Here is a 55263-nt window from a genome sequence, read left to right on the forward strand (position 1 = left end):
TACCATTGCGCCACAAGAATGCTCAAACTACTTCATAAACGCTGGCTATGAACGGGCTTAAATTCATCCCGCTCTAGCTGCAAGCTGGCCCGTTTGTTGTGGTCCTGAGCTTCGATCCCGGCGATATCTATGACAGGCCAGTGGACACGAATGTCGTCTGCTCCGTTTTGTTGAAGATGTTGCATATAGCTCTTAAAATCGTCATACGACATGCCACCTCTTCGCGAAAAGGTTATTTGGACGCGACCGTCTCCTTCTGGCGCGCGTGGGCGCATGTCACGGCATAGCCATGAGATGCGCTCGATTAGATATCTAGTGAGATAAAAATATAGCTGATTTCTCTCTGTATATCCCGTCTGGGATATCACGTTTATAGGCAACAACGCTTAATGCCCTAATGGGGCGTGTCGCTAAGTCTCTCGCCGCGACAACCTTCTGATTGTGATTAAGCTCAGCAAAATGGAGATTTCTGCTCTTCCGATCGGGCATTTTGGCAACTATTTGATCTCGCCAAGTTACAGCTTCAAGATCGAATTGCTTACGGAAGACCATAGCAGATAGAATAAGCCAACTGGATGCACCTCCCCTGCCTCCAGGCTCTCTATATTTGCCGAGACCATCGTCTCCTGATTCATCTATGTAAGCTACAAAAGTGTGAGACATATTATCAGAATCTGTGATTCTCTTTGCTAATCAACGAGAAAATCAGGTTCTTCTGAAAATTGCACAGAAGATTCACCACTATCTAGCACATCTCAAAAATCGATCGCCCGGCCGTTGATTTCCCAGTCGCCGAAGCGGGCGGGATCAGAGCCGCCGCGCCCGCCGATTTCGGGGGGAAGCTCGGCTTCTGCCTGAGCCTTGCGGCGCTCCTCGGCTTCGGCAAGGGCGCGCTTCGCGGCGGGCGAAAGCGGCTTGTGCGTGATTTCGCCGGCTTCGGTGTCGAGTTTGTTGTCGTTATCGGCTGTCTGCATGATCTGATCGGTCCGGAACCGTTGAATTAAGCGGAGGAATAGCCAAATCATAGAGCATGATGCCGAAAAGTGTGAACGGTTTTCGGGTGACATCATGCTCTGCTTTTTTAATTCCGGAGCGGATTCAGGTTTCAGGTCGAAGAGACCTGAAATCATCCGCCTCCGGTGCGTCCGGCCGCAAAGAAAAAGGTTTGGACGACAGATGTGTTGGAGACCCCTCGATGAATCTCATGCGTACTGCCATGCTGCTTGCCTTCATGACCGCTTTGTTCATGGGCGTCGGCTATCTGATCGGCGGTCAATCGGGCATGCTGATCGCATTCGTCGTCGCTGCCGGCATGAATTTCTTTTCCTACTGGAATTCGGACCGGATGGTGCTCTCTACCTACGGTGCGCAGGAGGTGGACGAGCGCAGCGCGCCGGAATTCTACCGCATCGTCCGCGATCTCGCCCGCAACGCCGGCCTGCCGATGCCTAGGGTTTATCTCTATGACAGCCCGCAGCCGAATGCGTTTGCGACGGGCCGCAATCCGGAAAATGCTGCCGTTGCCGCCTCCACCGGCCTGCTGCACGCGCTGACGCCGGAGGAAGTGGCCGGCGTGATGGCGCACGAGCTCGCGCATGTGCAGAACCGCGACACGCTGACCATGACGATCACCGCGACGCTTGCCGGCGCCATTTCCATGCTTGGCAACTTCGCCTTCTTCTTCGGCGGCCGTCGCGACAACAACAATCCGCTCGGCATGGTCGGCGTTCTCGTGGCGATGATCGTCGCGCCTCTGGCCGCGATGCTGGTGCAGATGGCGATCAGCCGGACGCGCGAATATTCGGCCGACCGCCGCGGCGCCGAGATCTGCGGCAATCCGCTTTGGCTTGCCTCCGCGCTCGGCAAGATCGCGCGCGGTGCGGAGCATATTCCGAACGAAGAGGCTGAAGGTCATCCGGCGACGGCGCATATGTTCATCATCAATCCACTCTCCGGCGAGCGCATGGACAATCTGTTTTCCACGCATCCGAATACGGAAAACCGCATCGCCGCGCTGCATGAAATGGCCCGTTCCGGCGGCGGCAGCGCCCCGCCGATCACGCCATCTTCCGGCCCATCTTCGGACTTTGGCTCGACGGGACGGTCCTTCACTGCTAATCCGGGGCGCAAATCGCGTTCCGTGCCGAATACGGGTCGCGGTGGTTCGCAACCGCCGAAGGGTCCCTGGTCTTGAATTCCGACACAAAAAACAATGCTTCCAACCGAGACGGAAAACGATCGGGCAAGCGGCCGCAGCAATCGCGCCCGCTCGATTCGTCTCCGCCGAAGCCCGGCCTTGCGGCCCGCGCGGCGGCGTCGAAGATCCTGGGAGCCGTGCTGGACCGCAAGACACCGCTCGATGGCATGCTGGACGCCGAAGGCGGCAGCGCCGCCTACACGACGCTCAGCGACAGCGACCGTGCGCTGGTGCGCGCCATTTTGAACAGCGCGCTGCGGCACCTGCCGCGCATCGAGTCGGCGATATCGTCGCTGCTCGATTCGCCGCTGCCGGAAGGCGCCCGCGCCCTGCATCACGTGCTTGTCGTCGGCGCGACGCAGATCCTTTATCTCGACGTGCCGGATCATTCCGCCGTCGATCTTGCTGTCGAACAGGCCAACCGCGATCCCCGCAATCGCCGCTTCGCCAAGCTGGTCAACGCCATCCTTCGTCGCATCGGTCGCGAAAAGCAGGAAATCCTCGAGCAGGTCGCCAAGGTACCGGCCATGCCGGACTGGTTCCTGTCCCGCCTGGAAGCGGCCTACGGCGCGGCCGCTGCACTCAGAATTTCCGACACGCAGCTCGAGCCGGCGGCGATCGATCTCACCGTGAAATCCGATGCTGAAGGTTGGGCGAGCCGACTGAACGGTGTCGTGCTGCCGACGGGCGGCGTGCGGCTCGCCGCTTTCGAAGGGTCCATTCCCTCGCTTGAAGGTTTCGATGATGGCGAGTGGTGGGTTCAGGACGCCGCCGCCAGCATTCCGGCGAAGCTCTTCGGCTCGCTTGCCGGCAAGCGGGTGGCGGATCTCTGCGCAGCACCCGGCGGCAAGACGGCTCAGCTCATTCTCGCCGGCGCCAAGGTCACGGCTCTCGATCAATCCGCCAACCGCCTGAAGCGGCTGTCCGCCAATCTGGCCCGCCTCGGCATGGAGGCCGAGACCGTCGTTGCCGATATGAGCAAATATCAGCCCGATGAACTTTTCGATGCCGCCCTCCTCGACGCCCCCTGCTCCTCGACAGGAACGACGCGCCGCCATCCCGACGTGCTCTGGACCAAGGGGCCGGAGGATATCGCCAAGCTGGCCGCCCTGCAGGAGCGCCTGCTTCGCCATACCCTGACGCTGGTCAAACCGGGCGGCGTAGTCGTGTTTTCCAACTGCTCGCTCGATCCCGAAGAGGGAGAAGATCTGGTTGCACGCCTGCTTGCCGATACGGACAATGTCGAGCGCGTGCCGATCGCTGCGGGCGATTGGCCGGGTTTGGAAGCAGCAATCTCGCCACTGGGGGCGTTCCGCACCACGCCGGACATGCTGCCGCTTTCCGATGGCTTTGCCTCCGGTCTCGACGGCTTCTTTGCGGCCGTGCTTCGCCGCACGCGCTAGGTTCTACATTGGCGCGTCATTCCCCAGGACGGTTAAAAAACCCGGTAATATGTCCTTAATCGGTATATCGGTAACCTCTTTTTAACCACGGGTAATGAGAGTAAGCAAAAGCAAATATGCAGGTCTGCGGCAGGGTTTTGTGAGTTCATACATGCGGGAAGCATGGCGGCGGATGTCGCGCCGCGCGGCGTTGACGCGATTGCGTCTCACCCGCCACACGATGCGTGTGCCGGAACGCCTGATCGTGGCGCCGACCGATCTGCGCAGCGTCGATCCCTTTTTCGTCGAAGAGCTTCTGAACGGGCGCATCCTGCTGGCCGGGCGCGTCCTGGAAACGCAGGGCGCATCGCCCTTCGCGCTCGAATTGCCGTCGCTGGCCTTTGCCGCCCGGCTGCATAATTTTCGCTGGCTGCGGCATTTGCGGGCGGAGAAAAGCGATCAGGCCTCGGCCATGGCGCGGTCGATCCTTACCGATTGGATTGCCGTTCACGGCCGCCGGCTGCACGGTCTCGCCTGGTCGCCTGACATCGCGGCGCAGCGGCTGATCGCGCTCTTGTCGCATTCACCCGTGCTCTTACACGGCACCGACAGCGGCTTCTATCGCCGTTTCATGCGGATGCTTGTCTTCCATGTGCGCTTTCTGCGCCGGATCGTTTCGTCGTCGGCCGATGGCGTTACCCGGTTTCGCGTGCGCATCGCGCTTGCCATGTCCTCGGTCGCCATGCCGAGCAGTGCCCTGAGGCTGAAACGTGCCGGTCAGGCACTCGATCGCGAAATCGACCGGCAGATTTTGCAGGATGGCGGCCATATCTCCCGCAATCCGCGCGCGTCTCTGGAACTGCTGCTCGATCTGCTGCCGCTGCGCCAGACCTATGTCAATCTCGGCCACGACGTGCCGGTGCGGCTTATTCCCGGCATCGACCGCATGTATCCGGCACTGCGCTTCTTCCGCCACCAGGATGGCGATCTGGCACTGTTCAACGGCGCGACCTCGACGCTTGCCAACGAATTGATGTCGGTGCTGCGCTATGACGAGACGGCGGGACAGGCTTTCAAGGCCCTGCCGCATACTAAATATCACCGGTTGGCGGCCGGTTCGGCAGTCGTCATCGTCGACGTGGGAACCGCCGCTTCGGCCGATCTCAGCCGCACGGCGCATGCGGGCTGTCTTTCCTTCGAAATGTCGTCGGGCAAGACGCGCTTCATCATCAATTCCGGTTCGCCGGAATTTGCGGGCGATCGCTTTATGCAAACCGCGCGGGCGACCGCGGCGCATTCGACCGTCACGCTCAACGACACCTCGTCATCACAGTTTTCCAAATCGAAATCTCTCGGGCCGATCATGGTCGGCGGTGTCAAGAAGGTCATCGTCGAGCGCGCCGAGACCGAAGACGGGCGCGATTATGTCCGGGCCGCGCATGACGGCTATCTCTCGGCCTTTGGCTATGTCCACGAGCGGGAGCTCAGCCTCAATGCCAGCGGCACGATCGTCGCCGGCCGCGACCGGCTTTTCGTGCCGGAGGGCAGGAAACAGCCGCCGAAGGGCGAAGGCATTGCCTCGGCGCGCTTCCATATCCACCCTTCCATCAGCCTGCTGCAGACGGAAACGGATTCCGCGCTGCTGATCGCGCCGGATGGAGAGACCTGGGTCTTCTCCTCGCCAGGCAACGAAGTGCTTGTCGCGGAGGACATCTTCTTTGCCGATCCCTCGGGCATGCGCTCCTCCGATCAGCTCGAGATCGTTTTCCGGATCACGGAAAAGCCGGAAATCCGCTGGTTTTTATCCCATCGGCCATAGGCTAAGCGCGTCAGCTATGCTAACGGGGCGGCATTATCCGTCCCGCGCCATTTTCGCCGGACGTCTCATCTCCTCATTCCAGAGCGTTTCCGCTCTGTTTTTTGTTATCGCAACTCCGGACGGAAAACCGCCATACACTTTTCCTGGAGTTGCTCTAGACCGGAGAAAGCCCATGGCCGTCGTTTCCAAGAAAATTCCTGCTCCCGACAAGGTGAAGGTGAAAACCGCGCTTCTGTCCGTCTTCGACAAGACCGGCATCGTCGAGCTGGCACGCGCGCTCAGCGAACAGGGCGTGCGGCTGCTGTCGACCGGCGGCACGCACAAGGCGATCGCGGCGGCCGGGCTTGCGGTGACCGACGTGTCGGAAGTGACGAATTTTCCGGAGATCATGGACGGCCGCGTCAAGACGCTGCATCCGAAGGTGCATGGCGGACTGCTGGCAATCCGCGACGATGCCGAGCACCAGGCCGCGATGAAGGAGCATGGGATCGAGGGCATCGATCTTGCCGTCATCAACCTCTATCCCTTCGAGGACGTTCGCAAGGCCGGCGGCGATTATCCGACGACGGTCGAGAATATCGATATCGGCGGGCCGGCGATGATCCGTGCTTCGGCCAAGAACCATGCCTATGTGACGACGCTCACCGATCCCGCCGATTATGCCGAGCTGCTGGCACAGCTTTCCGCCGACGGGGGTCAGACGACCTATGATTTCCGCAAGCGCATGGCCGCCAAGGCCTTTGCCCGCACGGCTGCCTATGACGCGATGATCTCCAACTGGTTTGCCGAAGCGCTCGATATCGCCACGCCGCGCCACCGCGTTATCGGAGGGGTTCTGCGCGAGGAAATGCGCTACGGCGAAAACCCGCACCAGAAGGCGGCTTTCTATTTGACCGACGAAAACCGCCCCGGCGTTTCCACGGCGACGCTCATTCAGGGCAAGCAGCTTTCCTACAACAACATCAACGACACCGATGCAGCCTATGAACTCGTTGCCGAGTTCCTGCCGGAAAATGGTCCGGCCTGCGCGATCATCAAGCATGCCAACCCTTGCGGCGTCGCCACCGGCCCGAGCCTCGTCGAAGCCTACAAGCGCGCTCTCGCCTGCGATTCCACCTCGGCCTTCGGCGGCATCATCGCGCTGAATAGCCTGCTCGACGCCGCAACGGCGGAAGAGATCGTCAAGCTCTTCACCGAGGTCATCATTGCGCCTGACGTCACCGAGGAAGCCAAGGCGATCATCGCTCGCAAGCCGAATCTCCGCCTCCTCTCGGTCGGCGCCCTGCCCGATCCGCGCGCTGCCGGCCTCACCGCCAAGACCGTCTCCGGCGGCCTGCTCGTGCAGAACCGCGACAACGCTTTGGTCGAGGACATGGAGCTCAAGGTCGTGACCAAGCGCGCGCCGACGGCGCAGGAGCTGGAAGACATGAAGTTCGCCTTCCGCGTCGCCAAGCACGTGAAGTCGAATGCCGTTGTTTACGCCAAGGATGGCCAGACGGCCGGCATCGGCGCGGGACAGATGAGCCGGGTCGATTCCGCCCGCATCGCTGCCATCAAGGCCGAGGAAGCCGCCAAGGCCATGGGTCTGGCCGAGCCGCTGACGCGCGGCTCCGCCGTCGCTTCCGAAGCCTTCCTGCCCTTTGCCGACGGCCTGCTCTCGGCGATCGCGGCGGGTGCTACGGCCGTCATCCAGCCCGGCGGCTCGATGCGCGACCAGGAAGTGATCGACGCAGCCAACGAGCACAATGTCGCGATGGTCTTCACCGGCGTGCGCCATTTCCGCCATTGACGACGTTACCCTCGCCCCAGCGGAATTCCAAGCATTGAAGAGGAATCCGCAATCTGACCTACGGCAAGCGTTGCGGCTCCTCGCTGAGTACCAGACCGAAGGCAACCGGCGCCGCCAGAGGCAGCGCCGGGAGCTTCGCCACGCGGAGACGTTAAATCTTCAGATGGAAGCTGCCTAAGTCTTTCCCCGCCGTCTCATTCATCATTTAACCGAGTATCCACCGTCGATGATGAGGTTTTGGCCAGTGACATAAGAAGCGGCATCGCTCGCTAGGAATACCGCCGGCGACCCGAATTCACGCATGGTGCCTCGTCTCTGCAAGGGCGTCGTCGCGCGAATATCTTCCTCAAGGTCGCCAGTCCCGGCGGCTACGTCCGCACCGTCGGGCGGCACGTGTTCCGTCCAGCCCGGATTGATGGTGTTGACTCGTATGCCGTCGCTACCCCACTCAACGGCCAAGTTCCTCGCCATCATGTCCAAACCGCCTTTCGCGGTGGCGACCCCCACCAAATCGGCATAGCCGACAAGGCTGGAATTAGCGGAAACGAATATGATCGAGCCTGAACGTCGGCTGGCCATATAAGGATGCGCCGCCTTGGAGAGGTAGAAGTAGCCCGAGAGTTCGACGTCGATCACCCGTCGCCAGCTTTCGGTCGTCATCCCGGCGGCCGCGCCTTGAATGTTCGTGGCGGCATTGCAGACCAGAATATCGATCGCGCCGAAAAGGTCGTTCGCTCGCCGCATTAAAGCTTCGCAATCGTCAGGCAACGAAATATCGGCCCGTGTCGTCTCGACCCGTCGCCCCCCTGCACGGATCGTAGCGGCGGTATCTGCCAGGTTGTTCTCCGTCCGGGAGGCGAGCAACACGTTCGCGCCGGCGGCGGCAAGCCCTTCGGCAATTGCGCGGCCTATACCTCGTCCGGCACCTGTCACCACTGCGTTTTTTCCAACCAAATTAAAGGCTTCAAGTCCACCAACTATATCTTTTCCGCTCACTGTCACGACCTCCTATGGACAACTTACCGACCGTTAATCCATTTTGCTTGCTCGTGCAAATAATTTGGTAGATTCAGTTTGAATGCTTTGACTTTCGAACCGCGACAGCGTCTTGTGATGATTGAGTAATGCCAAAGAGATCGTCGTTAAAATGCCACTCAAGAAGAAACGAAGCGAAACGAACCGCTCGCTTGCGAATGCAAATGTCACCAGGAAGGAGATGCGAGCAGACCGTCGCAAGGCCCTCGTTGATGCTACCGTGAAGGCTATCTATCAATATGGGTTCGCTGGGATCACCGTAGCGAACATCGCATCGATCGCAGGGATTTCAGCAGGCAATGTCCACCACTACTTCGGGGGCAAGGATGCCCTTCTCGGCGAGGCAATGCGTGTCCGTCTCGAATCCGTTCGCATTGAAACCGTAAGAAGGATGGCTGGTGCAACAACGCCACTAGAGCGCTTGCATGCGATCATCGAAAGCAATTTCCTACCTTCTGTATTCTCCCGCGAGGTGTGCGTAGCATGGTTACACTTCGCGGCTCACTCTACCCATGACGAGAGATTGCGGCGTCTATCGCGCATCAACGCCCGGAGGCTCAAAAGCAATTTGGTTGCCGATCTCAAAGTCCTAGTCGGGAAAGAGAAGGCCTTGGTAACAGCCGAGACCTTAACCGCAATGATCGACGGAATGTGGATGCATTGTGCCCACGAGGAAGTGACAGTGCCACCCATTCAAGGCATCCTCGAATATCTCGACAACGTGGTGACATCACACGCCTAACATCACAAAGAAACGTCGCCGGAAAGTCCCGACGCCGCCGCATATTGGATCAAGATGCCTAGCGTTGATTAGGCCGCCAGCGGCAGCCCCGCATCTTCGTGAACTTAGCCATGACGGCCCCGCCAAGGTTCGTCTGAATTGAACCCCACGCGCGGGTTGAGGGGTTACCGGGAAGGTATATGTTGTTCGTAATGACATAGGCCGGTTCCGGGTTACGCCGCGCTATCCCCTTCATCCGACCCTTCGGGCCACCTTCTTCCCGCGGGGGAGAAGGGAAGAGCATATCCAAACTTGAATAGGAGGATATCCCTACTTTGCCCCCTTGTCGGCCGGATAGGGCGTCGGTAACAGGAGTAGAAGCCCCCCGGCGAGGAAGATGACAAGCGTCGCCATGCCGAGGCGGGCTGAGCCGCTCCAGTAGGTCCCCAGCGAGAAGAACAGCGTCGCCATGAAGCTGGTGGCGCGGCCTGAGAGTGCATAGATGCCGAAATAGCGGCCGGCCTCCGAGAGGCTGACGCTGCGGGCAAGATAAGAGCGCGAGGAGGCCTGCACGGGGCCGAAGGCGATGCCGATCAGCAGGCCGTAGCCGATATAGGCTTTTTCGGCTGCCGTGCCGAACAGGCCGCCGGAGCTGACTGTCGAAAGCGGAACGAGGCCGAAGAACGTGAAGCCGGGTCCGGTGGAGATGATGCCGAAGGTGGCGACCAGCAGCAGCGTCAGACTGATGACGACTGTCGTCTTCGAGCCCAGCCAGCGATCGACATAGCCGGCGGCAAAGCAGCCGAAGATGGCGATGACATTGAGGATGATGCCGTAGATACCGATCTCGATCGTCGCCCAGCCGAACATGCCGGCCGCGAAGGTGCCGCCGAGGATCAAGAGGCCGTTGACGCCATCCTGATAGATCATACGGGCGATGAGGAACAGGCTGATGCCGCGCCGGCGCTTCAGCTCACCGAGCGTCGTTTTGAGTTCCCGCAGCCCCGAGCGAACGGCGGCACGAAGTGGCAGGCCACGGGCGGCGTCCGGCGTGAAGAGGAACATCGGCAGGATGAAGATCAGATACCATGCGGCCGAAATCGGCCCGGTGATGCGAGCATCCTCGCCGAGCGTCGCATCGAGGCCGAAGAGTGGTGTGAGGCCGAGGATGGTCTTCCCGGTCTGCGGATTGCCGGCGAGCAGGGTGACGACGGTGATCAGCACGATCATGCCGCCGAGATAGCCGAGCCCCCAGGCGGCATTCGACAGCCTGCCGACATCATCCTTGCCGACCAGCCGTGGCATCATCGAATCGTTGAAGACGATCGAGAATTCGGCCGAGATCGAAGCGAGGATCATGAAGATCACAGGATAGATGACGGGCGATCCCGGTGCTGCGCCCCAGAGACAGAAAAGACTTGCGATCTTGATGACGGCGAAGAAGGCGATCCAGGGTTTGCGGGCGCCGGATTGATCGGCGATCGAGCCGAGGATCGGGGAAAGAATGGCGATGATCACCGAGGAGATCGTCGCCATGTTGCTCCATGTCGTCTGTGCGGAGACGGGATCGGCCGTCAGGCGCGCAACGAAATAGGGGCCGAAGATGAAGGTGGTGACGACGGTGAAGAAGGGCTGCGCCGCCCAGTCGAAGAACATCCAACCCCAGATACCGCGTGCCGGCACTTTTGCCGGCACGTCATTGTCGATTTCGGTTACCACCAAATCCAGCCCCTGATTCCCTCACCCGCCTGACGGGTCGGGCGGACTGTGTCACCTTGCCCTGCCGTTCGCAAGATCGCTCAGCAGGCCGGCGGCAACGGTGATGCGGGCGAGGTTAGGATCGCCGCTTTCGCTGAGGCCACCGAGCTCTTCGGCGATGCGATTGATGCGGATACGGTCTTCGGCATGCCATGCCTGAACCGGCAGCTTGTCCTTCGGATGGTTCGATAGCGCCGAGATGACGATATCGCGGCGGGCGCCGGCGATCTGGTCGAGACTGCGTGCCAGAGCAAGGCTCTCATAGTGATCGCCTGTGACGATCCGGCTACCGGCGAGCAGCAGGCGGCCGACGCGGAAGGTCTGCGAGACGGTGAAGTAGCTTTCCGCCGCCCGGTTCAGCGTATCGCCGGTGCGTTCGGCGATCTGCATGATCTCAGGCACGAGGACGAGCGCGTAGATCGTCGCGATCTCCGAAGCCAGCTTTTCCGGCAGGCCGGCGGCCTGATATTCTGCCTCGCGGGCGGTGATCTCGGCTGCGAAATCCGCCGGGATGTGGCTGAGGAAGACCGGTCGCAGCTTTTTAAGGGCTGCGCGAAGCCGGCTAACGGTTTCCTCGATTTCACCCTTGGCGGCCCCGGTCTTCAGCAGGAGCCGCGTAAGTGCTGTATAGACCTCGGTGATCTCGCCATAGACGCGGTTCTGCATCTGGCCGCCGACCTTGCCATCCAGCGCGTCGGTCTCGTTCCAGAGCCGGTCGAGGTCGAAGCCGTCACGGGCGATGACCGCGGCCTTGACGACTTCGGCAGCCGATGCCGCCGTCGCATCCATCATGCTGACCGCAAAGCCCGGGCCGCCGCGATTGATCGCTTCGTTGGCAAGCGCCGTGCCGATGATTTCGCGGCGCAGACGGTGGCTTTCGATATCGGTGGCGTTCGAGCGCTGCATCTTGGCCGGGAAATAGCGGCTGAGGGTGGCTGTGAAGTAGGGATCGTCTGGCAGGTCGCTGGCGACAATCGCGTCGAAGAGAACGATCTTCGCGTAGGAGAGCAGCACGCCGATTTCAGGGCGGGTCAACGGCCGTCCGTTGGCATAACGTTCGGCGAAAGTCTGATCGTCGGGCAGGGTCTCTACCTTGCGGTTGAGCTGCTTGGCCGCTTCCAGCACGCTCATGAAGCGACTGAGTTCCAGGCCGTTGCCGGTGCCCTTGCGCTCTGTCAGCGAGATCGCCAGGGATTGCAGGTAGTTGTTGCGCAAGACGAGTGCTGCCACTTCGTCGGTCATGGAGGCGAGCAGCGTGTCGCGCTTGGCCCGCGTCAGCCGCTCGTCGAACATGGCGGATGCCAGCGCGATCTTGATGTTGACCTCGACGTCCGAGGTGTTGACGCCGGCGGAATTGTCGATGGCGTCGGAGTTGCAGCGCCCGCCCTTCAGGCCATAGGCGATACGGCCCTTCTGCGTGACGCCGAGATTTGCGCCCTCGCCGATGACCTTGGCACGGACTTCCTCAGCCGTGATGCGGATCGGATCGTTGGCGCGATCGCCGACTTCCGAATCCGTTTCGGCCTGTGCCTTGACGTAGGTACCAATGCCGCCGAACCACAACAGGTCCACCGGCGCCTTGAGGATCGCCGTCATGATCTCGAAGGGCGTTGCGACCGACTTTTCTATGCCGATGGCGGCGACCGCTTCCGGCGTCAGCGTGACCGACTTTGCCGAACGGGAAATAATCATCGCGCCCTTCGACAGAACGGACTTGTCGAAATCCTGCCAGCTCGAGCGCGGCAGGTTGAAGATGCGCTGCCGTTCGGCGAGCGTCTTGTCCATGTCCGGATCGGGATCGATGAAGATGTCGCGATGGTCGAAGGCGGCGAGCAGGCGGATCTTCGGCGACAGCAGCATGCCATTGCCGAAGACGTCGCCGGACATGTCGCCGACACCGACGACGTTGAAGGGCGTCGTCTGGATATCGATGTCCATTTCGCGGAAATGCCGCTTCACGGTTTCCCAGGCGCCGCGGGCGGTGATGCCCATCTTCTTGTGGTCGTAACCGGCCGAGCCGCCCGAGGCGAAGGCGTCATCCAGCCAGAAGCCTGCTTCCTGCGCCAGCGCATTGGCGGTGTCCGAGAAGGTGGCGGTGCCCTTGTCGGCGGCGACGACGAAATAGGGGTCGTCGCCATCGAGCCGCACGGTGTCGGCCGGCGGGATGATATCGGCGCCGGAAATATTGTCGGTGATCGACAGCAGCGTGCGGATATAGGTCTTATAGGCCTCGCGGCCGGCATTGAAGATTTCGTCGCGGCTGCCGCCGACCGGAAGCTTCTTCGGATAGAAACCGCCCTTGGCGCCGACGGGCACGATAACAGCGTTCTTGACCTGCTGCGCCTTCACCAGGCCGAGCACTTCGGTACGATAATCCTCGGCGCGGTCCGACCAACGCAGACCGCCGCGCGCCACTTTGCCGAAGCGCAGGTGCACGCCCTCCACCTCGACGCCGTAGACGAAGATTTCGCGGAAGGGGCGCGGCTCGGGCAGGCCATCCAGCAGCTTCGGATCGAGCTTGAAGGCGAGCATCGCCTTCGGCGTGCCGTCCGCATTTCGCTGGAAATAGTTGGTGCGCAGCGTCGCGTCGATGGCGTTGACATAGCGGCGCAGGATGCGGTCGTCGTCGAGGCTCGGAACGTCGGCAAGCTCGGTTTCGATGCCTGTATGCAGGTCGACAAGCTTCTTCGTGCGGTTCTTGTCGCTGAGCTTCGGATCGAGCGTGTCGTGAAAGAGGCTGAAAAGCGAGGCAGCGATCCCAGGATATTTGTCCAGCGTCGCGGCGATGTAATCCTGCGAATAGGCGATGCCGGCCTGGCGCAGATAGCGGGAATAGGCGCGCAATACATTCGTTTCGCGGGCGGAGAGATCGGCGGAGACGATCAGCCGGTTGAAGCCGTCATTGTCGATCGTGCCGCCGAAGGCGGCGAGGAAGGCTTCTTCCAATGCCGCGCCATGGCGGGCGAGATCGATCGTGACGCCGCTGCGGGCTTCGAGCTCCATGTCGTGGAGCACGACATGGCCGGTCGAGCCGCCTTTAGCCGTGACATAGATATCGAAGGTACGCTCGCTGATGACGTTGAAGCCGAGATTTTCGAGGAGAGGCACGCGGCGCGACAGCGCGAGGTTGCCCTGCCCATGAAAGATCTTCAGCGAGAGAATGTCGCCGGCTTCGTCCTTGCGGATATAGAAGGCGATGCGGATCGGCTCGGCGCCGGCGGTCGCCGTGATGTCAGGTAGATCGGCGAAGGCGTCTTCCGGCGAGAAAGCTTCCTGGAAGGCCTGGCTGACGGAGATGTTCGGCGCCTTCGGGCCTGCCAGCATGACGAAACGCTCGTCCCAGCGGGCGGTGATGGCGCGGATCGCCTCTTCGAGCTTCGCCTGCGGAATATGCGGCGTCTTGCCGGCGCTGCGGCCGATGATGAAATGCACGCGCGCCACGCCGCCTTCCGGGAAAGCCGGATAATAAGCGGAGACACGGCCGTCATAGACTGACTTCAGGTAGTTGCCGATCTTCTCGCGGACGACGGAATCATATTCCTCGCGCGGAACATAGACGATCACCGAGACGAAGCGGTCGAAATGGTCGATGCGCGGCAGTGCGCGCACGCGCGGCCGGTCTGCCAGATCGTTGATCTGTTCGGCAAAGCTCGCAAGCAGCGTCGTGTCGATCTGGAAGAGATCGTCGCGGGGATAGGATTCCAGCGTGTTTTCGAGCATACGGCCGGAGTGGCTTGTGGGATCGAAGCCGAAATGATCCTTGACCTTCTGCACCTTCGAGCGCAGCAGCGGCACTTCGGCGGCTGCACTGGTATAGGCCGTGGAGGTGAAGAGGCCGACGATGCGCAGCTCGCCCGTGACGTTGCCGTCAGCATCGAAGCGCTTGACGCCGACATAATCCATATAGGCGCGGCGGTGGACGATCGATTTGACGTTGGCCTTGGTGACGATCAGGAAATCCGGCCCGTTGAGGAAGGCGAGGATTTCCGGTGTCGTGGTGACGGCGTCCTTGCCTTGCCTCAGAACGCGTACGTCCGGATTGGAAAGAATGCCGAGGCCGGTGCCGCGATCGCGTTCGACCTTGGCATTGGCACCCTTGCCGGAATAGACATATTCGCGCATGCCGAGGAAGGTGAAGTTGCCATCCCGTAGCCAGGCAAGGAAGGCGAGCGCCTCGTCGCGATCGCTCTTGCGGCGACCGGCCGCCTCATAGGTTGATAGTTCCGAGATGACCGTATCGAGGCGCGACAGCATTGGCTTCCAGTCGGAAACGGTGAGGTGCGTCTGGTCGAGCACGCTCTGGATTCGCTTGGTCAGATCCGTTGCCTGTGCCGCCGTCAAGGGCGAGAGATGAAGCTGGATATGGCTGACGCGATGGGCAGGGTCGCTTGGGTGATCGGCGGAATAGAGGCCCGGCTGCTTGCCCTTTTCGACGACCAGGATCGGGTGGACCGCCATATGGAGGTCGCGATAGCTGCTGGTCACCTCGCCCATGATCGATTCGTAGAGGAAGGGCATGTTGTGGTCGGTGATCGAGAGGATCGACACGGCGGCGCCATCGGGCTCGATATTGGCGACCTGCTCGATGCTGACGCGCGGAGAGGTACCGCTCCAGGCTGCCAGTTCCCTGGCCGCGTGCGTCGCGGCAAGAGCCAGCATTTCCGGAGTGTACCGCTCCATATCGTCATTGCTGGCCCGGCCGAACAGGATTTCGGGGTCGAGGTGCGCCTCGCCCGATGCAGCGGCGATCTTGCGTGCCGCTTCGATCTGTTTTTCCCGTTTCGGATTGGTTCTGGGCGCCATGAAATTCCTCCCGATTTTCGAATTCTGACCACAGTAGCAGAAGGTTTAGCGAAAAAACTGGCAAAAAGAATGCGCATTTGGTTGCTTTTGGACCGATTTCGCTCCGTTTTTTCAAGAATCTTGCCGGAATGTGCGCTTCCGATGCAAGGCAGGGGAATATTGGCGTGAAATTGGCGGAACGAGCTCGTCAACAGAGGTTTTCATGACTCTGTGAAGCGCGGTTGACAGAGTGGCGCGAAAGGGATCATCAACGGCGCCATGCAGTGCAAAGCCCCGAACTGAAAGCAAGGATCATGTCGCAAATGTCGGCCGGCGCCGTTATCGTCATCTCCAGCCATGTCATCAGAGGGTCCGTCGGCAATCGTGCGGCAGTTTTCGCGCTGGAGACGCTCGGCCATCCCGTCTGGGCGCTGCCGACCATCGTTCTGCCCTGGCATCCGGGCCATGGCCGCTCGACGCGGCTGACTTTCAACGAGGCGGATTTCGACCACGTCATCGACGATCTCATCGCCGCACCCTGGCTTTCCGAGGTGAAGGCGGTTCTCTCAGGCTATTTCGGCAATGCCGCGCAAGCGCGTTCGGTTGCCAGGCTGGTAACTGCGCTGCGGGAAAAGACCCCCGATCTCTTCTATGCCTGCGATCCTGTCATCGGCGATGCCGGCGGCCTTTATGTGCCCGAGGCCACGGCCGAAGCCATCCGCGATCTCCTGATCCCGCTGGCATCGCTCGCAACACCGAATCGTTATGAGCTTGCCTGGCTTGCCGGTGCGCCGCTCGAGGACAACAACGCCATCATGGAGGCGGCCCTGGCCCTCGGACCGTCGCGCATGCTGGTGACGTCGGCGGTGCCGATGATGGCCGGCGGCATCGGCAATCTCTATCTCAGCGGCCGAAACGCGCTGCTTGCCGAGCATCGCAGCATCGAGGGGGCGCCGAACGGGCTTGGCGATCTCTTGTCCGCGGTGTTCCTGTCGCGTCTGCTCTCCGGCATGGATGAGGAAAGGGCGCTGCAGCTGACGACGGCCAGCGTCTACGAGGTGCTGGCGCGCGCCGTCAAGCGCGGCAGCGACGAGCTGACGCTCGCCGCCGATTCAACAAGCCTGTCGACGCCGATGGCAATGGTGCAGCTGCGGCACCTGGTTCACCCGGCGCAGCGGCGAAAAAAATAGTGGCTCGCGACGGTTAACGCTTTTTGCAGCGCAACAGTTGCCATCGGCCGAACTGCGCTGTAATCCAATGTCATGCAAAGCTTTCCCGACACCCTTTTGAATGGTTATCGTAACTTCATGAGCGGGCGTTACGTCGATGAGCGCGAACGCTATCGCAATCTGGCGGATCTCGGCCAGAACCCATCGACCCTTGTGATTGCCTGCTGTGACTCCCGCTCGGCGCCGGAGATCATCTTCGATGCCGGTCCGGGAGAGCTCTTCGTCATCCGTAACGTCGCCAACATGGTGCCGCCCTACGAGCCGGATGGTAATTTCCATGCGACCTCCTCGGCACTCGAATTCGCCGTCCTGTCGCTCAAGGTCTCGGATATCGTCGTGATGGGCCACGGCCGTTGCGGCGGCATCCGCGCCGCGCTCGACCCCGATGCCGAACCATTGTCTCCAGGCGATTTCATCGGCCGGTGGATGGGCTTGCTGAAGCCCGCCGCCGAACAGATTCAGAGCAACGATATTATGACACCGGCCGAGCGTCAGACGGCCTTGGAGCGCATTTCGATCCGCAATTCGCTGGAGAACCTGCGCAGCTTTCCGGAGATCAAGGCGCGGGAAGACGAGGGCAAGCTCTCTCTTCACGGCGCGTGGTTCGATATTTCGACCGGCGAGCTATGGATCATGGATCCAAGCACCCGCGATTTCATCCGCCCCGACGTTTAGAGTATTTCCAGGAAAAGTGCGTAGCGGTTTTCCGTCCGGCATGCCTAAGGAAACAAAAAGATAGAGCGTTTTCGCGATTCGAAGGAAAGCGGAAATGCTCTAAGGTGTCTGACGCCTGATGGGGCGGCAGGTAGATCAAACGAAAAAGGCGCTGCGAATTATCCGGTCGCAGCGCCTTTTTTAGAGCGGGATGCCGAAAAGTGTGAGCGGTTTTCGGGCGACATCCCGCTCCAACTTTTTGATTTAGAGACGGATTCAGATTTCAGGTCGATTCGACCTGAAATCATCCGGCTCTAATGCATGAGATCCGGCTTACTTGCCGTCGATCTGCTGACCGATATAGGCGATTGCCTGCTGATAGACCCTTGCGTCGTTCCAGCCTGCAATAGCAGAGAAGTTCGGCTCGCCGGGCTGATAACCGGCGCCCGGCTGCCAGCCATGGCCGCGCAGGAAGTTGGCCGTCGAAGCGAGTGCGTCCGCGCGTGATCCCACAAGGTCGACCCTGCCGTCACCATCTTCGTCGACCCCGAAGGCAACGACGTTCTTGGGCATGAATTGTGTCTGGCCGATTTCGCCATGGGCTGCGCCCCGCGCCGACGGGCTGAGGTAGCCCTCGCCGACAAGCTTCAGGGCTGAATAGAGCTGTTCGGTAAAGAAGGCCGAACGACGGCAATCATAGGCGAGGGTCGAAACGGCCGAAAGCGTATGCTGGTCGCCCATGTAGCCGCCGAAGCCGGTTTCCATGCCCCAGATCGCGATGATCGGACCCGGGGGGACGCCGAAGCGCTTCTGGATCCTGGCGAAGAGCGCCGCATTGGCCTGCTTCATGCTCTTGCCGCGATTGATGATCGTCTGGCCGCCGCGCTTCTTCATGAATTCCTCGAAGGAAAGCTTGAAGCTCTTCTGGCCGCGGTCGGCGCGGATGGTGGGCTGGTTGTAATGAACGTTGGCGAAGGCCTTGTCGAGGGTGGAGGGGCTGACGCCCTGTCCTTGCGCTTCGCGTTTGAATTCCTGCACCCAATTCTCGAAACCGGCGGAAGTGTTGCCACAGGATGCCGCATTTGCGGCAATCGGCGTCGCCAGCAACAACCCGCCCGCCACGAGAGTTGCCATTCCAGACTTTGTGATGCGCATTCAGTGTCCCCGAATTCTCACCGCGCCGCGAACGCGGTAACCGTTTTTGAAAGGCGCATAAACCCTCCAGTTTCCAGGCTTATGCGCTGTCTAGTCGCCGCTGGACCATGCCAGCATCCAACCGTTCTGTCATTATCTCATTTTAGCGATCAGTGTTTCGCTTCACGTGAAACATTGCCGCCAAACCCATTTGCAAAAAGTCTCGCCTTTCATCCGAAATGGCGAGGCTTTCATTCGATCCTGCATAGCCGGCAAGAATTTATAAACCGTAAATTGGTTTACGGATCCTTATGCAGCCTGCTTGCGTGGCTTGATCAGGCCGCGGTTGACGAGCAGTTCGGCAATCTGGATGGCGTTGAGCGCGGCACCCTTGCGCAGGTTGTCGGAAACGACCCAGATGTTGAGGCCATTCTCGACGGTTGCGTCCTCGCGGATGCGCGAAATGTAGGTCGCGTCCTCGCCGGCGGATTCGTATGGCGTGATATAGCCGCCGTTTTCGTGCTTGTCGATGACGAGGCAGCCCGGTGCCTCGCGCAGGATATCGCGGGCCTGATCGGCAGTGATCTCATTTTCGAACTCGATATTGACCGATTCCGAGTGGCCGATGAAAACAGGCACGCGCACGGCCGTGCAGGTGACCTTGATCTTCGGATCGAGGATCTTCTTGGTTTCGGCCAGCACCTTCCATTCTTCCTTGGTGTAGCCGTCTTCCATGAAGCTATCGATATGCGGGATGACGTTGAAGGCGATGCGCTTGGTGAACTTCTTCGTCTCGATCGGGTCGGCGACGAAGACGGCGCGGGTCTGGTTGAACAGCTCATCCATGCCATCCTTGCCGGCGCCGGAGACCGATTGATAGGTCGAGACGACGACGCGCTTGATCTTGGCGAAGTCGTGCAGCGGCTTCAGCGCAACGACGAGCTGTGCGGTCGAGCAATTCGGGTTGGCGATGATGTTGCGCTTGGTGAACTGCGCGATGGCATCCGGATTGACTTCCGGCACGATCAGCGGCACGTCGGCGTCGTAGCGCCAGGCCGACGAGTTGTCGATGACGACGCAGCCCTGGGCACCGATCTTCGGCGAGAACCTCTTCGAGGCGTCGCCGCCGGCCGACATCAGGCAGATGTCGGTGTCGGAGAAATCGTAGTTCTCCAGATTGGAAACCTTCAGCGTCCGGTCGCCGAAGGACACTTCGGTTCCCTGCGAACGGGCCGATGCGAGCGCCACGACCTCATCGGCCGGAAAGCCGCGTTCGGCCAGGATATTGAGCATTTCACGGCCGACATTCCCGGTCGCGCCCGCTACTGCAACTTTGAAACCCATTTCTCAAGCTCTCTTTCTCTTCTCTCCTCTTGGGCGAGGGGGGAACCGCGGCCATCGGCGACGGGTCCTGTCCCCAGCCGAGCCGGGGAGAGAGCGGCAGGCCAGAGACGTCAGACGGTTTTCGTCGTCGTTTTGGCCTTGGTTTTGGAAGAAACCGGAAAATAGACATCCCGCCCGGCATGGTCTGCCAGGTGACTGAAGCTATCGAGCTGTTCGAAGCGAACCATGGAAGTCTTCCTTTTCCGTCGCCGGTTCTAAGATGTTTTCCACAGGAGTCAAGGATTTCCTCGCTCCCATCGATGCGGGCTCATCAATGGGAGCGAGGAATCGGGATCATTGAGCTTCGCCTTCAACCTGTCGCGTTCGAAGGCCAGTTGTTTCTGGTATCAGCGGTTGGACTGGCGGGTGGATTCGAATAGGAACCAGGTGCGGCGTTCGGTTTCATCAAGCCAGTTTTCGAGAAGGCTGGCGGTGGCGACATCGCCATACTCGTCGCAGACGTCGTGAACGGCGCGCATTTCGGCGGAGAGCCTGAGATTATCATCCGCTAATTCGGCAAGCATATCCTGCGGATCGACATATTCGGCGTCATTGTCCGGGATGCGCTGCAGCTTGGCGATCTGGCCGATCGACCGCAGGGTCGTTCCGCCGATCTTCCTGGCACGCTCGGCCATCGGGTCGGTCATCGCGAAAATCTGCTCGCCCTGTTCGTCGAGAAGCAGGTGATAATCGCGGAAATGCGGCCCGCTCATGTGCCAGTGAAAATTCTTGGTTTTCAGATAGAGGGCGAAGACATCTGCCAGCAGGGCGCTCAAGGCTGCGGAAATATCGCGTGTCGCCTCCTCGCTGAGATTGGTGCGCGTGCCCAATTTCGACTTGGTATTGGCGGTATTCATAAAGACGTCCTCCGTTTGTTGTTCACGACAGCGATCGCCGGCGGATCTTAGGGGAGTTCGATGACATCAGCTGCTGCGCGGGATCGCATGAAGACAGGATTGTTTTGAAATTTCGCGGGCGAGATGCCGCTTCGCGGCACCGTCGACTGCGGTGCTAGCCGGAAAACCCGAACACGCATACTAAATAGGAAAATGGGATGGTTTGGCAATCGCTTGCTAAAGTATCGGCTCGGCTTACAGCTATAGTCGCCGAACGAGCCGCCCTCTTCTTGTGGGAGGGCGGCGCCGCAATGCTCAATTATTTCAGGCCGCCGCCAACATAGATGGTTTCGCCGGTCACCCAGGCCGCATCCTGCGAAGCGAGGAAGACGGCGACCGGAGCGATATCGGTCGGCTGACCGAGACGGCCGAGAGGCGTCTGGGAGACGAGATGCTTTTCAAAATCGCTGCCGATGATGCCTGCCGCAACGACGCCTTCCGTCTCGACGCCGCCGGGCGCCAGATTATTGACGCGGATATTGCGTGAACCGAGTTCCTTGGCGAGGATCTGGGTGATGGAATTCACGGCGGCCTTGGTTGCCGTGTAAACCGAAGCGGTCGGCAAGTTCATGCTGACGGCGTTGGAGCCGATGTTGATCACGCTGCCGCCCTCGGGGCCGAAATGTTTCACCGCCTCTTGCGTGGCCAGCAATGTGCCTAGAACGTTGATGTTGAACTGCCGATGAAATTCCTGCTCGGCGAATTCCTCGATCGGCGCGAATTTGTAGACGCCGGCATTGTTGACGAGGATGTCGACGCGTCCGAAGGCCTGTTTAGCCTCGGCAAAGAGGTGCGTGACGTCTTCGGCCTTGGAAACATCGCCGTGGACGGCGAGCGCCTTGCCGCCCTTGGCGGTGATTTCCGCAACCACCTTGTCGGCACCTTCGCGGCTCGAGGCGTAATTGACGATGACGGCCGCTCCCGCCTCGCCCATCGCCTTGGCGATGCCTGCACCGATTCCCTTGGATGCTCCGGTCACGATCGCGACCTTGCCTGCCAGTTTGCTCATGTCACTTTCCTTCAGAGATTGTTAGACAGTTTTACAATTATCGAATCATTTGGCGCATGCGACCCGAAAACCGATCCGCATCGTCGCTTTGATATTTAGATAATCATCTAACTGATACAAGAGCAGCGGCAGCAAATGCTGGCGGCATGGTCGCAATCGTCAGATCTTGGAAAGTTCCGCCATATAGGCGTTCAACGTATCGCGGCGCAGCACAAGGTTTGCGAACTTGCCGTCCCGCTGGATCTCGATCAGACCAGCATTCTCAAGTTCCTTGATATGATGCGACATCGTTGCGGCGCTGACGGTGTGGCACTCGTTCAGGATGCTGCAGGGCGTGGGTTCGCTGCGCGTGCCGATCTCCTTCAGGATCTGCACACGTCGCGGTTCGGCAAGTGCCCGGGAGATCAATCCCATCTGCCTTTCGCTTAAACGTATCGGCCCGGCATCCATGATTTTCATCGCAAGTGAACGAAATCGGGTTGACCGCCTTCGGTGACCCACTTGCCAGATATATGAATGTGCTGCGGCCTTGGCAACCTTTGCGACGTGATCGCCATTGAAAGCTGCCCTCACGGGTTGGTGGAACCCTATTGCCTTGCTCCGCCGCGGATCGGATCAAGCGTTGGCTTGACCTGACTTGCTGCCCTTGAACAGCTGCCATCTCGGCGTCGGCCAGCCGGCGGCGTTGATGCGGAAAAGCACGCCGTAACGGGAATAGACGATCGCCGTCATGAAGGAAAACCAACCGCCGAGCGCCAGGCCGGCGATGACGTCGCTTGGATAGTGCGCGCCGACCATGACGCGCGTGATCGCCAGCCACAGGGCACAGGCAGCGAAGATGTAGCGGTAACGCGGGAACATGAAAGCAAGCGCCACGAAGAGGGCGCCGATGGTGGTCGCATGGCCCGAGGGGAAGCTTTCGAAGCTGGCACGGCCGTTGAAGGGCGAGAAACCGAAAGGCCCCCAATCGGCAAAATGGGTGGGGCGGGCGCGGCCGATGGCGCGCTTAAGCAGATTGGCGAGAAGGCCGGAAAGCACGACCGTTGTCAGCAGGTAGCCGCCGATCTGGCAGATACGCAATGCCTTGCCGCGACAGCGCTGCGAATGCAGCAGACGGCTACCCGCCCAGCCCTCGAAGAACAGGAAGGCGCTAATGATGATAATCCACTCGGAATCGCCGAAATCCGTCAGCATTTTGCCGAAGAAGTGAAGGGGCGGCGAAAGGTTCTTGATGGTGGCCCCGACAGGCCAATCGAACAGAAGCGCCGAGAGAAGCACGATATTGGCTGTCAGGAAAAGGCAGATTTTCCAGTGAGACGGTGCAAGTGCCGCATCGCTTCGCCGCCAACGCCTATCGAGAGACGTCAAGATCGCCTGCATCTTCATCGCCCATTTTGATTTCCAATCAATTGGACGACTAGCAGGCTCCTGTAACAGTATTTTTAAGATCGCCGGTATCGGTCGATTCGAAGCCTCTCGCTCCTCAATCAAAAATACCCGCGCTGCGTTGCAGAGCGGGTTTCGTGTTTCACGTGAAATATATCATGCGATCTATCTGGCTTATGCCGAGAGGGCCTTGAATTCGGCCAGGATGGCGTCGCCCATTTCGGCGGTGCCGACCTGACGGCTGCCGGCCGACATGATGTCGCCGGTGCGGATGCCGCTGTCGAGCACGTTGGCGATCGCCTTTTCCAGCGCATCGGCTTCGGTAACCATGCCGAAGGAGTAGCGCAGGCACATGGCGAAGGAGGCGATCATGGCGATCGGGTTGGCGATGCCCTTGCCGGCGATATCGGGCGCCGAGCCGTGCACCGGCTCGTAAAGCGCCTTGCGCTTGCCGGTCTTGGCATCGGGCGCGCCGAGCGAAGCGGACGGCAGCATGCCGAGCGAGCCGGTCAGCATGGCCGCGACGTCGGACAGCATGTCGCCGAACAGGTTGTCTGTAACGATGACGTCGAACTGCTTCGGCTGGCGAACGAGCTGCATGCCGCCGGCATCGGCCAGCATATGCTCGAGCTGCACGTCGGAATATTTTTCCTTATGCGTCGCGGTGACGACCTGGTTCCAGAGCACGCCCGACTTCATGACGTTGCGCTTTTCCATCGAGCAGACGCGGTTGTTGCGGGTACGTGCCAGTTCGAAGGCGACGCCGGCAATGCGCTCGATCTCGTAGGTGTCGTAGACCTGGGTATCGATGCCGCGCTTCTGGCCGTTGCCGAGGTCGATGATTTCCTTCGGTTCGCCGAAATAGACGCCGCCGGTCAGTTCGCGGATGATGAGGATATCGAGGCCGTCGACCAGCTCCGGCTTCAGCGAAGAAGCAGACGCCAGCGCCGGATAGCAGATGGCCGGGCGCAGGTTGGCGAACAGCTGCAGATCTTTGCGCAGGCGCAGCAGGCCGGCTTCCGGGCGTACTTCATAAGGGACCGCATCCCACTTCGGGCCGCCGACGGCGCCGAAGAGCACGGCGTCGGCCGCCATCGCCTTTGCCATATCGGCTTCGGAGATCGCCGCGCCATGCGCATCATAGGCGCACCCGCCGACAAGGCCTTCGTCGGTAACGAAACCGGCGTTCTTCGCCTCGTTCATATAGGCGATGATCTTGCGAACTTCGCCCATGGCTTCGGGGCCGATGCCGTCGCCCGGCAGCAGGAAAAGATTGCGAACTGTCATGGGAAAGCCTCCGCGAAAGAAAAAGTTGCGCGTTTTTAGACCTGCAAATGCGGCTTTTCAAGCGAGGAAGGGGCCGAAACGGTACGGTTTTCGGGCTTTTGAGAGCAGCCACCCGCCCTCGCCCTTCGAGACGGCCCTTTGGGCCTCCTCAGGGTGAGGGCTAGCTCTTTCATCCTGCCGCAGTTCGTTTCGTCTTCATCCTGAGCCTATCGAAAGGATCGGAGGCTACCCTCGTCCTTCGAGGCTTCGCCTCCGGCTACGCACCTCATGATGAGGGCTTTCGGCTAGGCGCAAAAGATTAGCCCTCCTGGTGAGGAGGCCCAAAGGGCCGTCTCGAACCACGAGGGCGGGTGATTGATCCCCTTACTCGGCCAATCCGAGCGAGGCTAGATAAGCTGCCGATGCCGGGATCTTCGACTTGTCCTTGATCTCGATGATCAGGCGCGGATTGCTGCTAAGCTTGCCAAGGGCTGCAAAGACCGCGCGCCAGTGGATGCCGCCCTCGCCGAGGCTCCAGTGACGGTCGGCATAGCCGTCCGCGTCCTGCAGGTGGACATGCTGCAGGCGGTTGCCGGCGGCGTGGACGTAGTAGTCGACCGGCGGAGCGCCCGTATAGCCATGGGCATAATGGGCGTGGCCGGTATCGATCGACACGGCGACGGCGGGCGAATTGAAGCTGTCGGCAAGACCGACGCGGATATGGGGATCCTTGTCCTCGATATTCTCGATGACCATGGTGAGCCCGATGTCTTCGGCGCGCTTCACCGCATCCTTGAGCGTCAGATGCGTGTATTCGATGATCTTCTCGCGCTCGCCCTTGTTGTTGTCGAGGTTGTTGTAAGACCAGGACGTATAGGGGCTATGGATAACCATCTGCGTGGCGCCGATATTGGCGCAGACGTCAAGCGCCTGCAGCAGGCGCTTGGAGACGACGGCGCGGATATCCGGGTCCTGCGAGGCAATGACGAAGCCCCAGAACGGGCCATGGATGCCAAGGCGACCCTGGTGGCCAGCGAGCAGCTTTCGGGCACGCTCGGCCAGCGGAGCCCAGTCGCCATTGAGGATTTCAGCTTCGACGAAGCTCTGCAGTTCCAGGTCGCGCGGCTTTTCGAGCAACCAGTTGCGATGGATTTCGACGTCGTCAAGCGTCATGGCGGCGCCGACAATGGGAAGGGAGGTCATGGAGAGGCTCCATTGGAGAGGAATTCAGGGTGGGGAGAGAGGCCCGGAAAGGCCTCGGCACGCCTGTATGGACCCCCTTCTTGTCGATCATATTACAGCGGGTGGGAAAGATGATGTCCCGTTTCCTGAATTTGCGTTTCCCGCTTCTGGGGTGCCGCAACTGCGAGATAGTCCCCTCTCCCCGCTCGCGGGGAGAGGGTTAGGGTGAGGGGCTGTTTGCGAAGGCGAATTGCGCGGTCTTGTCGCTATTTGCGACGGGCGATCTGCAGAAACGGTGGAAGGTGCCTAGCCTACCGCTCTTCTTGTACAAAAACAAATCATAGGCCTCCACCAAGTCGATGGTCCGCGGCCCCTCACCCCAGCCCTCTCCCCGCAGGCGGGGAGAGGGGGCCTTTTCCGAAAAAAGCCGGGCAAAATGCCCGGCTTAGAAACGCTAGAGATAACGATGACCGATCAGGCGGCCCAGGGGCGCGATGCGGCGTTCGTCTTTTCGAAGCTGTCGATCGCCTTGGCCTTTTCCAGCGTCAGGCCGATATCGTCGAGGCCGTTCAGCAGGCAGTGGCGCTTGAATTCGTCGAGTTCGAACTTGAGCGAGCCGCCGTCCGGGCCGGTGATTTCGAGGTTTTCCAGATCGACCGTCAGAATGGCGTTGGAGCCGCGCGAGGCGTCGTCCATCAGCTTGTCGAGATCTTCCTGGCTGACCTTGATCGGCAGGATGCCGTTCTTGAAGCAGTTGTTGTAAAAGATGTCGGCGAAGCTTGTGGATATGATGCAGCGGATGCCGAAGTCGAGCAGCGCCCAGGGAGCGTGTTCGCGCGAGGAGCCGCAGCCGAAATTGTCGCCGGCGACGAGGATCTTGGCGTCCTGGTAGGCTGGCTTGTTCAGCACGAAATCTTCGTTCGGCGTGCCGTCTTCATTGTAGCGGGCTTCAGCGAAGAGCCCCTTGCCGAGACCCGTGCGCTTGATGGTCTTCAGATAATCCTTCGGGATGATCATGTCGGTATCGACATTGACGACCGGGAGGGGTGCCGCGACACCGGTCAACTTCACGAACTTGTCCATGGGGTCCTGCCTTCATTCTCGTCTAAGCACGAATTATCCTGCCAATAGAGCAAATCCGGCCCGAAATGAAGGAGAATCTTGGGAATGCCCTAAAATGCAGCGCCTTGGGTCGCATTCCATCCTTCGAGCACGTGTCCGAGCTTGGGCGAATGCGTTCGGCAGCCCACAAGGGGCCGCCCTCACCTGTTTCGACTTCAGAGGTCGATGATCGTGCCGCGACCGTCGTTCCAGATGCGCATTTCGCGCTGGCCGTTCGCCTTTGCCTTGGCATGCACCGGCGCCGGCTTCATGCGGAGCGAAATCGCACGGGCTGCCATGAGCACGGTCAGGATACCGCCGACGGCAAGCGTGACCGAAACGGTAAACAACGCCATGGCCGCAAACACGGTGATACCGGCAAGCGCGATGAACAGGGAACGGATATTCTGCATGGTCGAGACCTCTCTACATCAGGCAATGTGGTCCTCTTCCTTTCCCTCTGCAAGAGGAGCATGGCTTTTTGTTGACTTGCCCGGCGATCAAAAGCGCGGCAAAACAGCACAATGAGCCAGTCCGCGAGCCAAAACTCCCCTGCCCGTCCCGCCCGCCTGCGCCGTTCGGTCTTAAGCGTTCCCGCCAGCAACCGCCGCGCGCTGGACAAGCTTTCGAGCCTCGATTGCGACGCCGTCATCTTCGATCTCGAGGATTCGGTTTCGCCGGAAAAGAAGGCCGAGGCGCGGGAGAATTTGCGGGTCTTCTTCGCGGCCTCGCCGCTGCCGGGCAAGGAGCGGATCATCCGCATCAATGCGCTTTCCTCCAATTTCGGCGCCGACGACCTGGCGTTGGTTACGGAGTTGGGGCCGGATGCGGTGCTCTTGCCCAAGGTGGACGAGCCGCAGGATGTAACCGTTGTCAGCGACAGGCTCGCGGAAGCGGATGCGCCGGAAGACTTACGCATCTGGGCGATGATCGAGACGCCGCGCGGTATCCTGAATGCGGCCGCGATCGCCGAGGCCGGGCGCACGGCGGGCAGCCGGCTCGATTGCTTCGTCGTCGGCCTCAACGATCTCAGAAAGGAAACGGGTGTCCTGCCGCATCCCGGCCGCGCCTATCTCGTGCCCTGGCTGATGCAGGTAGTGCTTGCTGTCAGTGCCTATGGGCTCGAGGCCATCGACAGCGTCCTCAACGATTTCAAGGACGCGGCGGCGTTCGAGGCCGAATGCGGCCAGGGCCGCATCATGGGCTTTGCCGGCAAGATGCTGATCCATCCAAACCAGATCGAAGCGGCCAACCGGCATTTCGGGCTTGATGTAATAGCCATCGCCGAGGCTGAAGCCATCATATCAGCCTTTGCCGAGCCGGGTGCCGATGCTCTCAATGTCGTGAACCTGAACGGGCGGATGGTGGAGCGGCTGCACCTTGTCCAGGCGGAAAGACTGGTCCATAAAGCTCGCCTGATCGAGCAGCGCTCCATCGCCCTTCGACAGGCTCGGGGTGAGGGCTGATACGTTACGAAAGATGCTTTGATGAAACTCTATCGCTTCCTCACCGGTCCCGACGACGCGTCCTTCTGCCACAAGGTGACCGCGGCGCTGAACAAGGGCTGGGAGCTGTCGGGCTCGCCGACCTATGCCTTCAATGCCGCGACCGGCCAGATGCAGTGCGGTCAAGCCGTCCTCAAGAACGTGGCCGGCAAGGATTACGATCCGGAGATGAAGCTTTCGGAGCAGTAAGCGCCGGTTAAATCCTCAGCGAGGATCTCTCCCTCCCCGGCTCTCATCCGGTCGGGGCCGATATCAGCGATCCGTCGCCTCTTCGGCGCTTTCCTCGATACGCTCCATGTCCTCGTCGCTCAGGCCGAAATGGTGGCCGATCTCGTGGATGAGGACATGGGTGATGATATCGCCGAGGGTTTCCTCGTTCTCAGCCCAATAATCAATGATCGGCCGGCGGTAGAGGCGGATCTTGTTGGGCATATCGCCGGTTTGAGCGGTGTAGCGCTCCGATATGCCGCGACCCTCGAAGAGGCCGAGCAGGTCGAAGGGCGTTTCCAGCGCCATGTCCTCGAACACGTCGTCATCCGGGAAATCTTCGATGAGGATGATGAGGTTGCCGGTGAGCGAGCGAAATTCTTCCGGCAGGTGGCTATAGGCCTCCATTGCCAGAGATTCGAATGTGCTGATGGAGGGCGAGTGACGATCCCGCCAGTTTTCGCTCTGGTCAACGCGAGCCATGAATGCTTCCTTCCTTGGCTGGTCATATAGAGACTTTGCGAGGCTTTTACGAGAGCGGATTAGGGCGTGATACCGAAAAGTGTAAGAGCGGTTTTCGGACGACATCATGCTCTATTTATTTGATTTTAGGCCGAATTCAGATTTTGGGTCGAGTAGGCCTAAAACCATTCGGCCGCGGGCACAGGAATATTTTCTTATAAATTGGTGTTGACTCTTCTCCCGACCTCTGGAATCCATAAGAACATAACAGGAACATTACCGATCTGGAGTGAACGTCATGGCTGAGGCCGCCGTGGCGCGGGAAACGCTTTTTGCCCTGCGTGAAACCATTGCCAGACTGGAAGGCAGGCCGATCCCGGCGCTGGCAGCGGCGGCGCATGAGATGCTGGCGGCCAAGCCGGTCATGGGATCGGCAGGCATTGGAAAGCCTCTGCCTGCCCAACCCGGACCTGCTCAGGCTAAGCCTGCTCAGCCGTTTCTTGCGACCGACGTCGACGATCTCGACGTCGCTCTGCAAGGCGGTCTGCCGCTCGATGGGCTGACGGAAATCCGCTCGCTCGGCCTGCGCGATGCTGGGGCGGCGAGCGGCTTTACCCTTGCGCTTGCCGCGCGGCTGCATGCGCAAGCGTCAGGTACAGATGCGGCCACATCTCCGATCCTGTGGATCGGTGATACGGTCGCCACGATGGAGGCAGGTCTGCCCTATGCCATCGGCATCCGGAATTTCGGCCTGGAGCCCGAGGCTTTCCTGCAGGCTTCACCGCGCAAGCTGGAGGACGCGCTCTGGGTCGCGGAGGCGGCGCTTGGGAGTGCTGCCTTTGCTCTTGTCATTCTGGAAGTGCGCGGCAATCCGGCTCGTTTCGGCCTGACCGAAAGCCGGCGGCTGGCTTTGAGGGCCAAGGCGGCGGGGCGGCCCTTGTTTCTGTTGCGACAGGGAGGCGAGGAGGAGGTAAGCAGCGCCCTCTTCCGCTTTTCCGTCGAACCCGCGCCGGCGCTGGCGCGGCCCCTGCCGGACGGATCGGTGCTTGGCGGCAGCATCGGTCATCCGGCCTTTCGTCTGACCTTGGAAAAGAGCCGAAACCCGGCGCCTCTTTCCATAACCCTGGAGTGGAATGCCCATGACCGCCGCTTTGCCTCTATCCTCGACACTCAACGCCCTTCCCTTCCCGGCGAACACACAGCGCATTCTGGCGCTGACCTTTCCGCATCTGCCGACCGACCGCATCGCGCGCAAGCGCTGGGGCCTGTCCTGGCGTTCGACAGGCAGGCTTGAAGCGCCGCCGCTCGCCTGTGCCGGCAAGCTCAACAATGCCATGCGGCTCACCGCGCTCAACGAGCGTGCGGAGATGATCGGCCTGAAGCAGGGTCAGGGCGTGGCCGAGGCAAAGGCGATCTGTCCCGATCTCGATGTCGTCGAGGAGGATCCGGCCGCGGATCGCAAGCTTTTGGAAGCGATCGCCGACTGGTGCGACCGCTATACGCCGCTGGTGGCGATCGACGGCAAGGATGGTCTTTTTCTTGATATCACCGGTTGCGCCCATCTCTTCGGCGGTGAAGAGGCACTGCTCGAGGACATCTTGATCCGGATTTCCCGATTGGGGCTCGATGTGCGCGGCGCCATTTCCTCCGCGCCTGGCCTCTCCTGGGCGGTCGCTCGTTTCGACGAAAGCCGTGTCGTTCCTTCGGAAGCCATGGAAGAGGCCCTGGCGCCACTGCCCGTGGCGTCTCTGAGGCTTGGGGAAGAGACCATTGCCGCGTTGCAGAAGCTGGGATTGAAGCAGGTGGGCGACCTTCTGGCCGCGCCGCGTGCGCCGCTTGCCCGCCGTTTCGGCGCGCAGTTGATGTTGCGGCTCGATCAGGCCGCCGGCCTCGTCGAGGAGCCGATCTCGCCGCGTCGTCCGGTGGCGCAATTGTCGGCCGAGCGCCGGCTGGCCGAGCCGGTGCAGGCGGAAGCCGATATTCTCATGCTTGCCCGCCAGCTTGCCGAAACGCTGAAGCCGGGATTGGAGGCGCGTGGTGTCGGTGGCCGCTCCTTCGAGCTTTTGTTGTTCAGGGTGGATGGGGCAGTCTTCCGCATTGCCGCCGGCGCATCGCAGCCGCTGCGGGAGCCGAGCCGGATCGCAAGTCTGTTTACGGAGCGTTTTGGCGCCATTCATGACGATCTCGATGTCGGCTATGGTTTCGAGATCGTCCGTCTCAATGTTCTTCAACATGCGCCTTTCGACGCGATGCAAGGAGATTTCGTCGGAGAAGGCCGTCAGGACGGGTCGCTCGCCGCTTTTGTCGACCGGGTGACCGCGCGGCTGGGGCCGGATTGCCTGCAGGGGTTCGAGCTGCGGCAGAGCCATATTCCCGAGCGGGCGATACGGCCGGTGCCGGCCATGGATGTTCTTGCCGCTCGCAGACGGGCGGGTACCGACTATGTCGGCTACGGCTTTTCCCGGGGCGAGCGGCCGCTGCGGCTGTTTCGCATGCCGGAGCCGATCGAAGCCGTTGCCGCCGAAGTGCCCGATGGCCCGCCTCGGCAATTCCGCTGGCGGCGTGTCATGCATCGGGTCAACCGGGCCGAAGGGCCGGAGCGGCTTTCGGCGGAATGGTGGACCGAGGAAAGGCAAGAGCCTGCCCGCGATTATTTTCAGGTCGAGGATGACGAGGGCCATCGCTTCTGGCTGTTCCGCAAGGGGCTCTACGGCCAGACCGCAACGCCGCCGGACTGGTATATGCATGGGGTCTTCGCATGAACGCGCGCCCGAGCTTCCATGAACCCGTGCCTTTCTTCGAGATCGGGGTGAGAACGAACTTCTCCTTTCTCGAAGGCGCCTCGCATCCGGAAGAGATGGTGGCGCAGGCCGCCTTTCTGAGGCTTTCCGGATTTGGGATTGCCGACCGCAATTCGGTTGCCGGCGTGGTCAAGGGGCATGCGCATACCAAGGTTCTCCAGGCGAAATATGAAGACGTCATCAAGGAAAATCTTGTGCTTCGAGCCCAGGGGAAGCCGGAAAAGCCGTTCCTGAAGCCGGTTCGTTTCCAGCCCGGCGCCCGCCTGGTTTTTGCGGACGGCACGCCCGACATTCTTGCCTATCCGGAGAATCGCAAGGGCTGGGGGCATCTCTGCCGGCTGTTGAGCGCCGGCAATCTCAATGGCGAGAAAGGCGTCTGCATCCTCAACGAAAGCGACCTGATGGAATGGGGCGACGAGATGATGTTGGCGCTCATTCCCGATGCGGCAAGCGTCGAGACGTCGGAGGGGCAGGCAAAGCTTGAGGAATGCCTGAAGCGGCTATGGATGCGCTTTGGCAGGAAATTCCATATGGTCCTGTCGCCGGCCTATGACGGGCGGGATCGGCTGGTCTTTGCCACGCTCTCCATCATCGCGCAGCGCAACGGCGTGCGGCTGATCGCCAGCAATCAGCCGCTCTATCACGCAACCGAGCGCAAGCCGCTTGCCGATATCGTCGTTTCGATCCGCGAGCATGTGCCGATCGCCGAGGCCGGCTTCAAACTTGCCGCGAATGCCGAGCGCTTTATGAAGGACGCCGCCGAAATGGCGCGCCTTTTCCGGGATTATCCGAAGGCGATCGCCAATACGCAGAAATTTTTTAGCCGGCTGTCTTTTTCGCTGGATGAGCTGAAGCATAATTATCCCGACGAAAGCACTGACGGCGAGACCGTTGCGGAAACGCTGAAGCGGCTGACATGGGAGGGGGCGGCATGGCGTTATCCCGACAAGATACCTGAAGATGTCTCGATACAGATCAAGCATGAACTCGAACTCATTCGCGAGAAGAAATACGAGCCCTATTTCCTGACGGTGCGCCGGATCATGGAGTTTGCCCGCAGCAAGAATATCTTATGTCAGGGGCGTGGTTCGGCTGCTAATTCCGTGGTCTGCTATTGCCTTGGAATCACCGAGGTCAATCCGAAGATTACGACGCTTTTGTTCGAGCGCTTCATCTCGACGGAGCGTGAAGAGCCGCCTGACATCGATGTCGATTTCGAGCATGAGAAGCGTGAAGAGGTCATCCAGTTTATCTATGACCATTACCACATCGAACACGCCGGGCTGACGGCGGCGGTCACCAGCTATCGGGCGCGCTCGGCTGGCCGCGAAGTGGCGAAAGCCTTCGGCCTGTCCGAGGATGTGCAGTCTGCCCTTGCGAGTGGCGTCTGGGGCTGGTCGACGGAGGAATTGTCCGAGCGCGAGGCAAAGATTGCCGGCCTCGATCTCAAGGATAAGACGACACGCAACGTGCTTTCCTACGCTTCGACACTGATGGGTTTTCCGCGGCATCTGACCCAGCATGTCGGCGGTTTCGTCATCACTCGGGATCGGCTGGATGAAGTCGTGCCGATCATGCATACGGCGATGGATGATCGCTACATGATCGAGTGGAACAAGGACGATCTCGACAATCTCAACATATTGAAGATCGACGTGCTGGCGCTCGGCATGCTGACCTGTCTTGCCAAGGCTTTCGACCTGTTGCTGCTGCATTACGATGTGAAGAAGGAGCTCGCCGATCTTGGTTATGCCAATTATCCCGATGGTGGACCGGTCTATGACATGATCTGTCGCGCCGACACGATCGGTGTCTTTCAGATCGAGAGCCGGGCGCAGATGAGCATGCTGCCGCGCCTTAGACCCCGGGAATTCTATGATCTTGTCATCGAGGTGGCGATCGTCCGGCCCGGTCCTATCCAGGGCAATATGGTGCATCCCTATCTCAAGCGGCGGGAAGCCGATCGGGCGGGAAAGGAGCTAGACTATCCGAGCGAAGAGCTGAAAGAGGTGCTGAAGCGCACGCTGGGCGTTCCCCTGTTTCAGGAACAGGCTATGCAGATCGCCATTACGGCAGCGGGCTTTAAGCCCGCGGAGGCTGACAAGTTGCGCCGGGCAATGGCGACCTTCAAGCGAACCGGGACTATCCATACCTTCGAGGAGAAGATGGTCGAGGGCATGGCTGCAAAGGGATATGATCGCGAGTTCGCCAAGAACTGTTTCGAGCAGATCAAGGGCTTCGGCGAATATGGCTTCCCCGAGAGTCACGCGGCTTCCTTCGCCCTCCTCGTCTACGCCTCTTCCTGGCTCAAGGCCTATTATCCCGATGTCTTCTGCGCGGCGATCCTCAATGCACAGCCGATGGGTTTCTATGCGCCGGCGCAGCTGGTGCGCGATGCGCGCGAGCATGGCGTCGAGGTGCGGCCCGTGGATGTCAATCGTTCCAGCTGGGATTGCCTGCTGGAGCGGGGGCGCTTCGATAAGGATGCGGTCGAGCCGCGCCATGCGTCGATGCGCGGGATCATCAGGACGCAATGTGCCGTTCGTCTCGGCTTCCGGCAGGTCAAGGGTCTGTCCGAGGATGAGATGAAGCAGCTTGTCGAGCGCCGTGGCGATGGCTATCGGTCCGTGCGCGATCTCTGGCTGCGCTCCGGGCTTGCCAAGGCACAGATCGAGCGCCTGGCGGATGCGGATGCGTTCGGCTCTATCGGCCTCAGCCGACGGGAGGCGCTATGGGCGGTGCGGGCGCTCGATGCCGGCAGTGCGGCCGAAAAGCTTCCTCTCTTCGATCTCAGCGATCATACGGAGCTGCAGCTTGAGCCGGCGGTTGCGCTGCCGGAAATGCTGCCCGGCGAGCAGGTCATCGAAGATTATCGCTATCTGTCGCTGTCGCTGAAAGCGCATCCGGTTTCCTTCCTGCGCGCCGATTTCGCGCGGCAGGGCATCGTGCAAAGCCGTGATCTGCCCAAGGTGGCAAATGGGCGGATGGTGACGATCGCAGGCCTGGTGCTGGTGCGCCAGCGGCCGGGTTCGGCCAAGGGGGTGATCTTCATGACCCTGGAGGACGAGACCGGTGTTGCCAATGCGATCGTCTGGCGGAAAAAATTCGAGAAATACCGCGCCATCGTCATGGGCGCGCGGCTAGTGAAGATCCGCGGTCGGCTGCAGAGCGAGAGCGGCGTCATCCATGTGGTGGTCGATCATATCGAGGACATGACGCCGGCGCTCGGCATTCTGCAGCGCGAGGCGCGGCGTTTCGGCGTCAGCGATCGGGCGGATGAGGCGCTGCGGCCGACCATGGATGTCAGGCAGAAGGAGAAGCCCCCTCTGCTGCTCCCCGAAGCCGGTGCCGGGGCAGCGGCGGAAGGCCGCAGCAATGGCGCCGAAACGGCCAGAGTCATGCCGCGGGGACGCAACTTCCATTGAGATTCCGGGCTTCGCACCCCGGATAAAAGGCTAGCGGCCCTGTCGGTGGATGAATTCGAATCGATTCTTTCTTGACAAAGGGCGTCTTCTTTAGCAGATAACAAGACAGCGAATGTCATGTTTGACGGGCTGAACGAAGAATGCTGGTTTGCAGTTGTAATTACATCACCGACAAGGAAATCAGGGACGTCATCACTGAACTCCTCGATCAGGACTGTTGGCAGCTCATCGTTCCCGCCAAGGTTTATCACGCCATGGAAAAACGCGGCCGTTGCTGCGGCTGTTTCCCGAATGTCGTTGATATCATTATACAGACAACCGAAGATTATCATGCCCGTCGCCACTCGACGGAAACCGAAATTTTTGATTTCATGTCCCGCCTGAAAAAATTCCATGAAGACAACAGGAGAGCGGACATTGAAAGGCGACAAAAAAGTCATCGAGCGGCTTAACGAGGCGCTGTTTCTCGAGCTTGGCGCAGTCAATCAGTATTGGGTTCATTATCGACTCCTTGAGGACTGGGGCTACACCAAACTTGCCAAAAAAGAGCGTGCTGAATCCATCGAAGAGATGCAGCATGCCGATCGTCTCGTCGCCCGCATCATCTTTCTCGAAGGTCATCCGAACCTGCAGACACTGGCGCCGCTGCGCATCGGCCAGAATGTCAAGGAAGTGCTGGAGGCCGATCTCGCCGGCGAATACGACGCCCGCACGGCCTACAAGAAATCCCGCGACATCTGTCACGATGCCGGCGACTATGTTTCGATGAAGCTGTTCGAAGAGCTCCTGGCGGACGAGGAAGGCCATATCGACTTCCTGGAAACCCAGCTTGATCTGCTCGGGAAGATCGGCGAAGCCAAATACGGCCAGCTCAACGCTGACTCCGCCGATTCCGCGGAATAACCAAGCCTTGATGAACCGGTCGCTTTGCGACCGGTTCTCTTCGCTCAGTCCTCGGCCTTCAGTCTTCGGCCCTGAGTTTGGCGAGATGGCTGAATTCCGAGACGACCCGTTCGTAGACCGACCGCTTGAAGGTAACGATCAGACCGGGCAACGCTTCCATCGGCTTCCATTCCCAGGCGTCGAATTCCGGTTCATGGCCGCCCGGCGGCGGGTTGATGGCGATCTCGCTTTCGTCGCCATCGAAGCGGAAGGCAAACCAGCGCTGCGTCTGGCCGCGAAACTTTCCCTTCAGGCCGATACCGATCAGCTGCGGCGGCAGATCGTAATTGATCCAGTCCTTCGCTTCCGCCAGCAGAGTCACGGTTTTCATGCCGGTTTCCTCGTATAGCTCGCGATAGGCGGCCTTCAGCGCATCTTCCCCGTTGTCTATGCCGCCCTGCGGCATCTGCCAGAGCTGCGGCGAGCCGTCATATTCGGAATTGCCGATCGGAATGCGCCGTCCGGCCCAGACCAGGCCATCCCGGTTCAGGATCATGATGCCGACACAGGGACGGTAGGGCAGGTCTTCGGCTCTCACGGGGGCGTGGGGCGTGCTCATCTTTCTCTCCAGCGATCAGGGATGCTTCGGGTCTTCGGCAAGCGCCGAAACCGCTACGATTTCAATGCCGCGCATGGCGGCCTCCTCACTCCATTTGCTGATGGCGTCGACGCTCTCGTCGAAGGCGGAGGCAACGCCGATCGCCGAACCGTTGCGGCGGGCAATGCGCTCCAGTTCGTCGAGCTTTTTCAGGATCGCGTCCTGCTGCAGCTCTCCGTCGAGCTGGATATCGGCAAGGGCATGCGGCACTTCCAACGTTTTCGACAGCGTTCCGGATTTCGATTGTGCCGAAGAGCCGTCATCCAGGAACAGCAGGCCGCGTTTGCCGACGTCGCGCAGCACCGGCTCCAGGGCATTCGGATTGGCAAGGAAGCGACCGCCGAGATAGTTCATGACGCCGGTATAATTGGTGATCTTACCCATCGCCTTGTGCAGGTTGTCGACATTCTTCGCCGATGACAGCGAGGTCAGCAGCGTATCCGGTCCGGGATTGTTGCCGGGGTAGTCGAAAGGCTCGAAGGGCACCTGGATGAGGATCTCGTGGCCGCCGCGCCTGGCTTCCTGCATCCATCGCTGCAGGCTGTTGCCGCTGGCGGCAAAGGCGAGCGTGATTTCCTCCGGCAACTTCTCGATGGCGCGCTGGGTGCCGGTCTGGCTGAGGCCGAGACCGCTGACAACGATGGCGATGCGCGTGCCGCGGGCGCCGGACCAGGGCCGTGCATATTGATCCATTGGCCGGAGGCCGCTCGACGAGATAATCGGCAGCTTGCCGAAGGGCGAATCCTCCAGCAGGCTCTCGTTCGGCGTCGCCGCCATGCGCGGGTCCTGGCCCACCTGATTGGCATTGATCAATACCGGGCCGCTGCCGTCGCGATTGCCGGGGCTGAACATGGTGACGACCGAACCGTCATCGGTGACGACGCGCGTCGTATTGGCGCCGGATTGCGGATCGACCTGGGTCAGGGCCGACTGGCCGTTTGGCGCAGGCTTCGTTTCGGCTAGCGGCGCGGGCTCTTCCTTCTTTGCGGTCTCTATCGACTTGGTTTTCTGGAGTTCGTCGCGTTGCAGCGCCGAATAGAGGGAGAAGCAGGCAATCGCGATCAGACAGAGGCCGCCGAGAATGCGCCCAAAGGGTGGGAGACGCCGCTGGCGGCCGGGGCGGCGATTCTGTCCCAACGGTGCATGCAGATCCGTTCCCAAAGGTCCTATCCACTCCAAGCGGAAAACTGTATCGGCCTCGAGCATTCCCCTCGCCGCCGAGCGGTAAAATGCCCGCAACACTCAAAGTGCTAAAACATTAGCAAAACTGTTTTTGAACAAAGCCGATGTCATTCGGCCGAGGAGAGCGGAACGGTACGCAATCCCGCTCGCCGCTTATGAAAGCGCCGGGTCTGTTTCCAGCCCGGCGCCGTCTCCTTACTTGGAGGAAACTGCCTTTTCCGGGTTCGGCGGGAAGGACGGATCCGTCTTGGCGCCGCGCAGCAGGTCGAGCGCGTAGTTGAGTTGGATATCGTCCTTCGGATCCGGCGGCACATAGGCCGAAGAACCGGACCCCTTGTCGGTTTCGCTCTGGCCCTTGATGTGACCCGGCAGGCTGGATTCGCCTTCCGTCGTCAGCTTGCCCTTCAGATCATCCGGCAGCGGCTGGTCAACCTTGATGTCAGGCGTGATGCCGGTGCCCTGGATCGAGCGGCCCGAGGGCGTGTAGTAGAGCGCCGTCGTCAGGCGAAGCGCGCCGTTGCCATCGCCCAGCGGGATGATCGTCTGAACGGAGCCCTTGCCGAAGGACTGGGTGCCGAGGACGGTGGCGCGACGCAGATCCTGCAGGGCGCCGGCAACGATTTCCGAAGCCGAAGCCGAGCCGCCATTGGTGAGCACGATGATCGGCTTACCGTCGGTCAGATCGCCGGGCGTGGCGTTGAAGCGTCGGGTTTCGTCCGGATTGCGGCCGCGGGTCGAAACGATCTCGCCACGCTCGAGCACGTCGTCGGCGACGTTGATCGCCTGGTCGAGCAGGCCGCCTGGGTTGAGGCGCAGGTCGAGGACATAGCCTTTCAGCTTGTCGGCCGGAATATCCTTCTTGATCTTGGCGATCGCGGCTTCGAGGTCCGGCGTCGTCTTTTCCGTGAAGGAGATGATGCGGATATAGCCGACATCGCCTTCTTCGCGCGACTTGACGGCGGCAACGGCGATCACGTCACGAATGACGGTGAGTTCGATCGGCTTGTCGGCGCCCTTGCGCATCAGGGTGAGCTTGATCGGCGTCTTGACCGGACCGCGCATCTTCTCGACGGCGTCTTCCAGCTTCAGGCCGCGAACGGACTGGCCGTCGATCGCGGTGATGTAGTCGCCGGCGAGAACGCCGGCCTTGGCGGCGGGCGTATCGTCGATCGGGGTGATGACCTTGACGAGGTCGTTGTCCATCGTCACTTCAATGCCGAGACCGCCGAATTCACCCTTGGTCTGGGTGCGCATGTCTTCGGCGTCCTTGGCATTCATATAGCTCGAATGCGGATCCAGAGAGGTCAGCATGCCGTTGATGGCGGCTTCGATGAGCTTGTCTTCCTGCGGCGGCGTCACATACTGCGCGCGGACGCGCTCAAAGACGTCGCCGAAAATCGACAGCTCCTTGTAGGTGGAAGTGCCAGCGGCTTCCGCCGGCGCTACCGCCGAGTAGATAACGCCCATCGCGGTCGCACCCATCAATGCGCCGACGAGAACAAGAGAAGCCCTACGTATCATTGCGTGCCTTTCCAGTGTCTTTGGAGGTCCACCAAGGCCGAGAATCGACCGGTTTTCCATCTTTTCTGAATTCAATGTAAAGCGTTGGCCGATCCGTTTCCAGCGCCAAAGCGGTCGCGCTCGCGACTCTTTTTTGGCCCATCGTGGCGAGCGGCTCGCCGGCGAAGACGAATCTGCCCGGACGCGTCTTGATCGCGTCCATTCCCGACAGAACCATGTGATAGCCGTCGCCCGTATCCAGAATGATCATCTGACCGTAGCTGCGAAACGCGCCGGCGTAGACAACCGTGCCGTCGGCGGGAGCCGTGACGAGTGCTTCCGGACCCGTTGCAATGGTGAACCCCATCGCCGTATGGCCGGTACCGTCGTCGTCGCCGAACTGGCGGAGGGTATCGCCCGCCACGGGCAGCTCCAACTTCTGTTTAAGGTCCGAGAAGGGATATGCGGGCGTAATGCGGTTTTTATCGGGCACGCCGTTCTCGGCCAGGGCTTTCGCCTGCTCCCGCTGCTGCTCGGTCATTTGCGCTCGGCGCGCCTCTTCCGCACGCGCGGCAGCCGCGGCGTCGCGCACCGAGCCGATCTGGCTTTCGAGCGAGGCGACGAGCCCTTCCAGGCTGGTTGCCTGGCCCGCCAGTTCCTCGGCGCGCTTGCGTTCGGCACCGAGCTGGGCGGCATTCTGTTTGCTGTGCTTGTCGTTTTCGGCAATCAGCAGATCCATGCGCCGCTCCTCCTCCAGACTGTTGGTCATGGTGGTGGTGAAGCTCGCCTTTTCGGCGGCCGCGTCGGCATGCAGCTTGCTGAGATCCGTGAGATCGGCGATGAGCTTGTCCGTCTCCCTGCGCATCCCAGGCACGACGGCGCCGAGGAGAATGGCGCTGCGCACCGAGGCGAGCGCATCGTCCGGCGTGACCAGCAGCGCCGGTGGAGGATTACGGCCCATACGCTCCAGCGCACCCAGCACTTCGGCCAGCAGGGCGCGGCGATCATGCAGGGAAGCGCGGATCTTACCTTCCTTGACGGCAAGATCCGTCAGCGTCTTCTCGCTCTGCTGGATCTTGCGATCCAGCTCCTTGCGGCGGGCGGCGCTGTCGATCAGTGCCTGGCGCAGGCTGTCGGTGCTCTTGTCGAGCGATGCGATGCTGTTTTCCAGCTCTTTCGTCTTGTCGGAGGAGAGATTGATCGTCTTCGACAGCTCGTCCAGCTGGGCACGGGTTTCGTCGCGCTTGCGGGCGAGATCCCCTGCCGGGTCGGGCGCCTGCTGCGCCGGCGGCACCGATGCGGTCGTCGCGGCGCGATCGTCAGGCGTTTGCGGTGCGGTGGCATCAGCCTCCTGCGCCACGGCCACCCGCAGAGGGAAGGGGCCGGCCACATAAGCGGCCACACCGAGACATGCCGCCAGAGGTGGCAGCAGAAGACGGGAAAGCGTGGGCTGGGCTTTTCTCATCCAGTCGGTTCGGGCCTGGTCCCTTCGGATCGCGTGAAATTAAGCTGATTTGCCGCGATCGGCTAGAGCGGTTCAGCTCTTCACGGAATCTCTGAGCCGCTCTATCTCTTTGTTGTCTCGCAATTCCGCACGGAAAACCGCTACGCACTTTTCCGGGAATTGCTCTAGGAAGCATCGTCATTTTCAGGGCGGGAATCAAAACACGCCTGTGTGAGCGTTTCGTTAACGCAAAAAGCCTGAAAGCCAAACTGTTTTCGAAGCCGGAAAGAGCGATTACACCCGGTGGTAGGGGTGGCCGGAGAGGATGGTGACGGCGCGGTAGAGCTGTTCGGCAATGAGGATGCGCACGAGCTGGTGCGGCCATGTCAGCTTGCCGAGGCAAATGGTCATGTCGGCCTTGTCGTAGAGGGATGGATCGAGGCCGTCGGCGCCGCCAATGGCGATCGTCAGGTCGCGTTTGCCCTGATCGCGGTATGTCCCGAGCATGGCGGCGAAGGCTTCGCTGTCGAGCGCCTTGCCGCGTTCGTCGAGAAGGATCAGGATGCCGCCTTCGGGGTGCGCCTTCTGCAGCAGGCCCGCCTCTTCGCGCTTGCGGGTCTCGCTATTGGAGGCGCGGCTTTCGGCAACCTCGGTCATGCGCGCCATTTCCAGGCCGATGGCCGGCCCGGCCTTGGCGAAACGGTCGAGATAGCGAGCCGCAAGATCCTTTTCCGGGCCGGCCTTCAGCCGTCCCACCGCAAAAAGACCTATCCGCATTCCCGCTCCCAAGCATATCCGCCGTCATGGCGGCACAAAACAAACCGTTGCCGAAAGCTGATGTCCGGCGATCTAAAGCTGCCTACCGGGCCGGGAGGTGTTCCGGGGTCGGTTAGTGCAACGTGCCTTCGTCGAGATCGGGAGCCGCCCACATCTTTTCGATGTTATAGAACTCGCGGATCTCCGGTCGGAAGACATGAACGATGATGTCGCCGGTGTCGATCAACACCCAGTCGCCGCCATCGAGACCCTCGACGCGGGCATTGCCGAAGCCCTCGTCCTTGAGATCGGTCATGAGATGGTCGGCAATCGCCACGACATGGCGGTTCGATCGGCCGGAGACGACGACCATGTAGTCTCCCAGCGCGGATTTGCCAGCAATGTCGATGGTGACGATATTTTCGGCCTTGGAATCCTCGAGGCTTACGAGGACGGCTTGCAGGGCGCGGGCAGCGGCATCGGCGCCACGTTCCGAGCTCTTCGGGATAACGACAGGCGTTCTTCCCTTGGCGTGTACTGTTGTCAGTGCTCTTCCTTCCTTGAATAACAGAACATGCACGTAAGTGATCTGAGTCGATCACCCTCTAAAGATAGGCATCAAAGCATTAAGGTTTCAAGACGCCAACGGCCATCTTGGGGCGTTCAGGACAAGGATTTGTGTCTGAATAGGGCTCTTTCGCACCAGATATGGGTAAATATTCGGGCTAAGGGCCGAAAATCAGGTTGTCGGCCCTACTCGGTCGACAAGAATGAGGTTGCCGCTGAGGGCCTTGTCGCGAATGTGGAGCGCGAGCGCGTATTGTTCGTTCCTGCCGGCATGTACAGGTAGCCGAAGGCCGCGTATAGACTAGACAGACCAAACCGTTACAGGTCCCATGACAGACGTTCCGCAGCCACCGTTGAAGCCCATTCTCCGCATCAGTTTTTCGGGGCAGGATCGGCTCGGGCGCGGCAAGATGGAGCTTCTCGAGCATATCCAGGAGACCGGCTCGATTTCGGCTGCCGGCCGCGCCATGGACATGTCCTACCGTCGCGCCTGGCTGCTCATCAGCGAATTGAACCATATGTTCCGCGAGCCGGTGGTGGAATCGCAGCGCGGCGGGCAGAAAGGCGGCGGCGCGGTACTGACTCCGTTCGGCGAGGAATTGCTGCGGCGCTTCCGGGGCATGGAAACGACGCTGCGCGCGGCAATAGCCGACGATCTCACCTGGCTCGAAGCCAATCGCAGCCCGGCCGGGGCTTCTCAGGAAAATCCTGATTAGAGCATTTCCGCGTTTCTTCGAACCGCGCAAACGCTCTATGCTCTTGTTTTTACGCATTCCGGACGGAAAACCGCTGCGCACTTTTCCGGGAAATGCTTTAGGGTTCGAGTGCCACGGTCTTGATGACCGCATGGATCGGCAGGCCGACGCGCAAGCCCAGCCGCTCGGCCGAGAATTGCGTGATGCGGGCGGTTACGATGTCGCCGCCGCAGTCGACTCTGACCTCCGCGGTTCCATCGGCTGCCGTGCCGATCCCCAGCACTTTGCCATCGAGAATATTGAGGGCGCTGAGGCCTTCGGGCCTGGTTGTCGCCAGCATGACGTCGCGGGCGGGAATATGGACGCGCACCGTCCTCCCGATAGCGGCCGCTTGACCCGGCACCACGAGTTTTGCGGTCTTCAAAGCAATGATGGTCAGATGATGCCGGTCGTCCATCGATTCCACCCGGCCTTCCAGCAGTACGCCGGCTTCGCGGCGGTCGGCCGCCAGCGGGCCGGAGAGCTGGCTGAAAATATCGACGGCGGCGCCGATCGTCTCGACTTTGCCGTCGCGCATGACGACGACGCGGTTGGCGAGCCGCGCCACTTCGGCCATCGAGTGGCTGACATAGATGATCGGAATCCTGGTCTCGTCGCGCAGTCGCTCGAGATAGGGAAGGATTTCCGCCTTGCGGGCTTCGTCGAGAGCGGCCAGCGGCTCATCCATCAACAGCAGCCGCGGCGAGGAAAGCAGGGCGCGGCCGATCGCGACGCGCTGTTTCTCGCCGCCGGAAAGTTTTGCCGGCCTGCGGTCGAGCAGCGCGCCGATGCCGAGGAGATCGACAACGCCGTCAAAGCTTTCGCCGCGCTCGTTCCGGGGTGCGAACCAGCGGCCGTAATTGAGGTTCTGCCGCACGGAGAGATGCGGAAACAGCCGCGCTTCCTGAAAGACATAGCCGAAGCGGCGGCGGTGGCGCGGCACGAAGATCTGCCTGCCGGTGTCGGCAAGCACCGTGTCGTCGAGGCTGACGCGGCCATGATCGGGCCGGCTGAGGCCGGCAATGATGCGGATGATCGACGTCTTGCCGGAGCCGGAGCGGCCGAAAAGGGCGGTTACTCCGCCATCAGAGGTGAATGCGGCCTCCAGCGAAAAGGCACCGAGGCGATGGCGGATATCGATCGAGAGCGTCATTCGAAATCCACCCTCCGTCCGGCGAGATAGGCAAGGAATTCTGAAGCAAGCAGCGCTGCCATGGAAATGATGATGGCGACGATGGTCAGCCGCATGGCGCCGGCATCACCGCCCGGAACCTGGGTGAAGGTGTAGATGGCCGAGGACAGGGTCTGGGTTTCGCCGGGAATATTGGAGACGAAGGTGATGGTGGCGCCGAATTCGCCCATGGCCTTGGCGAAGGAGAGGATCATGCCGGCGATGATGCCAGGCAGGATCAAGGGCAGGGTCACCGTCAGGAAGGTCCAGATGGGACTGGCGCCCAGTGTGCCGGCCGCCTCTTCCAGCTTGCGGTCGACGGCCTCGACCGACAGGCGGATGCTTCTGACCATCAGCGGGAAACCCATGACGCCGCAGGCAAGTGCCGCACCCGTCCAGCGAAACGAGAAGACGATACCGAGATATTGGTCGAGCACAGACCCGATCGGCCCCTTGCGGCCGAAGAGGATGAGCAGGATGAAGCCGGTGACGACAGGCGGCAGGATCAGCGGCAGATGGATGACGCCGTTGAGGATCGATTTGCCCCAGAACCGGCCGCGCGCAAGCAGGAGTGCGGTGGCAATGCCGAGGGGCAGGCTGACCAGCATGGCGACAACGGAAACGCGCAGGCTCAGCTCTATGGCCGTCCATTCGTCGCTGCTCAAACCCAACGCTTCCAAATACTCGCCCCTTAAAACATCTCAGGCTCGCCACGGATCGGCGAGCCTGATGATCGAACCTTCATGCCTGACTAAAGCATTTCCAGGAAAAGTGCGCAGCGGTTTTCCGTCTGGAATGCGTAAGCAAGCAAAAAGATAGAGCGTTTTCGCGATTCGCAGAAAAGCGGAAATGCTCTAGCGGTGATGACGCTCACTGCTTCAGGATCGTGAAGCCCTCATGCTCGAAGAATGGAACAGCCTTAGCCGATTTCAGATAATCGAAATAGGCTTGTACATCCGGGTTCTTGCTGCTGCTGGTAATGGCGATCGGGTAGACGATCGGCGGGTGACTGTCAGCCGGGAAGGTGCCGACGATGGCAACCCCGGGATCGGCCGAGACATCGGTCTGATAGACGATGCCATAGGGCGCCTCGCCGCGCGAAACCAGCGCGAGCGCGGCGCGCACGCTTTCGGCACCGGCGACCTTCTTTTCGACAGATGTCCAGATGCCCAGCTTTTCCAGCGCGCTCTTGCCGTATTTACCCGCCGGCACCGATTCCGGCTGGCCGATCGCCAGGCGGCCATCGCCGAGCAGACCGGCGAGATCCATGCCCTGCTTGATCTCGACCGGCTTCGCCTTGTCCTTGGCGGCAATGAGGACGAGCTTGTTGCCGAGAAGGTTGACGCGGCTGTCGTCCCTGATCAGCTTTTTATCGGCGACATAGTCCATCCAGTTGGTGTCGGCAGAGATGAAGACATCGGCCGGCGCGCCGTTTTCAAGCTGCTTGGCAAGCGGGCCGCTCGCCGCATAGGAGACGGTGACTTCCTTGCCGGTTTCCTTGGTGAAGGCGGCGTCGGCATTGTCGAGCGCGTTTTTCATGCTGGCGGCAGCAAAGACGACGATTTTGTCGGCAGCGAATGCCGGCACGGGCGCGACCGAAAGGCCCAGCCACGCGGCTGATAGCGCCGCGGTTGCAAGCTTGATCCATCGGCGTCGGCTGGTGGCCATTTTATTTCTCTCCAAAGATATCGACATATTTTGAGAGATATAACGGCGCGCAACGCTTGGCTAGGGATATGTTTGTAAAAATATATCGCGATATCGCAGCGTAACCACACGAAATCTATGGATTTTCCGTGACGCAGCGCATACGAGTGGTTTTGGGCATTACAAAAACGCATGACTGGATTCGCCCAGCGGATTGGCGAACGCTCACGAACCGAGACGTAACGTTACGAACCGTGGGATCTTGTGCCATTCTTTCGCCGATTTCATTTCGAGAATGAAAATCACATGGTGGAAAATCTGTGAAAGAAGCGTTTTTTGGGCAGAAAATTTTCATAGCCATGCTCCTAGTGCATTGCTGCATTGCGCAATCGGCCATTTATCAATCGGTAAAATCTGCTAAAACATAATCATCGAAACGGCGATCTCCTCCTCCCAATGCCGTTCGATATGGATCGGCAACTCTCCTCCTCCCAGTTGCTGATCAGGTTCAAAAGCCCGACGCACCTCCTCCCGCGTCGGGCTTTTTATTTTCCAGACCTTCTCCAAGAATTCGGATTGATTATTGTGTGTCGCGCAAGGCTGTCGAGCTGAGCGCCGAGCGCGGTCCATGGATGAAGGTCCAGGCCGGCGCCCGCTTCTTCCAGAGCACGCGGGCGTCATCCTCATCGACACGGGCATAGTGGAAGGTCTTGGCCATCTTGGCCGAGAGATAGGATAGTGTCGATCCCGGCCGGTCGATGACGGCGATCGGAAAGGTGCGGGCGATTTCCTGCCATTTCTGCCAGCGGTGGAACGTATTTAGGCTGTCGGCGCCCATGATCCAGATGAAATGGACATGACTGTTGCGCGCCTTCACATGCGCGAGCGTATTGGCCGTGTAGCTCATGCCCAGCCTGTGTTCGAACGCCGTCACTTTAATGCGCGGATCATGAAGAAGCTGTTCGCTGAGTGCGAGACGCTCGGCGAGCGGCGCCAGGTGATTGCGGCTCTTCAGCGGGTTGCCCGGCGTCACCATCCACCAGAGCTGATCGAGGCCGAGCCGGCGGATGGCGATCTCGGCCACGAGCGCATGGCCCTCATGTGGCGGATTGAAGGAGCCGCCGAAAAGACCAACCACCATGCCGCGCTCGGCATGGGGCATGCGCAGATAGCGTTGATCGATCTCTTCTTTCAGCACGTCAGGGCCGTATCTGTCCGGTGCCGCGTACGCGATATTTGAAGGAGGTGAGCTGCTCGACGCCAACAGGCCCGCGCGCGTGCATCTTGCCGGTGGCGATGCCGATTTCCGCGCCCATGCCGAACTCGCCGCCATCGGCAAATTGCGTCGAGGCATTGTGCAGCAGGATTGCCGAGTCGATCTCGGTGAAGAAGCGCTCGACGACGGCCGGGTCTTCGGCAATCACGGCTTCGGTATGGTTCGACGAATATTTGCCGATATGGCCGATCGCGCCGGAAATGCCGTCGACCAGCGCGACAGAGATAATCGCGGCCAGATATTCCGTCGTCCAATCCTCTTCCGTCGCCGCTTTGAGGCTGGGAATGAGCTGCAGCACGTCGGCAGAGCCACGGATTTCGCAACCTGCTGCGGCAAGCCCGTCGAGTAGCGGCTTCAGATGGGTGGAAGCGACCTTCTTGTCGACCAGCAGCGTTTCGGCGGCGCCGCAGATGCCGGTGCGGCGCATCTTGGCGTTGACGACGATGGATTTCGCCATGTCGAGGTCGGCCGAGGCATCGATATAGACGTGGCAGAGGCCTTCGAGATGGGCAAAGACCGGCACACGTGCCTCGGCCTGCACGCGGGCGACGAGGCTCTTGCCGCCGCGCGGCACGATGACATCGATATTGCCTTCAAGGCCGCGCAGCATGGCGCCGACGGCAGCGCGATCGCTGACAGGCACGAGCTGGATGGCATGTTCCGGCAGGCCTGCCTCCTCCAACCCTTCGACCAGGCATTCATGAATCGCCTGCGAGGAGCGGCGCGAATCGCTGCCGCAACGGAGGATGACGGCATTGCCCGCCTTCAGGCACAGCGCGCCGGCATCCGCCGTCACGTTCGGCCGGCTTTCGAAGATGACGCCGATGACGCCGAGCGGCGTGCGAACGCGCTCTATCTTCAACCCGTTCGGGCGATCCCAGGCGGCGATGACTTCACCCACCGGATCGGCCAGTGCGGCAATGGCCCGAATGCCTTCGGCCATCTCGGCGACGCGCTTGTCGTTCAGTGTCAGGCGATCGACGAAGGAGGCGAGCATATCCGTGCCTTCGACGTCTTTCAGATCCCTAGCGTTTTCAGAGAGGATATGATCCTTGCGGGCCAGGATGGCATCCGCCATGGCATTCAGCGCCTTGTTCTTGCTCTCCGTGGAAGCAAAGGCCAACGGTCGCGACGCAGCCCGGGCTTTGCGGCCGATATCGTTCATCAGCGCATCGATGTCGGGGCTTTGTGCGACGCTATCAAGCATGAGCTTCATCCTTCTTCAATTTCTCGGCCTTCGTCTTGACGGACGCCGTCATGACGAGGTCGTCGCGATGCACCATGGCGGCGCGGCCGGCATAGCCGAGGATCGCCGCGATCTCAGCCGACTTTCGGCCGGTGATCTGACGGGCCTCTTCGGCATCATAGCCGACAAGGCCGCGGGCGATCTCGCGGCCCGAGGGGCCGATGACGGCGACGGTGTCGCCGCGGCCGAAATGGCCGACGACGCGGCGCACGCCGGCGGGCAGCAGGCTCTTGCCGGCGCCAAGCGCGGCGACAGCGCCATCATCGACATGCAATTCGCCGGCGGGCTGCAGCTGCCCGGCAATCCAGGTCTTGCGGGCAGTGACGGGCGTGCCCGACGGCGCAAACCAGGAGGAGCGGGCGCCGCTCTCGATCGCATTCAGCGGCCGGTCGGTCTTGCCCGAGGCGATGATCATGGCGCAGCCGGCGCCGGTGGCGATCTTGCCGGCATCGATCTTGGTGCGCATGCCGCCGCGCGACAGCTCCGAGGCCGCACCGCCGGCCATCGCCTCAATCTCAGGCGTGATCTCGGCGATCGTATCGAGGAATTTCGCTTGGCGGTCGAGATGCGGCGGAGCGGTGTAGAGCCCGTCGATGTCCGACAGCAGCACCAGAAGATCGGCGCCGGTCATGGTGGCGACGCGGGCGGCGAGGCGATCATTGTCGCCATAGCGAATTTCGCTGGTCGCAACCGTATCGTTCTCGTTGATGATCGGCACGGCACCGATCTTCAGAAGCTGGTTGATGGTGGCGCGGGCGTTCAGGTAACGGCGACGCTCTTCGGTGTCGCCAAGCGTCAGCAGGATCTGGCCGGCAACGATATCGTCATGCGACAGGCTTTCCGACCAGGCGCGGGCGAGCGAGATCTGGCCGACGGCCGCCGCCGCCTGGCTTTCCTCGAGCTTCAGCGCGCCGGAGGGCAGGTCGAGCACGGAGCGGCCAAGCGCGATCGCGCCCGAGGAGACGACCAGAACATCGATGCCCTTGGCCTTCAATGCGGCGATGTCGGCGCACATGCCGTCGAGCCAGGATTTCTTCAAGCCGGTCTTGCGATCGACCAGAAGAGCGGAGCCGATCTTGATGACGATGCGGCGGTAGCGGTCGAGCGGCTTGCGGGCAGTCATCCCTGCTTATCCCCGTCTTCACTAAGACGCTCGTCCACGTCGTCGGAGGTCTGGAGGTCGCGATGGCGCAGCTTGGGCGCTTTCGCCGGCTTATCCGCTTCGCCGGCATTGGCTTCGACGATGACATCGCGCAGCGCACGCAGCACTTCGGTCATGCCGCGGCCGGTGACGGCGGAAATCTGGAAGGGCGTCTTGCCGCAGGCGCGCGCCAGCTCGCGCGTCTTCTTCTTCAGCGTTTCTTCGTCCACCACGTCGATTTGCGAGAGCGCGACGATTTCAGGCTTGTCGGGGATGCTGTTGCCGTAAGCCTCAAGCTCGTGCTTCACGGTCTTGTAGGCCTTGCCGACCTTCTCTTCCTGTGCGGAGACCAGATGCAGCAGCACGCGGGTGCGCTCGACATGGCCGAGGAAGCGGTCGCCGATCCCGACACCTTCATGGGCGCCTTCGATCAGGCCGGGAATGTCGGCCAGAATGAATTCCTGGCCATCGACGGTGGCGACGCCGAGATTGGGATGTAGCGTCGTAAACGGATAGTTGGCGATCTTCGGCCGCGCGCGGCTGACGGCGGCGAGGAAGGTCGATTTGCCGGCATTCGGCAGGCCGACGAGACCGGCATCGGCGATCAGCTTCAGCCGCAGCCAGACGGTCTTTTCCTCACCGGGCAGGCCGGGATTGGCCCAATCCGGCGCCTGGTTGACCGAGGATTTGAAATAGGCGTTGCCGAAGCCGCCATTGCCGCCAGCGGCAAGACGGAAGCGCTGGCCTTCCTTCGTGATGTCGCAGATCAGGGTTTCGCCGTCTTCTTCGAAGATCTGCGTACCGACGGGGACTTTCAGCGTCACGTCTTCGCCCTTGGCGCCGGCGCGGTTCCGGCCCATGCCGTGCGTGCCGATCGTGGCCTTGAAATGCTGCTGGTAGCGGAAGTCGATCAGCGTGTTGAGGCCGTTGACGGCCTCGACCCAGACATCGCCGCCACGGCCGCCATCGCCGCCGTCCGGGCCGCCGAATTCGATGAATTTCTCGCGCCGGAAGGAGACGCTGCCCGCGCCGCCGTCGCCTGAGCGAATATAGACTTTTGCTTCGTCGAGAAATTTCATCTTACTACGTCCGTCACCCGGTATCGGCGCATATCCCTTCGGATCGAATGGGATTCACAAAAGCCTATGCGCTCTTTTCAATTCTGCCGCTCATCACGCATCCAAAAGACGCATCGGCGGCCGTTTGCCCGTCATGTCGCCTTCGATATAGGCGCATCGGGCTGAGGTCAAAGAATATCGTGCAGTCCCCGCGCCATAAAGGGGCGGAACTGCACGATTGGCATGATGGTCATCGCCGGCAAGGCCGGCGATGACGGATTTCAGGGCCTTTACGCCGCTTGCGAGAGCCGCAGCGCGCCCGGCTTCAGCACGGTTTCGATATGCGGAACCATGGTGTTGCGGGCGAAGCTGTAGATCTCCGAGCAGCCGGTGATCTCGAAGCCGAGCCTCTGCTGCAGCTTCAAGGATGCCGGATTGTCGGCGAAGGCGCCGGAATGAACGGCGACTTCGGGCATACGGCGGGCAAAGCGCTCCAGGGCGGATATGACCGCCTCGGTCATGATGCCGCGCCGCCAGTAGAAGCGGTTCAGCCAGTAGCCGAGATGCCAGCCGCCGTGGCGAAGCTCGATGCCGACGCAGCCGATATGGGCATCATCCGGTTCGGTGATGGCCAGTTGCCAATCGGGGCCGAGGCCGGAAGTGTGCTGGACCAGCCAGTCCAGCGCATCCTGCCGGTCATAGGGCGCGGGCACGCGGGCCAGCATGCGGGTGACGGCGAAATCGGAAAGCGATTCCGCGATCATATCGGCGTCGCTGAGCCGGTGCGGGCGCAAGGTCAGCCGTCCGGTCTGGATGACCGGCGTCGGCCCGGGCATCAAAATCCGGGCGTCGCGGCGGGTGAGGGCGAGAGCGTTCATCTCATACCTCCCCAGCTACGCAACGACATCCAGGTCTTGCGGTCGAGCCTGTACCATTCGACCGGCACGGTGCTGCCGAGCGCCAACGACGCGGCAAGGCCCGATCCCTGGAACTGGAAGCCGCACTTCTGCACGACGCGCCTGGATGCGACGTTCATGACCCGGCAACGGGCGTCGATCTGGGCGACGTTTTCGCGGGTGCGGAAGACCATGTCGACGAGCGCGTGGGCTGCTTCCGTCGTATAGCCCTGGTTCCAGTAGGGTTCGCCCAGCCAGTAGCCGATCTCGACGGTGCGTGGATCGGCCGTGGGTTCGACCCCGCAGCAACCGAGAAAGGCGCCGTTGTCGGCTTTGGTAATCGCATAGACGCACTTGCCAATCTCGCCAAGCTTCGTGCGTCGCACGAAATCGGCGGCATCATTGGTCGTATACGGGTGCGGCATACGCGATACCATAGTGGCGACGTTGGCGTTGTTGGCGAGATGGGCAAGGGCGTCGATGTCTTCTTCGTGGGGCGCGCGCAGAACGAGCCTTTCCGACAGTAAGACGGGGCAATCGGTCCTTAACCTATCCGGCCTCAGCCGTTCTTCGGGAGACCTTGATTGGTCTTCCCTTAACAATTCGCCTTGCATGGTTCAGTCCTCCTTGGTTGAGGGTAAAGAAAAAGGGGAGATGGCGCCCCATCTCCCCTTTTTCTTGACTGAACCTTGTAGCGTCAGCCGGGTCGATGAGACGCCGGCTGTTTTAGAGCGCTACCGGCTTATTCCGCTGCTTCCGCTTTCGGCATTACAGACACGTACACGCGGCCATTGGCCTTCGTACGGTAGTTCACGTTGCCCGCCGTAAGCGCAAAAATCGTGTGATCCTTGCCGAGGCCAACGTTGGAACCCGGGTGCCACTGCGTGCCGCGCTGACGCACGATGATGTTGCCTGCGATGACGGCTTCGCCGCCGAACTTCTTCACGCCAAGGCGCTTGGATTCGGAATCGCGACCGTTGCGCGAGGAACCGCCAGCTTTTTTGTGTGCCATTGGAGTTCTCCTTTAAACCTTGATCCCGTTACTTACTTGGCAGCCACGATGTCCGTGATGCGGACGACCGTGTGATGCTGGCGATGGCCGCGCGAACGCTTCGAGTTCTGACGACGGCGCTTCTTGAAGGCGATGACCTTCTTGCCGCGGTTGTGCTCGACCACTTCGGCCTTGACGGAAGCGCCCTTGACGAAGGGAGCACCAATCGCAGCGTCGGCGCCTTCGCCGATAACGAGGACTTCGGTGAATTCTACGGTGCCGCCGGCGGTGACTTCCAGCTTCTCGATGGTCAGCACGTCGTTGGCCGCCACACGGTACTGCTTACCGCCGGTCTTGATGACTGCGAACATTTTTTATCCTTTCATGTTCGTTCCGGCTCTCTCGCCAAAGGACGAGCGGCCGTCTTTTTATCAGTCGAAATTTAGCAGGAATTCCAAAGGCTTTAGGCCTTCCAAAAAATCTGCCGGTGAAGCCCTGCGCGAAGCAGGGAGGGGCAAGGCGCGGATTTATCCACACCTATTGCGTCGCACGGGATATATAAGCGCCCTTTATCTGTCAAGGCAAAAGGATGAAAAGGTTCCATATTCGCCCTTGCCATCCCTCTCGTCTGTCGCTATGAGACAGCCCGCGCTCAAACGCGCCGACCAGCATAACCGGAGAGGTGGCAGAGTGGTCGAATGCACCGCACTCGAAATGCGGCATACCTGCAAGGGTATCGTGGGTTCAAATCCCACCCTCTCCGCCATAAACATGTGCATTATCAAATAGTTACGATATTAATACCTGCGACAAGCGTTGTGGGGTTTTAGCTAGGCCGCTGTCACAATTGATCATGGGGCCATGCTCAAGGCGCTGCCAGGCGAATCTGCTTCTTGGAATTCAACTCAGATTTTGGATTGCCTCGCATTGGCAACCACGAATGCGGATTTAACATGTCGTGGCGGATGTGTTAAAAAAATCGAGTTTTTTTAACTTATCGAGTCGCATATGTTAAATCCGTCCTACCAGCTTCCCGATCTGACATCCCTTGATGGCTTAGAAACCATCGCGGTATTCAAGGCGCTAGCGGCAGCTAACAGGTCGCTGGCTGAGCTGAAGGGCCGAGCGGCAGCAATACCCAATCAAGGTATCCTGATCGACACGCTTGCACTGCAAGAAGCAAAGGCGAGCTCCGAGATCGAAAACATCGTCACCACCCAGGACGAATTGTTTCAAGCCCAGCTGTTTCCAGAGGGACCGGAGTCTCCGGCAGCAAAAGAAGTCGCGCTATATTGCGATGCGCTAAAATTCGGCTTTGACAAGCTCCGGCGGACCGAGGGCCTGATTACCAATGCGACTATCGTCGGTATATTTCAACTCCTCAAGCGGCGCACAGATGGATTTCGCCAGACACCAGGCACCGCGCTTAGAAACGATCGATCGGGTGAGATCGTCTATGTGCCTCCCCAGGATCAGAACGAAATAAATTCAGCGATGAGCCGGCTTGAGCGTTTCATCACCGATGACCAGCTTTCAACGCTCGATCCGCTGATCAAGATGGCACTTATCCATCATCAATTCGAAAGCATCCATCCCTTTCCGGATGGGAATGGGCGAATAGGGCGTATCCTGAACGTCCTCTATCTTACGCGAGTAGGCCTCCTAGAAATTCCCATTCTCTATCTAAGTCGTGCCATCAACAACTCAAAGGATGAGTATTATCGCCTGCTGCAACATGTGCGCGATACCGGTGAATGGGAGGATTGGCTCATCTATATGCTGAGAGCCGTCGATGAGACCGCTAAAACGACGCTGGACCTGGTCGAAAATATTCGTGAGCAGATGGCGACAGCAAAAAAACGACTCCGGACTGAATTTCCGAAAATTTACTCGCAGGATTTGCTCAACAACCTATTCCGACATCCCTACACGCGGATCGATTACGTGCAGAAAGAGCTGAATGTTACGCGCCAGACGGCAGCTCGTTATCTCGATACGCTCGCCGATGCCGGAGTTTTGAGCAAACACCAGAGCGGGCGCAACAATTACTACATCAATGAGCCGCTAATCGCCCTGTTTTTAAAGGTATCTGAGTGATCGAGGATCTTGCCGGGAGAATCCTTGGCGGCCCTCCCGGGGGCATTCTACGGGTGATTTTCAACACTTATTGGAGATCACATGGCAACGATTCGAAAGCTCAGAGGGCGCTGGCAAGCACAGGTTCGCCGGCGCGGCATGAAACCGCGTTGCAAATCCTTCGACTCAAAGTCAGAAGCTGAGAAGCGGGCGCGCGAGCTCGAAGCCTAGGTCGATCGCTTTGGCGCTGCTCCAGATACGAGGATCCTCGAGAGCACGACGCTCTGCGAGCTCCTGGAGCGTTACCAGCTCGAAGTTCACCGAAGTCGGCTATGTCGGCCGCGACGTCGAGCAGATCGAAACTCCTCAACCCTCCGGAAACTGATAAATCACATCCGCAAAAGATCCCGTCGGAAAGACGTAGAAGAATTTCAGGTTGGCGGTTGATTCATTGCGGATGCCGTGTTCGGCGTTGCCGGGGATGAAGACCGTGGTGCCGGCCTTGACCGTCGTTTCCTGCCCGCCGATCCGCACGATGCCGGTTCCCTCGAAGATGAAGTAGATTTCCGATGGGTCGTGCCGATGCGGCTTGAGTTCGCCGCCGGGTACGAGTTCGGCGATGCCGGCGCTCATGCTGTCGGTGGGGGTGATGTCGCTGCTGAGCAGCGTGTGCCAGGATATGGAGCCGTGGACGGGGTCGTTCCAGCCGTCGCGCGCGCGCTCCTCGGCTGTGGTGATAACGGCTTGCGATCGTTTTGTCATTTCGCCTCAAAACGTTGGGTCGGCAACCAGGCAGAACGGTGTCACAGCCGTGCGGAATGTCAATTGGAGGGCATAGGATCGGTCGATATCGGCTGCCATTCGCCCGTTCTCAACAGCTTCCCCGAAGCGCCATGTGGCGGGGCGGGGCGGGCA

General features: G+C 60.5%; 49 protein-coding genes, 1 tRNA gene and 2 pseudogenes. 18 read left to right on the plus strand and 34 right to left on the minus strand.

The features are described 5' to 3' along the window. Window positions 1-32 precede the first annotated feature (32 nt). Window positions 33-212 (minus strand): hypothetical protein, encoded by a 180-nt coding sequence (locus ACPYOP_RS26010; RefSeq protein WP_481413157.1) that lies wholly within the window; start codon window positions 210-212, stop codon window positions 33-35. Window positions 213-755: 543 nt separating this feature from the next. Beyond that, the gene (locus ACPYOP_RS26015) at window positions 756-974 is read right to left on the minus strand and encodes a DUF1674 domain-containing protein (RefSeq protein WP_481413197.1); all 219 of its coding nucleotides are present in this window, start codon (window positions 972-974) and stop codon (window positions 756-758) included. A gap of 221 nt (window positions 975-1195) precedes the next feature. Here ACPYOP_RS26015 and htpX point away from each other — a divergent pair, with 221 nt between their 5' ends. From htpX to purH, 4 genes are all read left to right on the plus strand, one after another. Continuing rightward, window positions 1196-2194 carry a zinc metalloprotease HtpX gene (gene htpX / locus ACPYOP_RS26020; RefSeq protein ID WP_481413158.1) on the plus strand — a complete coding sequence of 333 codons (999 nt, stop codon included), beginning with the start codon at window positions 1196-1198 and terminating at the stop codon, window positions 2192-2194. Then, entirely contained in the window at window positions 2191-3600 is a 1410-nt protein-coding gene (locus ACPYOP_RS26025) for an RsmB/NOP family class I SAM-dependent RNA methyltransferase (RefSeq protein WP_481413159.1), read from the plus strand. The genes htpX and ACPYOP_RS26025 overlap by 4 nt, the downstream gene beginning before the upstream one ends. 151 nt (window positions 3601-3751) lie before the next feature. After that, window positions 3752-5398 (plus strand): heparinase II/III family protein, encoded by a 1647-nt coding sequence (locus ACPYOP_RS26030; protein WP_481413160.1) that lies wholly within the window; start codon window positions 3752-3754, stop codon window positions 5396-5398. A gap of 172 nt (window positions 5399-5570) precedes the next feature. After that, entirely contained in the window at window positions 5571-7187 is a 1617-nt protein-coding gene (purH, locus tag ACPYOP_RS26035) for a bifunctional phosphoribosylaminoimidazolecarboxamide formyltransferase/IMP cyclohydrolase (protein ID WP_481413161.1), read from the plus strand. Between the two features lie 201 nt (window positions 7188-7388). Here the strand turns inward: purH and ACPYOP_RS26040 are convergent, their stop codons facing one another. Then, window positions 7389-8183: an SDR family NAD(P)-dependent oxidoreductase gene (locus tag ACPYOP_RS26040; protein ID WP_481413162.1), complete on the minus strand. Its 795-nt coding sequence runs from the start codon at window positions 8181-8183 to the stop codon at window positions 7389-7391. Between the two features lie 151 nt (window positions 8184-8334). On the opposite strand from ACPYOP_RS26040, the gene betI reads away from it, so the two are divergent. Beyond that, window positions 8335-8964: a transcriptional regulator BetI gene (gene betI, locus ACPYOP_RS26045; RefSeq protein WP_481413163.1), complete on the plus strand. Its 630-nt coding sequence runs from the start codon at window positions 8335-8337 to the stop codon at window positions 8962-8964. Between the two features lie 309 nt (window positions 8965-9273). On the opposite strand, the gene ACPYOP_RS26050 is transcribed toward betI, so the two are convergent. Together ACPYOP_RS26050 and ACPYOP_RS26055 are read right to left on the minus strand one after the other, a co-directional pair. Further along, window positions 9274-10665, minus strand: coding sequence for an MFS transporter (locus ACPYOP_RS26050; RefSeq protein ID WP_481413164.1), 1392 nt, complete (start codon window positions 10663-10665; stop codon window positions 9274-9276). 48 nt (window positions 10666-10713) lie between these two features. Continuing rightward, the gene (locus tag ACPYOP_RS26055; RefSeq protein WP_481413165.1) at window positions 10714-15504 is read right to left on the minus strand and encodes an NAD-glutamate dehydrogenase; all 4791 of its coding nucleotides are present in this window, start codon (window positions 15502-15504) and stop codon (window positions 10714-10716) included. A gap of 293 nt (window positions 15505-15797) precedes the next feature. Between ACPYOP_RS26055 and pdxY the strand changes: the two genes are divergently transcribed. Beyond that, complete coding sequence (gene pdxY, locus ACPYOP_RS26060) at window positions 15798-16673, plus strand: pyridoxal kinase PdxY (RefSeq protein WP_481413166.1); 876 nt, start codon at window positions 15798-15800, stop codon at window positions 16671-16673. Between the two features lie 72 nt (window positions 16674-16745). Next, window positions 16746-17387 carry a carbonic anhydrase gene (locus ACPYOP_RS26065; protein WP_481413167.1) on the plus strand — a complete coding sequence of 214 codons (642 nt, stop codon included), beginning with the start codon at window positions 16746-16748 and terminating at the stop codon, window positions 17385-17387. Window positions 17388-17699: 312 nt separating this feature from the next. Here ACPYOP_RS26065 and ACPYOP_RS26070 read toward each other — a convergent pair whose 3' ends face one another. The 10 genes from ACPYOP_RS26070 to ACPYOP_RS26115 all read right to left on the minus strand — a co-directional run bounded on the left by ACPYOP_RS26070 (window position 17700) and on the right by ACPYOP_RS26115 (window position 27136). Next, window positions 17700-18521 (minus strand): lytic murein transglycosylase, encoded by an 822-nt coding sequence (locus ACPYOP_RS26070; protein ID WP_481413168.1) that lies wholly within the window; start codon window positions 18519-18521, stop codon window positions 17700-17702. A gap of 288 nt (window positions 18522-18809) precedes the next feature. Continuing rightward, entirely contained in the window at window positions 18810-19844 is a 1035-nt protein-coding gene (locus tag ACPYOP_RS26075; RefSeq protein WP_481413169.1) for an aspartate-semialdehyde dehydrogenase, read from the minus strand. Between the two features lie 386 nt (window positions 19845-20230). Next, window positions 20231-20740: a Dps family protein gene (locus ACPYOP_RS26080; RefSeq protein ID WP_481413170.1), complete on the minus strand. Its 510-nt coding sequence runs from the start codon at window positions 20738-20740 to the stop codon at window positions 20231-20233. 298 nt (window positions 20741-21038) lie between these two features. After that, window positions 21039-21788 carry a glucose 1-dehydrogenase gene (locus ACPYOP_RS26085; protein ID WP_120666273.1) on the minus strand — a complete coding sequence of 250 codons (750 nt, stop codon included), beginning with the start codon at window positions 21786-21788 and terminating at the stop codon, window positions 21039-21041. A 159-nt stretch (window positions 21789-21947) separates the two neighbouring features. Continuing rightward, window positions 21948-22202 carry an ArsR/SmtB family transcription factor gene (locus ACPYOP_RS26090; protein WP_481413171.1) on the minus strand — a complete coding sequence of 85 codons (255 nt, stop codon included), beginning with the start codon at window positions 22200-22202 and terminating at the stop codon, window positions 21948-21950. 201 nt (window positions 22203-22403) lie between these two features. Next, the gene (gene lpxE, locus ACPYOP_RS26095) at window positions 22404-23168 is read right to left on the minus strand and encodes a lipid A 1-phosphatase LpxE (protein WP_481413172.1); all 765 of its coding nucleotides are present in this window, start codon (window positions 23166-23168) and stop codon (window positions 22404-22406) included. Window positions 23169-23348: 180 nt separating this feature from the next. Further along, entirely contained in the window at window positions 23349-24461 is a 1113-nt protein-coding gene (gene leuB, locus ACPYOP_RS26100) for a 3-isopropylmalate dehydrogenase (RefSeq protein ID WP_481413173.1), read from the minus strand. A gap of 363 nt (window positions 24462-24824) precedes the next feature. After that, a complete protein-coding gene (locus ACPYOP_RS26105) occupies window positions 24825-25643 on the minus strand; it encodes a sugar phosphate isomerase/epimerase family protein (protein ID WP_481413174.1) in 819 nt (272 codons plus the stop codon). Window positions 25644-26096: 453 nt separating this feature from the next. Beyond that, window positions 26097-26705, minus strand: a complete 609-nt coding sequence (gene leuD, locus ACPYOP_RS26110; RefSeq protein ID WP_481413175.1) for a 3-isopropylmalate dehydratase small subunit — start codon at window positions 26703-26705, stop codon at window positions 26097-26099. Window positions 26706-26899: 194 nt separating this feature from the next. Then, on the minus strand, window positions 26900-27136 hold the full coding sequence (locus ACPYOP_RS26115) for a hypothetical protein (RefSeq protein WP_168841937.1): 237 nt from the start codon (window positions 27134-27136) through the stop codon (window positions 26900-26902). Window positions 27137-27247: 111 nt separating this feature from the next. On the opposite strand from ACPYOP_RS26115, the gene ACPYOP_RS26120 reads away from it, so the two are divergent. Further along, a complete protein-coding gene (locus ACPYOP_RS26120) occupies window positions 27248-28189 on the plus strand; it encodes an HpcH/HpaI aldolase/citrate lyase family protein (protein ID WP_481413176.1) in 942 nt (313 codons plus the stop codon). A gap of 21 nt (window positions 28190-28210) precedes the next feature. Continuing rightward, on the plus strand, window positions 28211-28417 hold the full coding sequence (locus ACPYOP_RS26125) for a DUF1737 domain-containing protein (protein ID WP_481413177.1): 207 nt from the start codon (window positions 28211-28213) through the stop codon (window positions 28415-28417). 63 nt (window positions 28418-28480) lie between these two features. Here the strand turns inward: ACPYOP_RS26125 and ACPYOP_RS26130 are convergent, their stop codons facing one another. Next, the gene (locus ACPYOP_RS26130) at window positions 28481-28918 is read right to left on the minus strand and encodes a metallopeptidase family protein (RefSeq protein ID WP_120666259.1); all 438 of its coding nucleotides are present in this window, start codon (window positions 28916-28918) and stop codon (window positions 28481-28483) included. A 277-nt stretch (window positions 28919-29195) separates the two neighbouring features. Between ACPYOP_RS26130 and ACPYOP_RS26135 the strand changes: the two genes are divergently transcribed. The 5 genes from ACPYOP_RS26135 (at window position 29196) to bfr (ending at window position 36026) form a co-directional block, all read left to right on the plus strand. Then, complete coding sequence (locus ACPYOP_RS26135) at window positions 29196-30191, plus strand: ImuA family protein (protein WP_481413178.1); 996 nt, start codon at window positions 29196-29198, stop codon at window positions 30189-30191. Between the two features lie 40 nt (window positions 30192-30231). Then, the gene (locus ACPYOP_RS26140; RefSeq protein ID WP_481413198.1) at window positions 30232-31659 is read left to right on the plus strand and encodes a Y-family DNA polymerase; all 1428 of its coding nucleotides are present in this window, start codon (window positions 30232-30234) and stop codon (window positions 31657-31659) included. After that, the gene (locus ACPYOP_RS26145; RefSeq protein WP_481413179.1) at window positions 31656-35123 is read left to right on the plus strand and encodes an error-prone DNA polymerase; all 3468 of its coding nucleotides are present in this window, start codon (window positions 31656-31658) and stop codon (window positions 35121-35123) included. Before ACPYOP_RS26140 ends, ACPYOP_RS26145 begins: the two co-directional genes overlap by 4 nt. Before the next feature lie 140 nt (window positions 35124-35263). Further along, a complete protein-coding gene (locus ACPYOP_RS26150; RefSeq protein ID WP_481413180.1) occupies window positions 35264-35575 on the plus strand; it encodes a (2Fe-2S)-binding protein in 312 nt (103 codons plus the stop codon). Further along, on the plus strand, window positions 35541-36026 hold the full coding sequence (gene bfr / locus ACPYOP_RS26155; RefSeq protein ID WP_149637944.1) for a bacterioferritin: 486 nt from the start codon (window positions 35541-35543) through the stop codon (window positions 36024-36026). Before ACPYOP_RS26150 ends, bfr begins: the two co-directional genes overlap by 35 nt. Window positions 36027-36084: 58 nt before the next feature. On the opposite strand, the gene ACPYOP_RS26160 is transcribed toward bfr, so the two are convergent. The 6 genes and pseudogenes from ACPYOP_RS26160 to rsfS form a co-directional block, all read right to left on the minus strand. Next, on the minus strand, window positions 36085-36624 hold the full coding sequence (locus ACPYOP_RS26160; RefSeq protein ID WP_481413181.1) for an RNA pyrophosphohydrolase: 540 nt from the start codon (window positions 36622-36624) through the stop codon (window positions 36085-36087). Between the two features lie 15 nt (window positions 36625-36639). Further along, on the minus strand, window positions 36640-37824 hold the full coding sequence (locus ACPYOP_RS26165; RefSeq protein ID WP_481413182.1) for a divergent polysaccharide deacetylase family protein: 1185 nt from the start codon (window positions 37822-37824) through the stop codon (window positions 36640-36642). Between the two features lie 216 nt (window positions 37825-38040). After that, window positions 38041-39366, minus strand: coding sequence for a S41 family peptidase (locus tag ACPYOP_RS26170; RefSeq protein WP_481413183.1), 1326 nt, complete (start codon window positions 39364-39366; stop codon window positions 38041-38043). Then, window positions 39356-40810 (minus strand): murein hydrolase activator EnvC family protein, encoded by a 1455-nt coding sequence (locus tag ACPYOP_RS26175; protein ID WP_481413184.1) that lies wholly within the window; start codon window positions 40808-40810, stop codon window positions 39356-39358. The genes ACPYOP_RS26170 and ACPYOP_RS26175 overlap by 11 nt, the downstream gene beginning before the upstream one ends. 273 nt (window positions 40811-41083) lie before the next feature. Beyond that, a complete protein-coding gene (rlmH, locus tag ACPYOP_RS26180; protein ID WP_481413185.1) occupies window positions 41084-41566 on the minus strand; it encodes a 23S rRNA (pseudouridine(1915)-N(3))-methyltransferase RlmH in 483 nt (160 codons plus the stop codon). A gap of 112 nt (window positions 41567-41678) precedes the next feature. After that, a pseudogene (gene rsfS / locus ACPYOP_RS26185) lies at window positions 41679-42121 on the minus strand (ribosome silencing factor). Window positions 42122-42441: 320 nt separating this feature from the next. Between rsfS and ACPYOP_RS26190 the strand changes: the two are divergent. Continuing rightward, window positions 42442-42828 carry a winged helix-turn-helix domain-containing protein gene (locus tag ACPYOP_RS26190; protein ID WP_481413186.1) on the plus strand — a complete coding sequence of 129 codons (387 nt, stop codon included), beginning with the start codon at window positions 42442-42444 and terminating at the stop codon, window positions 42826-42828. 97 nt (window positions 42829-42925) lie between these two features. On the opposite strand, the gene modC is transcribed toward ACPYOP_RS26190, so the two are convergent. From modC to rplU, 11 genes are all read right to left on the minus strand, one after another. Further along, window positions 42926-43999 carry a molybdenum ABC transporter ATP-binding protein gene (modC, locus tag ACPYOP_RS26195; protein WP_481413187.1) on the minus strand — a complete coding sequence of 358 codons (1074 nt, stop codon included), beginning with the start codon at window positions 43997-43999 and terminating at the stop codon, window positions 42926-42928. Continuing rightward, window positions 43996-44697 (minus strand): molybdate ABC transporter permease subunit, encoded by a 702-nt coding sequence (modB, locus tag ACPYOP_RS26200; RefSeq protein WP_481413188.1) that lies wholly within the window; start codon window positions 44695-44697, stop codon window positions 43996-43998. Before modB ends, modC begins: the two co-directional genes overlap by 4 nt. A gap of 190 nt (window positions 44698-44887) precedes the next feature. Further along, window positions 44888-45685, minus strand: coding sequence for a molybdate ABC transporter substrate-binding protein (gene modA / locus ACPYOP_RS26205; protein WP_481413189.1), 798 nt, complete (start codon window positions 45683-45685; stop codon window positions 44888-44890). Between the two features lie 559 nt (window positions 45686-46244). Continuing rightward, window positions 46245-46826 carry a nicotinate-nucleotide adenylyltransferase gene (locus ACPYOP_RS26210; protein WP_481413199.1) on the minus strand — a complete coding sequence of 194 codons (582 nt, stop codon included), beginning with the start codon at window positions 46824-46826 and terminating at the stop codon, window positions 46245-46247. A gap of 37 nt (window positions 46827-46863) precedes the next feature. Beyond that, window positions 46864-48147, minus strand: coding sequence for a glutamate-5-semialdehyde dehydrogenase (locus tag ACPYOP_RS26215; protein ID WP_481413190.1), 1284 nt, complete (start codon window positions 48145-48147; stop codon window positions 46864-46866). Then, a complete protein-coding gene (gene proB / locus ACPYOP_RS26220) occupies window positions 48140-49309 on the minus strand; it encodes a glutamate 5-kinase (RefSeq protein ID WP_481413191.1) in 1170 nt (389 codons plus the stop codon). Before proB ends, ACPYOP_RS26215 begins: the two co-directional genes overlap by 8 nt. After that, window positions 49306-50406 (minus strand): GTPase ObgE, encoded by a 1101-nt coding sequence (gene obgE, locus ACPYOP_RS26225; protein WP_481413192.1) that lies wholly within the window; start codon window positions 50404-50406, stop codon window positions 49306-49308. Before obgE ends, proB begins: the two co-directional genes overlap by 4 nt. Before the next feature lie 269 nt (window positions 50407-50675). Further along, on the minus strand, window positions 50676-51263 hold the full coding sequence (locus ACPYOP_RS26230) for a GNAT family N-acetyltransferase (protein ID WP_481413193.1): 588 nt from the start codon (window positions 51261-51263) through the stop codon (window positions 50676-50678). Then, entirely contained in the window at window positions 51260-51895 is a 636-nt protein-coding gene (locus ACPYOP_RS26235) for a GNAT family N-acetyltransferase (RefSeq protein ID WP_481413194.1), read from the minus strand. Before ACPYOP_RS26235 ends, ACPYOP_RS26230 begins: the two co-directional genes overlap by 4 nt. Window positions 51896-52023: 128 nt before the next feature. Further along, the gene (gene rpmA, locus ACPYOP_RS26240; protein WP_004127267.1) at window positions 52024-52293 is read right to left on the minus strand and encodes a 50S ribosomal protein L27; all 270 of its coding nucleotides are present in this window, start codon (window positions 52291-52293) and stop codon (window positions 52024-52026) included. Between the two features lie 32 nt (window positions 52294-52325). Next, window positions 52326-52643, minus strand: coding sequence for a 50S ribosomal protein L21 (rplU, locus tag ACPYOP_RS26245; RefSeq protein WP_004127263.1), 318 nt, complete (start codon window positions 52641-52643; stop codon window positions 52326-52328). Between the two features lie 305 nt (window positions 52644-52948). Between rplU and ACPYOP_RS26250 the strand changes: the two genes are divergently transcribed. The 3 genes and pseudogenes from ACPYOP_RS26250 to ACPYOP_RS26260 form a co-directional block, all read left to right on the plus strand. Beyond that, window positions 52949-53038 (plus strand) — tRNA-Ser (locus ACPYOP_RS26250). Between the two features lie 242 nt (window positions 53039-53280). After that, window positions 53281-54369, plus strand: a complete 1089-nt coding sequence (locus tag ACPYOP_RS26255; protein ID WP_481413195.1) for a Fic family protein — start codon at window positions 53281-53283, stop codon at window positions 54367-54369. Between the two features lie 81 nt (window positions 54370-54450). Beyond that, window positions 54451-54666, plus strand: a pseudogene (locus ACPYOP_RS26260) (site-specific integrase); the annotation flags it as partial. Window positions 54667-54714: 48 nt separating this feature from the next. On the opposite strand, the gene ACPYOP_RS26265 reads toward ACPYOP_RS26260, so the two are convergent. Further along, window positions 54715-55110, minus strand: a complete 396-nt coding sequence (locus ACPYOP_RS26265) for a cupin domain-containing protein (RefSeq protein WP_481413196.1) — start codon at window positions 55108-55110, stop codon at window positions 54715-54717. Window positions 55111-55263 lie beyond the last annotated feature (153 nt).

The sequence above is a fragment of the Rhizobium sp. KNZ2-6A genome (genome assembly GCF_056755475.1).

Excerpts from the sequence above, each read along its gene's own strand:
- ACPYOP_RS26010 (WP_481413157.1), bottom strand. The coding sequence starts at position 212 with ATGTCGTATGACGATTTTAAGAGCTATATGCAACATCTTCAACAAAAC.
- ACPYOP_RS26015 (WP_481413197.1), bottom strand. The coding sequence starts at position 974 with ATGCAGACAGCCGATAACGACAACAAACTCGACACCGAAGCCGGCGAA.
- htpX (WP_481413158.1), top strand. The coding sequence starts at position 1,196 with ATGAATCTCATGCGTACTGCCATGCTGCTTGCCTTCATGACCGCTTTG.
- ACPYOP_RS26030 (WP_481413160.1), top strand. The coding sequence starts at position 3,752 with ATGCGGGAAGCATGGCGGCGGATGTCGCGCCGCGCGGCGTTGACGCGA.
- purH (WP_481413161.1), top strand. The coding sequence starts at position 5,571 with ATGGCCGTCGTTTCCAAGAAAATTCCTGCTCCCGACAAGGTGAAGGTG.
- betI (WP_481413163.1), top strand. The coding sequence starts at position 8,335 with ATGCCACTCAAGAAGAAACGAAGCGAAACGAACCGCTCGCTTGCGAAT.
- ACPYOP_RS26055 (WP_481413165.1), bottom strand. The coding sequence starts at position 15,504 with ATGGCGCCCAGAACCAATCCGAAACGGGAAAAACAGATCGAAGCGGCA.
- pdxY (WP_481413166.1), top strand. The coding sequence starts at position 15,798 with ATGTCGCAAATGTCGGCCGGCGCCGTTATCGTCATCTCCAGCCATGTC.
- ACPYOP_RS26065 (WP_481413167.1), top strand. The coding sequence starts at position 16,746 with ATGCAAAGCTTTCCCGACACCCTTTTGAATGGTTATCGTAACTTCATG.
- ACPYOP_RS26070 (WP_481413168.1), bottom strand. The coding sequence starts at position 18,521 with ATGCGCATCACAAAGTCTGGAATGGCAACTCTCGTGGCGGGCGGGTTG.
- ACPYOP_RS26075 (WP_481413169.1), bottom strand. The coding sequence starts at position 19,844 with ATGGGTTTCAAAGTTGCAGTAGCGGGCGCGACCGGGAATGTCGGCCGT.
- ACPYOP_RS26080 (WP_481413170.1), bottom strand. The coding sequence starts at position 20,740 with ATGAATACCGCCAATACCAAGTCGAAATTGGGCACGCGCACCAATCTC.
- ACPYOP_RS26085 (WP_120666273.1), bottom strand. The coding sequence starts at position 21,788 with ATGAGCAAACTGGCAGGCAAGGTCGCGATCGTGACCGGAGCATCCAAG.
- ACPYOP_RS26090 (WP_481413171.1), bottom strand. The coding sequence starts at position 22,202 with ATGGGATTGATCTCCCGGGCACTTGCCGAACCGCGACGTGTGCAGATC.
- lpxE (WP_481413172.1), bottom strand. The coding sequence starts at position 23,168 with ATGCAGGCGATCTTGACGTCTCTCGATAGGCGTTGGCGGCGAAGCGAT.
- leuB (WP_481413173.1), bottom strand. The coding sequence starts at position 24,461 with ATGACAGTTCGCAATCTTTTCCTGCTGCCGGGCGACGGCATCGGCCCC.
- ACPYOP_RS26105 (WP_481413174.1), bottom strand. The coding sequence starts at position 25,643 with ATGACCTCCCTTCCCATTGTCGGCGCCGCCATGACGCTTGACGACGTC.
- leuD (WP_481413175.1), bottom strand. The coding sequence starts at position 26,705 with ATGGACAAGTTCGTGAAGTTGACCGGTGTCGCGGCACCCCTCCCGGTC.
- ACPYOP_RS26115 (WP_168841937.1), bottom strand. The coding sequence starts at position 27,136 with ATGCAGAATATCCGTTCCCTGTTCATCGCGCTTGCCGGTATCACCGTG.
- ACPYOP_RS26120 (WP_481413176.1), top strand. The coding sequence starts at position 27,248 with ATGAGCCAGTCCGCGAGCCAAAACTCCCCTGCCCGTCCCGCCCGCCTG.
- ACPYOP_RS26125 (WP_481413177.1), top strand. The coding sequence starts at position 28,211 with ATGAAACTCTATCGCTTCCTCACCGGTCCCGACGACGCGTCCTTCTGC.
- ACPYOP_RS26130 (WP_120666259.1), bottom strand. The coding sequence starts at position 28,918 with ATGGCTCGCGTTGACCAGAGCGAAAACTGGCGGGATCGTCACTCGCCC.
- ACPYOP_RS26135 (WP_481413178.1), top strand. The coding sequence starts at position 29,196 with ATGGCTGAGGCCGCCGTGGCGCGGGAAACGCTTTTTGCCCTGCGTGAA.
- ACPYOP_RS26140 (WP_481413198.1), top strand. The coding sequence starts at position 30,232 with ATGCGGCTCACCGCGCTCAACGAGCGTGCGGAGATGATCGGCCTGAAG.
- ACPYOP_RS26145 (WP_481413179.1), top strand. The coding sequence starts at position 31,656 with ATGAACGCGCGCCCGAGCTTCCATGAACCCGTGCCTTTCTTCGAGATC.
- ACPYOP_RS26150 (WP_481413180.1), top strand. The coding sequence starts at position 35,264 with ATGCTGGTTTGCAGTTGTAATTACATCACCGACAAGGAAATCAGGGAC.
- ACPYOP_RS26160 (WP_481413181.1), bottom strand. The coding sequence starts at position 36,624 with ATGAGCACGCCCCACGCCCCCGTGAGAGCCGAAGACCTGCCCTACCGT.
- ACPYOP_RS26170 (WP_481413183.1), bottom strand. The coding sequence starts at position 39,366 with ATGATACGTAGGGCTTCTCTTGTTCTCGTCGGCGCATTGATGGGTGCG.
- ACPYOP_RS26175 (WP_481413184.1), bottom strand. The coding sequence starts at position 40,810 with ATGAGAAAAGCCCAGCCCACGCTTTCCCGTCTTCTGCTGCCACCTCTG.
- rlmH (WP_481413185.1), bottom strand. The coding sequence starts at position 41,566 with ATGCGGATAGGTCTTTTTGCGGTGGGACGGCTGAAGGCCGGCCCGGAA.
- ACPYOP_RS26190 (WP_481413186.1), top strand. The coding sequence starts at position 42,442 with ATGACAGACGTTCCGCAGCCACCGTTGAAGCCCATTCTCCGCATCAGT.
- modC (WP_481413187.1), bottom strand. The coding sequence starts at position 43,999 with ATGACGCTCTCGATCGATATCCGCCATCGCCTCGGTGCCTTTTCGCTG.
- modA (WP_481413189.1), bottom strand. The coding sequence starts at position 45,685 with ATGGCCACCAGCCGACGCCGATGGATCAAGCTTGCAACCGCGGCGCTA.
- ACPYOP_RS26210 (WP_481413199.1), bottom strand. The coding sequence starts at position 46,826 with ATGCCCCATGCCGAGCGCGGCATGGTGGTTGGTCTTTTCGGCGGCTCC.
- ACPYOP_RS26215 (WP_481413190.1), bottom strand. The coding sequence starts at position 48,147 with ATGCTTGATAGCGTCGCACAAAGCCCCGACATCGATGCGCTGATGAAC.
- proB (WP_481413191.1), bottom strand. The coding sequence starts at position 49,309 with ATGACTGCCCGCAAGCCGCTCGACCGCTACCGCCGCATCGTCATCAAG.
- obgE (WP_481413192.1), bottom strand. The coding sequence starts at position 50,406 with ATGAAATTTCTCGACGAAGCAAAAGTCTATATTCGCTCAGGCGACGGC.
- ACPYOP_RS26230 (WP_481413193.1), bottom strand. The coding sequence starts at position 51,263 with ATGAACGCTCTCGCCCTCACCCGCCGCGACGCCCGGATTTTGATGCCC.
- ACPYOP_RS26235 (WP_481413194.1), bottom strand. The coding sequence starts at position 51,895 with ATGCAAGGCGAATTGTTAAGGGAAGACCAATCAAGGTCTCCCGAAGAA.
- rpmA (WP_004127267.1), bottom strand. The coding sequence starts at position 52,293 with ATGGCACACAAAAAAGCTGGCGGTTCCTCGCGCAACGGTCGCGATTCC.
- rplU (WP_004127263.1), bottom strand. The coding sequence starts at position 52,643 with ATGTTCGCAGTCATCAAGACCGGCGGTAAGCAGTACCGTGTGGCGGCC.
- ACPYOP_RS26255 (WP_481413195.1), top strand. The coding sequence starts at position 53,281 with ATGTTAAATCCGTCCTACCAGCTTCCCGATCTGACATCCCTTGATGGC.
- ACPYOP_RS26265 (WP_481413196.1), bottom strand. The coding sequence starts at position 55,110 with ATGACAAAACGATCGCAAGCCGTTATCACCACAGCCGAGGAGCGCGCG.